The organism is Lactobacillus nasalidis (assembly GCF_016587775.1).
Lineage (GTDB): Bacteria > Bacillota > Bacilli > Lactobacillales > Lactobacillaceae > Lactobacillus > Lactobacillus nasalidis.
This window is the reverse complement of record NZ_BOCG01000507.1, coordinates 1-42,339: the sequence shown is the minus strand read 5'-3', so window position 1 is coordinate 42,339 and position 42,339 is coordinate 1. Positions and strand designations below refer to the sequence as shown.

The 42,339-nt window shown below is 39.4% G+C and carries 35 protein-coding genes and 3 pseudogenes; 4 read left to right on the top strand and 34 right to left on the bottom strand.

Going from position 1 to position 42,339, the window contains the following annotated elements:
• Window positions 1-147: 147 nt before the first annotated feature.
• A complete protein-coding gene (locus tag lacNas_RS09950) occupies window positions 148-1,965 on the bottom strand; it encodes an FAD-dependent oxidoreductase (RefSeq protein WP_201331403.1) in 1,818 nt (605 codons plus the stop codon).
• A gap of 119 nt (window positions 1,966-2,084) precedes the next feature.
• On the opposite strand from lacNas_RS09950, the gene lacNas_RS09945 reads away from it, so the two are divergent.
• Window positions 2,085-2,972, top strand: coding sequence for a LysR family transcriptional regulator (locus tag lacNas_RS09945; RefSeq protein WP_201331402.1), 888 nt, complete (start codon window positions 2,085-2,087; stop codon window positions 2,970-2,972).
• A 521-nt stretch (window positions 2,973-3,493) separates the two neighbouring features.
• Here lacNas_RS09945 and lacNas_RS14320 read toward each other — a convergent pair.
• The 7 genes and pseudogenes from lacNas_RS14320 to lacNas_RS09920 form a co-directional block, all read right to left on the bottom strand.
• The gene (locus tag lacNas_RS14320; RefSeq protein WP_244660713.1) at window positions 3,494-3,793 is read right to left on the bottom strand and encodes a hypothetical protein; all 300 of its coding nucleotides are present in this window, start codon (window positions 3,791-3,793) and stop codon (window positions 3,494-3,496) included.
• 5 nt (window positions 3,794-3,798) lie between these two features.
• A complete protein-coding gene (locus tag lacNas_RS14315) occupies window positions 3,799-4,110 on the bottom strand; it encodes a hypothetical protein (protein ID WP_244660712.1) in 312 nt (103 codons plus the stop codon).
• A gap of 234 nt (window positions 4,111-4,344) precedes the next feature.
• Window positions 4,345-4,566: a hypothetical protein gene (locus tag lacNas_RS14310; RefSeq protein ID WP_244660711.1), complete on the bottom strand. Its 222-nt coding sequence runs from the start codon at window positions 4,564-4,566 to the stop codon at window positions 4,345-4,347.
• Window positions 4,567-4,810: 244 nt separating this feature from the next.
• On the bottom strand, window positions 4,811-5,716 hold the full coding sequence (locus tag lacNas_RS09935; protein WP_201331401.1) for a hypothetical protein: 906 nt from the start codon (window positions 5,714-5,716) through the stop codon (window positions 4,811-4,813).
• Between the two features lie 9 nt (window positions 5,717-5,725).
• Window positions 5,726-6,301 (bottom strand): hypothetical protein, encoded by a 576-nt coding sequence (locus tag lacNas_RS09930; RefSeq protein WP_201331400.1) that lies wholly within the window; start codon window positions 6,299-6,301, stop codon window positions 5,726-5,728.
• Window positions 6,298-6,765: a hypothetical protein gene (locus lacNas_RS09925; protein ID WP_201331399.1), complete on the bottom strand. Its 468-nt coding sequence runs from the start codon at window positions 6,763-6,765 to the stop codon at window positions 6,298-6,300. Before lacNas_RS09925 ends, lacNas_RS09930 begins: the two co-directional genes overlap by 4 nt.
• Before the next feature lie 127 nt (window positions 6,766-6,892).
• Window positions 6,893-7,240, bottom strand: a pseudogene (locus lacNas_RS09920) (IS3 family transposase); the annotation flags it as partial.
• 18 nt (window positions 7,241-7,258) lie between these two features.
• Between lacNas_RS09920 and lacNas_RS09915 the strand changes: the two are divergent.
• Window positions 7,259-7,720, top strand: coding sequence for a substrate-binding domain-containing protein (locus tag lacNas_RS09915; protein ID WP_201331398.1), 462 nt, complete (start codon window positions 7,259-7,261; stop codon window positions 7,718-7,720).
• A 678-nt stretch (window positions 7,721-8,398) separates the two neighbouring features.
• Here lacNas_RS09915 and manA read toward each other — a convergent pair.
• The 8 genes from manA to lacNas_RS09875 all read right to left on the bottom strand — a co-directional run bounded on the left by manA (window position 8,399) and on the right by lacNas_RS09875 (window position 20,033).
• The gene (gene manA / locus lacNas_RS09910; RefSeq protein ID WP_201331397.1) at window positions 8,399-9,361 is read right to left on the bottom strand and encodes a mannose-6-phosphate isomerase, class I; all 963 of its coding nucleotides are present in this window, start codon (window positions 9,359-9,361) and stop codon (window positions 8,399-8,401) included.
• Window positions 9,362-9,373: 12 nt separating this feature from the next.
• Entirely contained in the window at window positions 9,374-11,350 is a 1,977-nt protein-coding gene (locus lacNas_RS09905; protein ID WP_201331396.1) for a BglG family transcription antiterminator, read from the bottom strand.
• A gap of 56 nt (window positions 11,351-11,406) precedes the next feature.
• On the bottom strand, window positions 11,407-14,028 hold the full coding sequence (locus lacNas_RS09900) for a glycoside hydrolase family 38 N-terminal domain-containing protein (protein WP_201331395.1): 2,622 nt from the start codon (window positions 14,026-14,028) through the stop codon (window positions 11,407-11,409).
• Window positions 14,029-14,045: 17 nt separating this feature from the next.
• The gene (locus tag lacNas_RS09895; protein WP_201331394.1) at window positions 14,046-16,706 is read right to left on the bottom strand and encodes a glycoside hydrolase family 38 N-terminal domain-containing protein; all 2,661 of its coding nucleotides are present in this window, start codon (window positions 16,704-16,706) and stop codon (window positions 14,046-14,048) included.
• 77 nt (window positions 16,707-16,783) lie between these two features.
• Window positions 16,784-17,872, bottom strand: coding sequence for a PTS fructose transporter subunit IIC (locus tag lacNas_RS09890; RefSeq protein WP_201331393.1), 1,089 nt, complete (start codon window positions 17,870-17,872; stop codon window positions 16,784-16,786).
• A gap of 2 nt (window positions 17,873-17,874) precedes the next feature.
• Complete coding sequence (locus lacNas_RS09885; protein WP_201331408.1) at window positions 17,875-18,198, bottom strand: PTS fructose transporter subunit IIB; 324 nt, start codon at window positions 18,196-18,198, stop codon at window positions 17,875-17,877.
• Window positions 18,198-18,656, bottom strand: coding sequence for a PTS sugar transporter subunit IIA (locus lacNas_RS09880; RefSeq protein ID WP_201331392.1), 459 nt, complete (start codon window positions 18,654-18,656; stop codon window positions 18,198-18,200). Before lacNas_RS09880 ends, lacNas_RS09885 begins: the two co-directional genes overlap by 1 nt.
• A gap of 96 nt (window positions 18,657-18,752) precedes the next feature.
• On the bottom strand, window positions 18,753-20,033 hold the full coding sequence (locus lacNas_RS09875; RefSeq protein WP_201331391.1) for a glycoside hydrolase family 125 protein: 1,281 nt from the start codon (window positions 20,031-20,033) through the stop codon (window positions 18,753-18,755).
• 590 nt (window positions 20,034-20,623) lie between these two features.
• On the opposite strand from lacNas_RS09875, the pseudogene lacNas_RS09870 reads away from it, so the two are divergent.
• Window positions 20,624-21,935, top strand: a pseudogene (locus lacNas_RS09870) (ISL3 family transposase).
• Between the two features lie 29 nt (window positions 21,936-21,964).
• Here lacNas_RS09870 and lacNas_RS09865 read toward each other — a convergent pair.
• The 18 genes and pseudogenes from lacNas_RS09865 to lacNas_RS09780 form a co-directional block, all read right to left on the bottom strand.
• Window positions 21,965-23,138: pseudogene (locus lacNas_RS09865) on the bottom strand (transposase); the annotation flags it as partial.
• A 123-nt stretch (window positions 23,139-23,261) separates the two neighbouring features.
• Window positions 23,262-24,713: a flippase gene (locus lacNas_RS09860; protein ID WP_201331389.1), complete on the bottom strand. Its 1,452-nt coding sequence runs from the start codon at window positions 24,711-24,713 to the stop codon at window positions 23,262-23,264.
• A gap of 397 nt (window positions 24,714-25,110) precedes the next feature.
• Window positions 25,111-26,109: a glycosyltransferase family 2 protein gene (locus lacNas_RS09855; protein ID WP_201331388.1), complete on the bottom strand. Its 999-nt coding sequence runs from the start codon at window positions 26,107-26,109 to the stop codon at window positions 25,111-25,113.
• 19 nt (window positions 26,110-26,128) lie between these two features.
• A complete protein-coding gene (locus lacNas_RS09850; RefSeq protein ID WP_201331387.1) occupies window positions 26,129-26,776 on the bottom strand; it encodes an acyltransferase in 648 nt (215 codons plus the stop codon).
• A gap of 16 nt (window positions 26,777-26,792) precedes the next feature.
• Window positions 26,793-27,848 carry an O-antigen ligase family protein gene (locus lacNas_RS09845; RefSeq protein WP_201331386.1) on the bottom strand — a complete coding sequence of 352 codons (1,056 nt, stop codon included), beginning with the start codon at window positions 27,846-27,848 and terminating at the stop codon, window positions 26,793-26,795.
• Window positions 27,849-28,025: 177 nt separating this feature from the next.
• Window positions 28,026-28,991, bottom strand: coding sequence for a DUF6625 family protein (locus lacNas_RS09840; RefSeq protein WP_201331385.1), 966 nt, complete (start codon window positions 28,989-28,991; stop codon window positions 28,026-28,028).
• Window positions 28,992-29,252: 261 nt separating this feature from the next.
• A complete protein-coding gene (locus lacNas_RS09835; protein ID WP_201331384.1) occupies window positions 29,253-29,792 on the bottom strand; it encodes an acyltransferase in 540 nt (179 codons plus the stop codon).
• A gap of 22 nt (window positions 29,793-29,814) precedes the next feature.
• Window positions 29,815-30,831, bottom strand: a complete 1,017-nt coding sequence (locus lacNas_RS09830) for a glycosyltransferase family 2 protein (protein ID WP_201331383.1) — start codon at window positions 30,829-30,831, stop codon at window positions 29,815-29,817.
• Window positions 30,832-31,191: 360 nt separating this feature from the next.
• A complete protein-coding gene (locus tag lacNas_RS09825; protein WP_201331382.1) occupies window positions 31,192-32,271 on the bottom strand; it encodes a glycosyltransferase family 4 protein in 1,080 nt (359 codons plus the stop codon).
• 99 nt (window positions 32,272-32,370) lie between these two features.
• Window positions 32,371-33,423, bottom strand: coding sequence for an acyltransferase family protein (locus lacNas_RS09820; protein ID WP_201331381.1), 1,053 nt, complete (start codon window positions 33,421-33,423; stop codon window positions 32,371-32,373).
• Between the two features lie 42 nt (window positions 33,424-33,465).
• Window positions 33,466-34,194, bottom strand: a complete 729-nt coding sequence (locus lacNas_RS09815; protein WP_507762786.1) for a WecB/TagA/CpsF family glycosyltransferase — start codon at window positions 34,192-34,194, stop codon at window positions 33,466-33,468.
• A 91-nt stretch (window positions 34,195-34,285) separates the two neighbouring features.
• Window positions 34,286-35,599: a sugar phosphate nucleotidyltransferase gene (locus tag lacNas_RS09810; protein WP_201331379.1), complete on the bottom strand. Its 1,314-nt coding sequence runs from the start codon at window positions 35,597-35,599 to the stop codon at window positions 34,286-34,288.
• Window positions 35,600-35,610: 11 nt separating this feature from the next.
• Window positions 35,611-37,287 (bottom strand): phospho-sugar mutase, encoded by a 1,677-nt coding sequence (locus lacNas_RS09805; RefSeq protein ID WP_201331378.1) that lies wholly within the window; start codon window positions 37,285-37,287, stop codon window positions 35,611-35,613.
• A gap of 28 nt (window positions 37,288-37,315) precedes the next feature.
• Window positions 37,316-37,978 (bottom strand): sugar transferase, encoded by a 663-nt coding sequence (locus lacNas_RS09800; protein ID WP_201331377.1) that lies wholly within the window; start codon window positions 37,976-37,978, stop codon window positions 37,316-37,318.
• 28 nt (window positions 37,979-38,006) lie between these two features.
• Window positions 38,007-38,783: a tyrosine-protein phosphatase gene (locus lacNas_RS09795; RefSeq protein ID WP_201331376.1), complete on the bottom strand. Its 777-nt coding sequence runs from the start codon at window positions 38,781-38,783 to the stop codon at window positions 38,007-38,009.
• Between the two features lie 3 nt (window positions 38,784-38,786).
• The gene (locus lacNas_RS09790) at window positions 38,787-39,566 is read right to left on the bottom strand and encodes a CpsD/CapB family tyrosine-protein kinase (protein ID WP_201331375.1); all 780 of its coding nucleotides are present in this window, start codon (window positions 39,564-39,566) and stop codon (window positions 38,787-38,789) included.
• Between the two features lie 9 nt (window positions 39,567-39,575).
• Window positions 39,576-40,463, bottom strand: a complete 888-nt coding sequence (locus lacNas_RS09785) for a YveK family protein (RefSeq protein ID WP_201331374.1) — start codon at window positions 40,461-40,463, stop codon at window positions 39,576-39,578.
• Window positions 40,463-41,509 carry an LCP family protein gene (locus lacNas_RS09780; protein ID WP_201331373.1) on the bottom strand — a complete coding sequence of 349 codons (1,047 nt, stop codon included), beginning with the start codon at window positions 41,507-41,509 and terminating at the stop codon, window positions 40,463-40,465. Before lacNas_RS09780 ends, lacNas_RS09785 begins: the two co-directional genes overlap by 1 nt.
• Before the next feature lie 311 nt (window positions 41,510-41,820).
• Between lacNas_RS09780 and lacNas_RS09775 the strand changes: the two genes are divergently transcribed.
• Window positions 41,821-42,339, top strand: a 519-nt coding sequence (locus tag lacNas_RS09775; protein ID WP_507762785.1) for an HflX-like GTP-binding protein, incomplete at its 3' end; no start/stop codon positions are given.

Genomic DNA, 42,339 nt, shown 5'->3' with positions numbered 1-42,339 from the left:
TTCAGCACTTGTTTAGGTAGCAATCCGGCCTCCGCTCGCGGAGGCTTTTTTTTTACTCAAGTTTCGTATAATAGTACAACAAAATACCCCCTCGAAACAAAAGAAAGCATGTTTCAAGGAGGTAGTAATTAAATAACAGTGTGTTTTTTATCCAAGGCTAGCAATGTAGTCCTTAGCATTCATGGCCGCGTGACGGCCAGAGTTGACATTGTGAGCACACGCTGACCCGCCCAAGGTGATAGTGTAGACGTTTCTGTACTGCATGGTTGAGTCCATCCCTGCCACGTACAAGCCAGGGATCGTGTTAAAGTCAGCATCAATGGCTTCAAACTTCCGGTTGGAGCCGATACCGCCAATGCCGATCAAGTTAGATGGATCCAATCTGGCAATGTAGTACGGTCCCTCTTCCATTGGAACTAAGCTGTCTGAGTCCTTGGCGAATTCTTCGTCTTTGCCTTGACGGGCAAACTTGTTGTAATCGTTGATCGTCTTGACCAAGACATCCTTAGGAAGACCGAAATGCTTTGCCAGGTCGTCAATGTTGTCTTCCTTGTACAAAGATTCGCCTTCGTTGGTCTTGACGGCTTCAGCCAAAATGCTGTCAGCGTCTGGAACGCCTGCGGTAATCTTGTCGTAGACATCTTGATTAAAGATTTCGTAGGCATTTTTGACTGACTGCATAGCCATTCTTTGGTAAAGCAGGTTATACTTCTTGGCGTTTTCGTTGACGAAGCGGCGGCCATCCTGGTCAACAAAAATCGTTGGGCCACCGGAAGGCAAGCTCATGAAGCCGTTGATTGGATCGATGTACAGGTGCACGCCTTCATGCGGCAAAGCCATGATATAGTTCATCATGAATTCTGGAGATTCTACCAGCATGTCCTTGGCTCCCGCAGCCATGGCCATCTTGTAGCCATCTCCAGTATTGGAAGGCATTGAGCAGTAGTGCAAGTTCTTGGTTGACCAGCCCTGTTTTTCAATCAGTTCAGCTGAGTGACCTACCCCACCGGTGCAGAGCAAGGTAGCCTTGGCATTGATCTTGACGATCTCGTCAGCCGACTTGGCGTAGACGCCCTTGACCGTGCCATCTTCCTTGATAATGCTGATTGCGCTAGTTGAGGTCATGAATTTAACGCCGAGTTCATCACAGCGCTTCTTCATGTATGGAACGTAGCCTTCTGAAGCAAAGCCGCCCTTCCACCAGTGGAAAGTCGGGAACATGCAGGTGCCATGGTAGTCGTCAACATGGGTCAATTGCACGCCTTGCTTCAAAAGCCATTCAATGTTGTCAGCGGAGTTGTTGACCAGATCAACCCAGAAGGCACCGTCAGCCCGGTATTGCCCCAGTTCCATTTCCTTGGCAATAATGTCTTCCTTTTCCGCGTGGATCCCTGCTTCTTGCTGCATCTTGGTGTTAATGCCGAAGATGCCTTCGACGCCGCCACCGTTACCGGCCACAAAGCCGTTCTTTTCAATGACCAAGGTTTCCAGGCCTTCTTCTCTGGCTTGGACAGCGCTGGCCAAACCGGCAATCCCGGCACCAACAATCAAGTACTCAGTGGAAATTTCTTTGTCAACATGGCTTGGTGCCTCACGCCATTCAGCGTAATCGTCGCTTTGGCTGACCGTGGCTTCTTCAGTGCTGATCTCAGCTGCCGGAGTAAATTTCTCTTGAGCATAGTCAGCTGGATCGCCTCCAGCTTCCTCGATGGCATCTGAAACAGCTGCAATCAGGCCATTCGTTGAAACAGTTGCCCCGGTAATCGCATCGATGTCCAGACATTGCTTGGCAACGATCTGGGCAGCCCCCTTGTCAAAAACAGCTTCTTCAAGAGCGCTCTTGTATTCTCTTTGCGGTTCTACCCGAGCGATCTTGCCCTCTTCAATTTCAACCGTCAATGGCATGGTTGCCCCTTCAAGTTCATGAGCAGTTACGTTGTATTTCCCATTCTTCAGTGAATCCATGATTTTCTCCTTAGAAACTCTGTTACCGTTTTCAAGATTACTATACCAAGTCTGCGCGCAAAAGGTATAATCATAATTGTGATTGGTAATCGGATTGACTTATCAGTAAGGAGAAAAAAATGTATCTGGAACACTTAACAACTTTTGTCAATCTAGCAGAAACACTCAACTTTTCAAAAACGGCGATCAACCTCAACATGTCTCAGTCTTCAGTTTCCCAGGCAATTGCCTCAATTGAAAAACAGCTGGGTGTCAGCCTGTTCTACCGCAGCCGCAAAGCAGTAAGTTTAACGCCAGCCGGGCGCGATTTTTATGATCGCATCAAACCCTGGCTGAACGAATATAACAAGTCCGTGCAGCATGTCCAGCAGGTGCAGGCACAGCAACAGATGAATCTTACAATCGGCTACAGCGGTACCCCCTACGAAAATACCGTAATCCCCCAGCTGGTTAGGGAATTCTGCAAGGAGCATCCCCAGATCAGTGTATTTTTGGAAAATTACGCTCACAAAGAACTGAAAGAACACTTGGCCCATGGCAACTGCGACTTGATTTTCACCATGCCGGATATCATTGACGGGAATGACAACTTCAAGTATTCCAGCCTGCTGGTTGGCTACTACTGTCTGATCATCCCCAAAGAATCAAAAGCTTTGCCTACGCCTGTCGACCTCAGTGCACTGGGACAAGGCAGACTGATCTTTTCGGATCACCGTTGGTGTCCGCCAACACAAGACCAGCTGCAAAAAGAAATCAGCAAGAGCAACCCATCCCTAAACCTGGCCTACGCCAACAATATTGCCACCGCGCATGCCATGGTTAAGGCCCATCTTGGCTGGGGAATCTGGGCAAATTTCGTATCCGATCCAAACGACGATGATCTTGTGAAACTGCCTCTGGCTACCAACATAATTCCTGATTACGGCGTTGCGATTCTAAAGCAAGGCAGTCCCCGTGCCGCCAAGCAGTTCGTCAGCTGGTTGGAGAAGACGGGATTACCGGGATAGAGATACGACAAAACAAAGGGGATTCAATCCGCGCTTGGACTGCATCCCTTTTATTCTGTTAATCTTCAATTAGCTTACTAGCCGCTTGTTCTTACAATAGCTCAAGCAAAATATTTCATATAAGTCTTTAGAATATCCTCGTCTAAAGTTCTATTGAGAAACTGCTTTTTAACTTCTTGGGCAACATTCTTGCGAACAATAGGTTTCGTAGCAAGTACTTTTAAATGCTAATTTCCCAGTTTTTTACAACTCAAACCACACGACTAACAATTTTTCTGCCAGCCGTATTTTTTATGCATGACTTTCCAGAAACGCAAAGATCTCAGCTTTGTTTCGGATACTTAGCTTTTAGTAATTCCTAGGCGGTCATCTTTTCTGAGGTCACGATCGCAAAATAGCCGCACAGCTGTAGCTCTCGTTCAATGACATCTTCCCGTTCCTCGTAGCCATAAAACTGTTTTTGTGGTAGGTGAGCTTGACGTAATGCTCATATTTCTTTGGAAGCTTGCATCCTCTGCCCTTTATCTTGTCCGTTTCGTCTTCCATCCGGTCCAGATCAGCTTCCAATCTGGCGCTTGCTTCTTGGCTTTAACGGTCATGCCATAAGTCTGGTAGGTCTTGATTGAGCAGACTCTCTTTGATTCGAATTCGCCCCGGTACTCCATGATTAAGCTGTGTACATAGGAGGCTCTGCCTTTAACCATCATCACGAAATCATAGTCGCACGAATCCATAAATTGCATATTGGCCTTACTAAAGTATCCGCAATCAAGGATAAAGCCAATCTTTTTATAGCCGTAGCCGCGAATCTTCTCCAGCATGTATTTCAACTGCAAAACATCAATGATACTGCCCGGATAGCTTTCGTAAAGCAGTGGTTCTCATTGGTCATATCGTAAGCAATTGAGTAGTTGATGAGTGGCGCGCCAACATCATTCTTGGGGTGACCGTATTCAGCCATCTCAATATCTCCAGCCTTGCAGTTCTTGTTGGTAGAGTCATAGGAAACGTAGATTTTCTCGTTCTTGCCGTGGGTGGCGTTCCAGCTGTTCAATAAGTCGACCCTGTCATTGTCATCGATCTCACGAATGAAGCGCGAGATTGTAGAGTCACTGTAGATCTTGTTCTGTGGCGTCATCAATGGATGGTTGTAGGCATAATCCGGGAAGTGCTGAGCCACGTTGCTTTCTGCGATAACTGAGTACGCGGCCAGGTCAAGGAGCAGTCCTTTCCCCGATCATCCCAGCGCTTCAAGTGTTCAGCGAGCTTGTAGTCTTCAATAATTCGTCTGACTACAGAGAAGGCACCAATTCGGATACAGCTGCTTCTGGATTCATTGACCGGTTCAGCCGCCGTTCCTTCGGTTGGGATCTCAACGTCCGAGAAAAAACTTTTCGAAGTTAGGGTTAGGAAACATCATTCCCGGATGATCTAGATCGGCTTTCCCGATGGTCGTTCTTCTGGCAACGTTGTATTTCTTCTTAGGAAGGTACTCTCTAGCATAAGTGCATTCGATGTAAGTAGTCTTCCCCCGTTTATTTCTGGAAATTTTACCAGTGTTTTTAGGAATATTAACCAAGCAGTTGTAGTACATAAAGCTCTTCTCCTCTGAGTATGATATCGTACTCAAGCCATAACACAGAAAAGCACATCAATGCAAGCAAAGATGTGCTAAAAATACAGTATTTTTGTGGGGGTTGGGTGCTTTCTCAGAATGCTTGAGTTTGATTGCCCTGGGAAGTTAGCAACTAAAGATATTAAAAAATGTATTATTTTTACAAATTTAGGACGTATCTGATTAGATGCAATGCAGTTAATTACACCAGAAAGTTAGCGATTTAATTACCTGCCCCTAAATCTTCAAGTAACCTATTCAATCTTGTTTGTATACTGGCAGCAATATCAACAGCTAAATCCCTCTTGATTTCTTCATCCGCATTATCGTTTTTGAAAAGAATTTGAATTGTAGGCAACAGATCTAAATGTGCTAAAAGCAACAACTTACATCTCAAAACAGAATCCTCAGTTTCCTGATCCCTGTAAGGGCCAACATAGGAACGTAAATCTACACCTACTCTGACCATATCACTACCGCTTCTTAACTCGACTTTAAGGCTTCCATGTTCCTTATACGTCACAACTAAACCCACCTCAGTAAGCCGATCACTTTCTAGCAAAAATGACAAAGTCGTCAACATCTTTATTACATCGCTGCCTTCTGTTGAAACAGTATTTAGAGACGCAACAGTCTTACCTTTAATCGAATCTAAGGAATTAAAAGATAGACTGGCATCTCCCAATGAATCAAAATCAATTTGAGATTCATCGTTGTAGATTCGGCTGATAATCCAAAAAAATAAGCGGTCGTCAAAAAAAGAGGCATCTCTTTTGGCTGGTATAACAAACCCTTTTTCTGATGAGCCATAGCCTAACAGAGCTCGAATAAAACGCAATCCTCCTGTAGCTTTATCTACAATAAAGCCAATCTGACCATTTTGATCAAATACAATAAGTTGATTGTGAATTCTATTTCCAGCTGTAGTAGAAATCGAATAATCAAATAAGTTATATCTAATCTCGCTACCTGATAAGTTTAAAGTCTGATCACTTGCCCTATTATCCAAGATAAAATCAGGATAACGTTCAGGATTTAGATCAAACTCCCTATTATTAAGACGTGTAATAATAGTCTCATAATTCAAAGTATTATCATTTAGGTACCAAAGTGTCGATTTTGTTGACATAAATTTTCTCTACTCCCAGTAAAAAATTATTTTATTTTCAATCTTAACTGACTTAAATTTAAAATTGCTACTACAATTCATCATCTTATAGCCCGCACCAGCAATCAGATTTTGCGGAGAAGCAAGAAAACCAAACTCTGCTTCATTGTTACCAATCTCACTTAACGGAATCACAATCCTATGTTTCTTTGAATCAACAAATTTATCAAATTTAGAATCATATCCGATTGTAATATCCTTGGGATAGTCGAAAATCAGTACGTGTTTAACTAATGTCTTTTCTTTAAAGCCTGCTAATTTAATATAAATTTTAAAATGAGCAACTTTTCCCTCAGATAATTTTACTTGGATTTCACTAAAATGGTTGTCCCAACGTCCTCCATTCTTAAAGCGAACCACAATAGTTGATCTTCTATGAATAATAAACGAAATTAAACTACAGATAGTCGCCCAAAAAGCAGAATCCATGTTAGAGTTTTCACGATGAAAGAGAAATCTAGATACTGGAATGAAACATAGAGCACCAACAAGTAGCGCCCAGATAGAAGATTCATACTTCTTAAAGTACTCCCTCAGCCATTTCATTGATTCCAAGCTTTCGTTAACTCACAGAGAACAATATCAACCCAATCATCACGATACGTGTCAAAGACCCCATTAGATCTAATGGTCATAACCCCATAATCATCGTTTCTAATAGAAATTGCATCAAGGTCAATGGAATGCTCTGATTCTAGATAATCCAATCGGAAATGAATGTCGTCTTCATCTAACAAACCATCCTCATAAGCCTTAAACAATTTAGTGATATGTTCTTTTGCCTCAATATCATCGTCATCATACAAAGTAATTCCAACCAAGTGATTATTCTTAGAATGTAAAAAAGACAATAATAAATTAATCATTGTATCAGAAGTGAGTAAAAATTGAGTTAATCCTTCTCCGTTCATTTGTTTTAAGAAAGAATAATATGAGTCTGCCATATCAAATGGCTTTGCAACAAATTTTCTAGCATTGTTTCTGAATAATTTAAAAGAAAGACGTCCCAATCTACTCACCTCCTAAGAATACACTTAATCAAGTGTATTATACCTTTTAGCATATCACTTTTTCAACAAAAAGTTACCAGTCTAGACAGGTACATGATGTGACCCCAAAAATCATGACAAATTAGTATTACGCCATTAAGGTTGTTAACACATGATTCCGATATTCAAGTAGAGGCATGTTTTGATTCTTACGTTGTTGTAGCAATTAATGTACTTGTGGATTTGCTTGTTCAAGATCATTTAAGTCCTTGTATTTATGCTCTTATCCGTAGAACATCTCACGATCAAGAATACCGAAGAAGCACTCCATCAAGCAATCATCTAGAGAATTACCGAGTCTGAACATACTCTGATCGATCCCTCTGTTAGCCAGAGTGGCTTAATATGCATAGCGCTGATATTGCCAGCCACGGTCTGAGTAGAAAATAAGCCCGTTAAAAGCTGGATTCTTCCCAAATGCATCATCATCTAAGGTCTGGGTACCTACCCTATCATGATCACTACTTCCAATGACAACTTCTCAAGCAACGAAAGAATAATTCTCAGCTTCAGTAATACCTGCCAAAGTCGAGGACTCGAACCTAACGTTATTAAAATCACAGCCACTTCTGAAGGACTCGATTTAGCAGAGGAACGCGACGGCTTTGACGCTAAAATTTCTGAACTTTTGAAGCAGCATGACCGAGTTGGAATTTTCTGTATCAACGATAATCTGGCAGCCTTCCTTTATCAAGAAGCACTGATGCTAGGATACAAGGTGCCTGAGCAGATTGCGATTGTCGGTTTTGACGGATCTGCCAAGTCAAAAGAACTCGGCATCACAACTATTCGGCAAGATATTGATACAATTTGCAATGTTTGTTGTAGCAACCTACTTGCAATGATTCATAAATCAAAGATTTATGATGCGTCACAAACTATTCCGGTAAGTTTGATTAAGTGCAAAACTACGTAATTACAAAAGGCACAGCCCATTAATGAGGACTGTGTCTTTTGTCTCTTTACTAGCTATTCATCAAGACTAGATCTAAAATTTGCTCTGCCTCTAAAACATTTTCCATTTTTTATCTAACTCTCTAAGATACTTGAACCGCTTTGGGAGTCTGCACAAAAATCCTCTCCAGCAACATTTTCCTCCTTAAATCCCTAGTTCGTAAGTTAATCAATATCTGAACTTCTTTGGCATGTTAGCTACCATAAATTCTGATAACGCTCATAAATCAGTCTTTGACAACTTGAATGACACTACTGGATGTTCTACTATAATATCTTATTCAATTGTCCGAATACAGTCTATATGACTTCTAAACAAGGGGGGCTATGGTTACCACATTATTGGGTGTTTACAAAGTATCTAATCATAAATCTACAGATATAGTCGATTCCAAAATCTAATCTCTCTATGGCAAAGAAAAACCTAGTTAGATTTTCTACGTGAAAAAATAAAACTAGGATTTTGGGTAAATTGTTATTATCAAGTTAAGTATTCCAAAGAAAAAGCCACCAGTCAACACAAGTTAATACTGGCAGCTGAAAAGGGATATAAATAAGAAAATGACTTCTACGTCAGTTCCTATGTTAATTATAGTATAAAGTATATAGTTTTTACAAATGTTTTTTCATCTTACTGAACTTACGCTTCATCTCCAGGCTTAGATGCAATTATCGTTGCATCCCCGTCTAAAGACCACTTGTTCACAGTAGATGGCAGGATCAAATGTTGTCCCTTTTGGAGTTCGTATTTTTGTTGATCAATTTCCAATGTACATTGACCGTCAATAACTGAAAGCAACCGATATTTGCCATCTGTATTTTCAAAATTGCCTAAGCCATTAACATCTAACTTAAACACTCCAAAATATTCGGCCATTACAAACTGAGTGACATGGACATCGCCAACGTCCCATTCTTTGTGGTTCAGAACTGGCATCTTAAATGGCACTTCTACAGTATCGATCGATTGCTGAATGTGTAACTCGCGCAAATGACCGGTCTTCTGGTCTACTCGGTCAAAATCATACATGCGATACGTCGTATCACTTGATTGTTGGGTTTCGAGAACCATGATTCCAGCACCTACCGCATGAACCATACCATGAGGAACGTAAACAAAATCTCCCGGTTTGACTGGCATTTTCCGAAGTAGCTTTTTCCATTGCTTGTTGTGAATCATATCAGCAAACTCATCCCGTGTTTTTGCATTATGACCGTAATACAACATGGCACCTGGCTTAGCCTTGATAACATACCAAGATTCAGTTTTTCCAAGTTCATGTTCATGCTCTTCAGCATATTCATTATCAGGATGAACTTGAACTGACAAATCTTGATTGGCGTCCAGAATTTTAGTTAATAACGGAAAAACATTTCCTTCTGCGTTTCCAAACAGTTCTCGATGCTGATCCCATAACTCATTTAGTTTCATACCCTTGTACGGTCCGTTAATAACTTCTGCCGGACCATGTGGGTGCGCTGAGATTGCCCAACATTCTCCAGTATGATCACTTGGAATATCATACCCAAACTCATCACGTAAACCAGTACCACCCCAAATCTTTTCATGAAATACTGGTTTTAAAAAAATAGGTTCTTTCATAATTCTTCCTCTCTAAAAATGTGCATCTATCATTTCGACAATAGCTTGTTTAATTTCTGTTGCGTTTTTGGCACTATCAATTATTTTTCTAAACTGTTGATTCGTCTGCAACCCTATCAAGAAATCAAAGAACTTTTGAACGTTCAAATAATCATCTCTAGAGATCGACAGCAAAAAAATATAATTGACTTCATTATGGTCGTCCCACTCGATTGGCTGACTTAGTCTGGTAAAAGAAACTATAGATTTTTGTGTTTCAAAACCAATTGCATGCGGAATTGCCATATGCCCACCAACTGCTGTTGAGTACATTTCTTCCCGCTTAAAAACTTTGGATCTGAAATCTTGCGTTACATCTTGATTCTTTTCTAAATTGTCAACCATCAAATTGATGATTTTATCTCTGGTCATATCTGCATTGTCGATCAAGTAGATATATCGTTCATCAAGTAGTTCCCCAATTACTTGATATGGGTTGGTGATGGATTGTAGGTATTCATAAAGCTGCTTGATATCATCGTGAAAATTGGCCAAATCAATCTGAATAATCGGCACATTGCTATCTGTGATCGGTACCGTTGATATTAAGAAGTCATTATTGGCAATTTTTCCATTTAGATAATCGTCATAACTGTAAATCCCAGTAATTGTCAAATAGGTATCAAATTGGTGCATCAGCCTTGACTTAAGTAAGGAAGCCATGGCTTTACCTTCACTGCAAACCAGCGCTGCTTTTCGTTTGATAATAGTCTTATTGGTACGTTCAACTGCCGCCCCAATATGCAAAGTCAAAAAGGAAAGCTCATCTTGATTTAAAGAAATATGCAGATCATTCTCCAAAACCGGTGCAGCTACCGCTGTAATCTCGTAAGAATAAGGGAAGGTCGAAAAAATAAGGTCAAGCATTGGATTCTTCCTTTTCCCGTTCACTCGATTTACTTTTAGCAGAAGCTGCAAATGATTTTGCAGATTCCTTTTTAAATCATCATCTCCACTTAAGTCGATTCCAAATTCTTCCTGAATTCTTTCTAGAAAGTCTTCTATAGACATTTCTATCAATTCTTTCCTAACGGAAGTGCTAGAATTCCTAAGAACACGAGGATAGTTCATCGCGAAGTGGTATTCTAGCACCTGTTGCTCGTATGCGTTAAATTTAACGTTGAAATCCGATTCAAGTTGCATTAGGAAGTTTTCAAAGACCACCTTATCAGTTGAACCCAAAACAAAGTTTTTAGATGGAACTTTGTCAAGCGATGCCCCTTTTTTTATCCTTGAGATACTTAAGGCCATGTGTATCAAAAAATTTTTTCGGTTGATATCAGCCAGTCTATAGCTATTTTTATCTAAAAAGCCGTTAATTTCTTGACTTAATTTCTGCAAATCGACATTGTCAAAAATTTCTTCTTCACTGTCAGATACGTCAACCACGTATTCAGCATCACGTCGGTTGATCATATTTCGTAAAATATAATCCCTTTTGCCTTCCTCACTACCTGCTATTTGCAAGTAATCATTATGTCGTTCAACTTTTAAGCCAAATTTGGCCAATCCATGCCTAATCGCATTAACATAGCTATTTAAAGTCGTGTCACTAATCAAAAGATCATCTAATAGCTCATCAATATTTACCTTGCTTTGTCTAAACAGCCAATGTTTTAGATCATTTAGGCGTTCATTGTAGGTCATGCCCGAAGGAGAATTCTTTTCTCCCTCCAAAACATCCTTCCGCAGATTATCCATTTCTTGTCTATCAGCATATTTGAAATAGAAGCCATGACCTCGGCGGTTTTGCACACTTATGTGATAAGATGCAATCTCATCGTTTATTTCTTTGATGTCGCTGCGAATAGTTCTACTAGTCACTCCTAAACGCTCAGCCAAATTATTAGCCGATATATATTGAGCTTCCGGCATTCTTAAAAGAATGCTTAATATTTCGCCTAATCTTTTGTAAGACAATTGCATGTTTTCAGGTTCTTTCCATTGCAAGTTTCATTAGTGATCTTAGCACAATAATGCCATTTTAGGAATCGCTATCAAGAAAGTTAATCTAATTTAACCAAGCTAATCATATCGTAAGGACCTACTTCATATTTACCAGTAATCTTTTCTTCCAAAGCGTTGACTAAAAGATAGCCAGCAGATTTTAACCCAGAAATGTCAATCACTTGTCCCGTTTCGTTTGCTAAACGGAGGACATAACCATGATCGATAGTATACGCAGGATACAATGCTGAAACTTCCAAGGATGGATCCAACTGCAGATCAAGATAGGAAGCAGACAGTGTCGCTTTAGGTAGATCTGACGAAAATTCAATGTCCCAAATTTTATTGTCCAACCGATTAACAAACAGATTATAATTCTGCATCTGATATGAAACGCTTGGGGCAAGCCAGTGATTGACAGCTTTGATAATCTTCCCTTCTCGTAAGTCTTCACCTGCAAAAAATGCTAATCCAAATTCAAATGAATTTTTACCAAGTTCTTGTGCCATAGGCGTTGGAGTCATTTGGTGACCAACAGATGTCGTATCACCTGAAGCTCTGCCAGGCCGCCAAAGTAGGTTGGCCTTTCCCAGCTGTCCGGTGGTTGCCATCAAAGTTACAAAGATAGACTTGTCGATCAATTCATAGTTCTTTTGCCCTTTGCCAAAGAAATATAGGCCGCACGCCTCATCGTGCAAACCAACGACACGATCGAATACATAAATGTTCACAGGCTTTTCAACAAATTCTTTTTGCCAGTCATTCTCAATCGGCACATTCTTGGTATAGCGAAAACCGCCTTGAATCTGGGCATGCGCTTGTGAACTGTTAATTCCTGTCTTCATTTCTAAGCGTAAACGATGAGACAATACTTGATTATCAACAATCAGCTTTCCTGAAAGGACTCTTTCACCGGCAGCAAAGGTCAAAATCAGCTGATATGATACTTCTATTTGCTTGGCTTTCGATCTTCTGTCTTGTAAGTCATATGGCAAAACCCATGACCCTGACAAAATCAAACGTTGATGACCATTTTTGCTCTCTTTAATCAATTTACCAGTCCATGGCAGAATCAGATCATGGTCCCCACGCAACGGGGAAACATCATAAGTATCACCGTCATTACCTTGGTCATGAATGCGGATAACATCTTTAAAATCTCGCTCAGGGGTTTTCAAGTTAAAGTTCGTTCCGTCAAATTCCAAGGTAACATCACAATTAGTAATCGTGCTATCATTCTTCTTTTCTAACTCAGCCAACTCTTTCTTGCTGTCTCTAAAATGCAGTACACAATAACTTAATCCTGGAAGATCAACTTTAACTTTAGCATAAATCTTATAGTATCCTGCTTCAGTTTTGAATTCATAGCCTTTTGATGTCAGTTGCATGATGTTAGGTCTAGAAGGTGTATATTCCGACTTGATAATAGTCGCTTCGTACTTACTGTCAAATTCTATTGATTTGCTCTGTGAAATAAATTCAATCGTCTTATATCCACTGAATGCAAATGGATCTGTATTAAAAAGCAAAACATCATGATCAGTTAAGTGCAATCGTTGGGCCAAGCGCTTCTTGATATAATTTTCTAGCCCATCCGCAATTTCGAAAGCCTGCTTAAATCGGTGGTCAATATCAACAGCAACATTGTCAGTCACACTGCCCCCCATAGTATCGTGTGGATGACAGTCTAAAGTGAGTTTCCATAGTTTGATCAGCAAGCCTTGTGACACGCGAATATTTGCCTTTTTGGCAAGTAGCATCAGCGGTTCTACCCGGCGTTGGATCGATTGCTCCAGCTGGAAATTTTTTCTCTTGTTTTTGGATCTCACTGCTCCGATTGTCCGGTGGACTCTGGAATATGCAGGATAACGCAGTTCACCAGCGTAAACGGGCAAAACTTTATCGTGGAGTTTACTCATAAACTCAGGATAAGTTGAAATTTCAACATGATGCTGACTGAGCTTATTTATATCATCTACTGTTTGTGAAATATTATGGACAATATTCATCTGGTCAATTCCAGATGGAATCAAGACTTCCGCATTATTGCCATTCTCAGCTTCAAACTTGATTCCCGGATCTAGTCTTTCCTCTACAAATTGTTGCAGATGCTTTTTAGACTCTAAAGCAATTTGTCCCGTATAGTACCCCAATGGAAAATTAGCAGCAAATACAGCACGATTCCCCAAAGACTTCCATTTAAAATAAGGTGATTGAACTTGGCGCTTAAAGTCTGTCCCACGCCAACAAAGGAAGTCTTTGATTCCTACTTGCCCCAAAAGCATCGGCATGTTGGCATTAAAGCCAAAAGTATCAGGAAGGTACCCCAGCATCATTGCTCTACCAAAGTTCATCCGTGCATCTAAAATACCGATAATCAAATTGTGGATAATTGATTCTGCATTAGGAACGAGGGCATCAGTCTGAGTATACCAAGGGCCTAAGAACAATTGTCCTCTCTCTGTTAGTTTCTTAATACGATCTCTGTTTTCGGGATGAAGCTCTAAGTATTCGTCAACGATCGACATCTGTCCATCAAGGGTGAAATTAGCCTCTGGATGAGCTTCCAGTTCATCGAGTACGTCAGTAAACAGCTGGTCACTTAATACTTGAGCATCCTGCGTCGTAAAGTACCATTCTCGATCCCAGTGTGTGTGATTTACTAAATATGCTTTAACCATTTTTGCATCTCCTGCCTTTAAGCAAACTCAATATAAACCGATACAAACTTTGCATGCTCCAGTTTTGGTAAAAATACCCGATTCTCTTCAACAGCCAGATTTTCTTTGCATTCGTCTCGCAAGTCAACTAGCTCTGCATGCTTCACTAATTGCTTGAAAAGCAAACTATCCTCAACGGCAGTAAACCCACCATTGTAGAGGCGAATCACCCAACCAGGCCGCTCATCTGCCTTCTTGATCGTACTTAGAATCAGCTTTCCACGCGTACTAAGCAAACTAGCACTTTGTGGCAAATCACGAGCTACCCGATTAAATGGAAACAACAATCTGCCATTTAAAAATTCTGCATATTCAAATATCTGAAGTGGCGTGTTGTAATTCTTAGCAGCTTGAGCTACTTCTGCAGAATCAAAGTCCCTTTCTGCCAAGTAAAGAGCAAAATCAAAAGAAAGCTCTTTATGGAGCTCAGCATCTGGAGTTTCAACAGTAGCATCCCCTGAAGCCCTGCCTGGGCGATAAAGTAGATCCGATTTCCCTAACATGCCATATGTTCTAAACAATGTTAGTCGCAATTTGGAATGGTTCTTCCCAATTGCTTCATATTCGCGAACTCCTTGAGGGAACAATGCCAATGTAAATAAATCATTGCCAACTGCCACAAATGACTGCATCGTATTGATCGAAATCGGCTTTTCTTGCCACTTGTTTTTTTCTAATTTCCAGTTTGCCAAGTCCTTGTCTTTTTCTACTGGACGCTTAATCGCGCCAAATTGAAGGTCTGCTACTGTAAACTTATTAACGATTTCTGAATCAAAGTCTATGCATAGACGGTGATCAGAAACCTCTCTATTATCAACATCCAGATGGAATCGAACTAATTTTTCGCCCTTGTAAAGTAAAATCTTCAATACAACTGGTAAGTCTGTATCAAGCTTTCCTTCTTTTCGTGCATTTAAATCTTTCGGTACCTTAAATTTGAAACTGATTGTTAATTGTTCAACGAGGTCTGACTTGAATGCATGCCAAGTAAAGGATTGATCAGTTGAATAGATCACATTATCGTCATGTGCCGGTGAGTAGTTGTAGGAATCACCTCCGTCACCGTTTTCTTCCAGAATCGCCTGTCGATGGTAAATCTGATTGGATTCTTTGTCAGTTATCTCCAAGCTGCCATCGAAGTTGAGTTCAATTTTGTAAAATTCATTTTCAACACTTCGATCCGTAGATTTTTGTATTTCATCACTCGTCGTGGCTTCATGGACATAAAACTGCTTATAACCCATTGGTGGTATGTTTTCTACTTTAATTGCCAGGTCTGCCTCGTAAACATGGTCTGGATGGTAGATTTCATCCCCAGGATTCAGTTGAATTGTTGCACCATTGATTTCAGCAGTTTCATCTTTAAGCGAAAGAACGGTAAATGGCACTTTATTGCCCAAAGGATCAATAATTTCGAACTTTTTAAAGGGAATAAACAACTTGCGACGGATAATTCCTGTTCGTGAAACCGTCAAAGTGTTAAAGACTGTCAAAGTCAGATCATGACCATCGTTTTTAACACGAACAGAGATTTCCCGTAACGTCAATTCAACTATACTAGTAGCAATGTCTTTTACTTCTTTATAACGATGAAGGATATCATTGTTAACACTGTCTGATACGCAGTTTGCCATAGAATCGTGTGCCGAATTTTCAAATATTTTTTCCCACATGCTTTCAATCTCAGCTTGGGGATACTCCAAACCAAATCTGGTTCCTAAACTGCAAAGCGGTTCAACCACATTCGTTAAGTAATTCTGCAAGAATGTGTTAAATTGTTTCAAGTCTGCGCGTGAAGAGTAATTACTTTTATGAACCCGCATGTCACGGCCACTGTCATGCTCACCATCAATTATTGAGAACCGCGTTTTTTCTTGATTTACAGCAGAAATATAGTCCTCAAGCGAACTGATTTTAAAGCAGTATTTTGTATGCAGCTCGTTTAGCTTCTCAATCAAGTCTGGCAAATTAAATCGGATTGGAGCCATATCTGAACCTTGTGGAAACAAAATCTGATTGGTTGTGGCTTCTTTTTCAACTTCCGGGAAGGAATTTTCTTGCATAATTTTATCCAGATTGTTTTCATCAATCAGTCCACCAATAAAATACCCGCAAGCCATCCTATAGACTTTGACCCGACTTCCGTCTTCTCCTTGCCAAATAAATTCTGATTTGGGTGCTTCTTGATTGGAAAAGCCGCGCCAAAGAACGGCATTTTCTAGACCAGCTTCGCGGTAGATTTGTGGCATACTCGACTCTTGACCAAATGAATCAGGTACGTAAGCCACTTTCTGATATCCTCCTAATTTTTCGCAAATTCGCATTCCATAAGTCAAATTGCGGATTATATTTTCGCCTGACGGAAGAAACTGATCTGTTTGGGTATACCATGGACCGATGATCAGCTTTTTTTGGCTAACCAGCTTCCTAACCCGTTCCTCATCTTGTGGCCGCCATTTTAGGTAATCTACAATCAACGAAGCTTGACCATCTAACACAAAACATGAAAATCTTGGGTCTTCTTCCAATCTAGTCAACACATCTTGAACATCCTTTAGCAAGTATACTTTTGCCCTAGATGAAGTAAAAAACCACTCCCGATCCCAGTGCGTATGTGGAACCATATGTACCGTTTTCATTTTTATCTCCCGTTTTGAAAAATAAAAGCTATGGTGTTAACTTCTTGGCAAATTAACAAACCATAGCCTAATAACAACTATTCAAAATTGATTTCAATATCGTCACTGTTAACTTCTGCTTCCTTAGGTTCCTTAAAGTTAGCAATCAGCGGAGCAACAACAGCAATGAAAACTGAACATGCAAGAATACCGCAAATATAGGCCGGGATATTTTGTGCAGTCAGAATGCCCGGGATACCACCCAAAGGCGGCATAATTGAATTAACCCCCATAGCAGCGCCAACAACTGAACCCAGAGCACCACCAATAACGTTTACAAAGAATAATTGTGGAGCCTTCATCAAAAATGGAATAGCACCTTCGGTGATACCAAACGCACCAGTGACTAAGTCGTTACGCCCCATTTCAAACAATTCAGCTGAAAATCTTTCTTTTGGCCAAATGAAAGTCATCAAAGCATAACCTAAAGGAATAGCACAAATTGCAATGTTGGTGTAAAGGCATGGCTTATAAATACCTTCCAACATAAAGAAGTTACCAACAGACCATGAAGCCTTGTTAACAGGGCCACCTAAGTCAACGCCAATCATACCGCCCATGACAGCTGCAAGAAGGATTGCGTTAGTCTTTTGGTTAACCATCGCTTTAACCCAACTTACTAAGCTTGTGTTGATCCAAGCTAACGGTGCATTGAGGATTAACCCGACAACGATAGCTACCGCACCAGTCGTCAACAGAGGCGTTACAATTAATTCAATTGCAGAGTTCCACTTTTCTGATACCTTGATCTTACGGCACCACCGAGCAACATAACCAGCTACAAAACCAGCAACCATGGCACCGATAAAGCCTAATTGGTTGTTAGTTGCCAATTGCCCACCAATAAAACCAGCACCTAAAGCAGGCTTGTCACCAATTGCGTAAGCAATATAACCACCAATAACCAAGTTGACCAAGCCGATCCCAATCCAACCAACTTGATTTACTTGATACAACCAGTGTAAGAAACCGGCAGTTTTTGCGTATTTTGATAGGTCGGTAACCCCAAAACACATCCCAATAATCTGTGGAACACCAACGACCAACGCGCCACCAATAATCGTTGGGATCATGTAGGATATGCCGCTCATTACATATCCTTCCCACTCTTTAAGCAGTTTTTTCATGATTACTTACCTTCCTTCTTCAAAACCGCTGCATGACACTTTTCAAGAACTGCTTTTGGTGCCTTAATGCAAGTATTGATATCAACCCGAATTACTGGCTTACCTTCAAAACGTTCCATGCTCGTAATCTTTTGATCTGAAGCAATTAATACAAACTCTGCAGCATCAGCCTCTTCTTGAGTAATTGCATTTACAGGACCCATCATTCCTTGTTGCTCCATTTTAACGTTCCAGCCCAATTCCTTACCTGCTTTTTCGATTGCTTTAGCTGCCATTGGCGTATGTGCCAGCCCTGCAGGACAAGCGCTAATTCCTACTACATTGATCATATTTTCTCGACCTCGATTTCCTTTGAAATGTAATTTGCTATTTGCTTTGGTTCTGTCAGTGTTCGCAATTTCTCTTTAAAACTATCTTCCAGTAGCGCAGTAGAAAGCTTAGCCAACATTTTTAAGTGAGTTGTCCCAGCATTTTCTGGCGGTACCATCAATGCAAAAACGTCGGTTACCGGTTGATCGTCATAAGTCTCCCACTCTATTGCATTTTTAAGTCTGACATAGATGATGCCAACTTCCTTCACAACACTGGTCTTTGCGTGTGGTATTGAAAAACCATCTTCCAGTCCCGTTGAAAATTCTTGTTCACGCTCTCGAAATGATTCATTTAGCTTTAAAGCATCGGAAGCAATGCCAATCTTAGTTGCGTATTCAGAAATATATTTCAACAAGTCCAGTTTGTTTTTAATGTCAACATCTACCAATACACTGTATTCATCAAACTTCATTTCTTCACCTCCTGCATTTTTTTCACTTTCCATGATACTTTTTTGCGCGAAATATGAAAGCGCTCTAATTTCCGCTTTTTGTGGAAATTGATTGTTTTAACACTTAACCCTTTGTCCAAGGTAATCTAGCAGCAACTCGCAATACATCATATTCCCCCACGAAAACCACGGCCTAGTAAACTTACTTGGATCATTTGGATCGAAACTTTCGTGAATCATTTCGGTACCTGCAGTTGTGGTAACTAAGGAATATAAGAGTGACAATTTTTCTGATTCTGAATTGCTGGTCAATCCTTGTAACGCCAAAGCCAATGGCCAGACGTATCCTTTCGGTGTGTGAGGGCTTCCTTGACCGCTACAAAATTCTCCTAAGTAAAAATATGGATTGTCCACAGACAAAATAAAGCGGCGCGTATTCTGGTAAAGCTGATCATCAGTAGCTGAGTATCCAAAATATGGTGCTGAAAGCAAACTTGGAGAATTACTATCATCCATCATCAAGGTATTGCCTAAGCCATCAACTTCATAGGCATATGTTAGGCGCCCTCTGTATTCCACCAAACCATACTTTTTTATTCCTTCTTCAATTTCTTCCTTAACTTTAGTTGCTTCTTCAACTATTTCTGGATAATCTAAAACACTTGAAAATAGTTCACAGATGTATCTGAGAATCACTACTGCAAACATATTTGCCGGAATTAGATATCCGTAAGTACAAGCATCATCACTTGGTCTGAATCCTGACCAAATCATTCCTGTATATGCTACTGGAGCCCCTTTGCCTCCATTAGCCAATGTATCTGTTGGTATATCGCATTCTCTCTCAAAAGAATACGGCGAAGATTCATGATGTTGCTCTTGTTTAAATGTCACCAGTACTTTACGAATCCCACTGACGAAATCTTTATTGAACTGTTTTTTTTCACCAGTGTTTTTGTACAAAAGATAGGCGAGTTGAACCGGATAACACAAAGAATCAATTTCAAATTTTCGCTCCCAAATCCATGGTCCCATTTTCGTTTTATCAGTTTGGTGACCGTGGTTATTTGGAAACTCGTTAAAAGCATTAGCATACGGATCCAAATTCATATTAAAGAACTGTCTTTTAATTACTTTGACAATCACATTCCTAATCTTGGAATCTGTTTTAGCCAAAGGTATATAAGGGCGTAGCTGTGCTGCAGAATCACGTTGCCACATGGCAGGGATATCACCTGTTAACACAAACATACTCCCTTGATCATCTTCTACTAATGCCTCTGTCAGTGTATTTAAATACGTTCTTTCAAAAACACGATATAGACGTTGGTCGTTTGGAAGCGAGCTTTTAATATTCTCCATATAACGTTTAACTTGTTCATCAATTAATTCTTTCATTTCGTACCACACTTTCTTTACTTTGATCATAATAGATAAAGCAGTGTATGCAATTCATCCTCTTTCAACAAGAAGTGGAAATTGCTTACATAGATATTAATTGTCGGCTACGATACAATGAGACTTGAAAATCAACTGAAAGTGAGGAACTAATGATGAATATTCTTGATGGACTTGATCCCTTCAAACTAAGAGATAAAGTGAAGCATTTAAACTACCTTAGTTGGAGTCTTTCGTTTATCATTGCGATTATTTGGATTTGGGTCGGAACTAAGTACCATTTTCTCTCCAGGTGGTATTACTGGTTGGTTTTTCTTTTTGCAATTTCTACTGTTAATGCTATTGATACTAAGTATCACAAGCAAAAATAGTATTCTTCCCTATTTTTTATTTCGGTAAAACACCAAAAAAGTGGAATCCTTCTGATATATTCAGAAGTGAGGCTCTATAATTTTTCTTACCGGTGAACATCAATTGTCCATCGGTAAGAATTTTTTTGTTTTAATAGTATAAAAAAGAGGCCCATAGGCCTCGCTATCAAACTTAAAATCATCTTCCACAATTCTCATAAGTATAGAAAGCTGGTCTCTATGAACCTCAACACTAATTATATTAAAGAATTCCTCGATATTGAAGACCCTTGCCTTAATTTCATCAGCTGCACTCGCACCACTTACAGGGGCATGAATGTGATTATGTGCGTAGCCCTGGCTGAGCTCAACGTCTGCCCTAATTGCGAGTCCGACAACTTTATCTATAACGGCTTCAAGACCGTCACTATCCCATATATTTCCGCAAATGCAAGCAAACCCGTCTTTATCAAAGTCAAAAAGCTCGGCATCTTTTGTAAGAACTGCCAAGAATACAGTTATCCTTCCACTAACATTGTCGAAAAGCACTGCCACATCTCCAACGCTGTCAAGCGCAAAATCATATCCGGGCTTACCGAAGACCGTTCTATGACCAGTATTGCCAGGGAAAACAGCGTCTCGGTCACCACTGTTCAAAGATGTCTGGACGAGTGCAGCGCTCAGTTTACCCTATCATTTGACTCCCTGCCTGAACACCTGGCTTTTGACGAATTCAGAGGCATCGGCCGAAAGCTGCACTTCATCTGTCAAGACGGCGAAAAGCACACGATCGTAGTTATTCTGCAGAACCGCTTTAAGAGCACTATCAGAAAGTACTTTGAGCAGTTCCCAGAAACGACCAGAAAGGCCGTCAAAACGATAAGCACTGACCTTAACTGCTATTACGGCTCCCTTGCCAGAGAGCTCTTTCCAAACGCTAAGGTCGTCGTTGATCGTTTCCACATGGTTCAAATGGTGACCAGATCCTTTACCGGCTTTAGAGTGCAATTCATGAAGGAAATGGATAAGACTTCTAGAGAATACAAGCTCCTTAAGAGCCACTGGAAGCTCTATCTGAAAAAGTACAAAGAGTTGGAAGGAACGCACCAAGTCTACAACAGAAGCCTTCGAGCACCTTACACCCAGTCCCAGATTGTTAGCGAGGGGCTTCAATGTGATGAGACTCTGGAAAACACCTACAACTTCATGCAGGACTTCATGTACGCGTTAAAATACAAGGACCCGGAAAAGATAGAAGAATTGCTTAGCGGCAATACTAGACAATACTGTCCGCAGCTTAGAACCACTATCAGAAGCTTCAGAAGGAGCTTTAGGGCTGTTCTAAATGGCGCTGCGCTGCCTTTCTCGAACGGTTGCCTGGAAGGCCTCAACCGCAAAATCAAACAGATTGAGCGCACGGCATACGGCTACTCCAACTTCACCCACCTTCTGAAACGAATCAGACTGGAGCAGAATCTCATTTCACTAAAAAAGAGCGCCAAACGGCTAGAAGCTGTTCAGCACTCTCATTAAATTTATTTACACTCCTTGACAATCATCAGTAAGATTTGACAAAGAGTCACTATTTTTAGTTGCCTTACAGATATCTATGATCTCTTCTAGTCTGACGCACATTTCTATTTCGTCATGTGAGTTGTATGCTTGGTCTAGCAGGTCTTTAACGAGATCTATTGTGAAGAAGAGCTTGTTTTCTTCCAATAGCTCGTCATACCAGACTTCATTACCACCACGAGCCTTTATTTCTGGTGTATTGAATATTTCACCAGCAGTAGACACTAGCTTGCCTTTGCGGGCGTCCTCATCCTTCTGGACTAATGTGGATCTTTTAGACATCAAGATGTAACGTGAATTCTTAAGCAACTTGGCAGCTTCTGAAGAGCCTTCCTCAGCCAATCGTCTTTGTTAATCTTTACGGATCTCGGAAACCACCTTATCGTTGAAGTTCTTGATAATGTGGAAACGATCATAGACGATGTCTAGCTTGGGATAGCGCCCTTTAAAAGCTTCTTCGAAGTCTGAATTCATGTCGCAAGCCACTGCCTCAACTTTTGACATCCACTCATCGCCAACATGATCCATAAACTCGAAAACAACGGCCTTCTTCTTGCCATGGGCTAAGTAGAGAATAATACCCTGTCTCCCAGTCTATGATTGCGGTGGCGTACTTATGGCCATCGTGGAGCTTAAACTCATCAATGGCTAAGTATTTTGCCTGCCTTTCAGGTTTTATGAGTGTCTTGCCATCAGTTGTAAATTTAGACAGTAGAAGAGACTTGTGAATTGACTTTACAGTCATCTTGTCCAAGCCAGTAAGCCAAGCCACTGCCTTTAGAGTAAAGCCATAGCTTAACAGTTTCTCAGTGTATTCTTTTAAAGGTTTGGTGATGCGATAACCATCAGCTTTAAAAGGGATAGACTGGCTTCTAGTGTTGAATTGGCAATCAATGTTAAGACAACGAAAACGTGCATAGGACACTCTGATATTGGTGTGTACTCCACCAATAGCGACGTGCTTAAGAGTAGATTCTAAAGACCCATTTTTAACTAGCTTTCTTGAGCAATTAGGACAGAAAGTATCACCACACTCATCTAGCTTTCCTACAAAGGTTAATCCATCTTCATTTTGAATTGGCTTGCCAACTTGAATAAAGTCGGAAAGACCAGATTTAAAGAATAAGACACCTTTGTTAGGCATAACATCTTGAGTAGCAACTGACAGTTCTGTATAATTCATAGTAAGAAGGGCTCCTGTGTTTTTGTCGTTATTAACATTGTAAGGGACAACCCTTCTTTTTTTATTGCCTATTTTCTATTTACACAAGAATTTATACTGAACCTTTATTCTTGCAATTGGCGATTATTTAATCCTCATCATTATATTTTCTAACGCATCAAGCGCAAATTTATTTCTTAGCCCAATGAGTATCAAACCATATTCTATCGTAGATAATGTAACATCAAACAAAATGATTATTATCGTTGAATTAAATAAAATACTGCCAGCAAAACAAATAGCTACTATAGTCGCTGCACCAACCGCATAAAGTAGAATGTCTTTCCAAAATTCTTTATTATACAGTTTCTTGACTATATCCCTACTATAATATATCCCCAAAATCATAGAAATTGCCTCTGATAATGACGTTGTTATTGCAGCGGCATTCTCTTTTAGTGACGGCATTAATAGCAAGTTCAAAACCAAATTAACTATAGCACTGATCACCGTTATGATCAAAACCTTATTTTCGCGTTTTGCGGGTATCAAGACACAACTAGTAAAAATCCAACTAAAAATTGAAAAGATCAGTGCCGGACATAGCAAACGCAATGAACTAACAGCCCTAATATATTTTGCACTAGAAAGTAATATCACGATCTGGGGCGCCAACATATAAACACCGACAGCTGCTGGAATTGATATCAGAGCTAGCACATTAGATATTTGCAATAATAGTTGTCGATATTCTCTGTATCTATTTCTCCCCCATAGTAATGCAAATCTTGGAATTGTAACGGTTAGCACCGCAGCAATGAGCTGCTTAACAATATTATACATTTTTGTTGAAACAGAATAGATCCCCACAACGTAATTATTGTTTATTAAGCCTAGCAAAGTTGTATCTAAGCTTAAATATATTGTCGTAGCAACTGATGAAGCAAAAATTATTAATATTGGCTTTAGATGTTCTTTCCAATCAATTTTAAGAGTAAACCTAATTGCACAAAACTTTTTAGCATGTAAATAATTTAGTACATTTGAACCCACAGCAGAAAAAACAGTTATACCGGCATAATTTAGGTAATCTCCTGGTTTTCTTACGAAGATGAAAAGCAGTATCACTGATAATATTTTAAATACTATACTTCGGGCTGTAATGTACGTATATTCTTCAAAAATAGTGTATATCCATTCCGTCCCTAATGTGGTAAAAATAATCTGGATGCTAAATATGTAAATACATGCCGCATAGCTTTGTACCTTTGGAAATATAAGGATACATAAGAACAATAATACATACGATGCTATTGTAGAAAAAATATTAATCGAAAACACCTGACTTGAGAAGTCACTGATTTTTTCACGATCATTTCTAAGCTTAGCACCTTCTCTAACCGCATATGTTGCAATTCCTAGGCCAGCAATCAGTAAAAAATATGATACGAAGGAATTAGACCAATTATACTTCCCTAACTCTCCAACATTTAATACCCTAGAGACATACGGAAATGTAATAATTGGGAATATAATATTTAAAATGCTCCGTAACCCATTTAAGAATGCGTTTTTTCCTAATGACTTATTTTTCACGTTTTTTCCTTCTACTCTATATTCGGTAACCAATCATTACGATTTTTCGGAGATAGGGTATACCCATGGCACACCTATAAAAACTAATTTAGGATATTATATAAACACGTTGCATGTTTAACATAATATCAAACAATGATGTCATATTTTTTCTTAGATTTAGAAGAAATAGTATACTTATACTGCATTAAAGTTTTAGAAACCTATTTAAGATTGGATACGTCTTATGCAAAAACTCAAGCATCGTCAATTGAGATGAATCCTTGTAGTATTCACATAGGACGCAATACCATCCCTTTAATTCTCATTTATAGATGTAACTCATAAAATAATCACGCTTCATTAGCTAAAGCTTTTATGAAACATGATTCTCAGATAAGTTTACTTGGAGACCAACCTATGTCAACGTAACGTTATTCTTTAATATCTTTTTTACTAGTATCTTAATGAACCCTACAATATCAAAGATATATTTTCCATGTAGGAACAACAAAACCTCTACTTTTAATTTTCCACTTAGTTTATAACACTGTGTCTCATGTGTTTTAATAAAGCCACTCAACTTTAAATAGTCACTATCCGAATTATTATATTTATATAAATAACTGACTATAGACACGACAGTATTCTTGAAAATTTCACCAAAATATTCTGGATAGTTTTTTTCGATATATTCGCATAAGTCAAAGTTAGCTATAGCTGCATCTTTAAAATGTGCTTTACTTTTACTAAAAGATGCTCCACTTCCGTTTTTTCTATACCCATATAACTTGCTATTAGTTAAAAGGAACTTTTTAGCCTTATCAAAAGCCATATAACAAAATTCCATATCTTCACACATAATCATTTTGTTTGGAAATGAGATGCTATTTTCTATTATTAGTGATTTTTTAAAAATTTTATTCCACGGAAATGTAGCAAAGTCTGGGTCTAACAGAGAATGGATGGCCTCTTTCTTACTTATCTTCAAGATTTTTTTCTTTTCGACGTCATTCGTCCCTTCAAATTTATTTTTTAAGAGATATCCAAAAATGTATATATCAAAATCGGTGGTAGTTATTGTTTCAATAACATTTGAAAGAGCTCCATTTAGTAGAATATCATCACTATCAACGAACCAAACATATTTTCCAGTTGCTAGTTTCAATCCGAAGTTTCTTGCTTTAGACACTCCACCATTCTTTAAATGTACTACTTCAATATTATCATTGTTTTGGGAATACTCATCACAAGCTTTAGCACTACCGTCTGATGAGCCATCGTCTACTAAAATGATCTCCACTCTAGCATTGTTTTTAATTTCATTATTTATGATCGAATTAACACACTCTTTTAAATAATGCTTAGAATTATAAACTGGTACTACAATAGTTAATAAAGGGGAATTTTCTTTCATAGTTTTTAGCTTTTAGTTTTTAATTTAATAATGTGACATTTTCTCTCTTTACTTTAGCCGGAGAACCAGCAATCATACAATGTGACTTCGACATTTTCAAACCAAGAACTAATGAACAAGCACCCACAATACTGTACTCACTAATTACCGTGCCTTTCAAGATGGTTGATTGTGCTGCTACCCAACATCCTTTTTTTAAACAAATAGGTGCAGATTCACCACCAGTCACACCTTTCTTATTAACGGCATGACCATCAGTGTCCCGGATGCTTACTCTCCATCCTATTAGAATATTATCTTCTATAACGCTTCTATCTTCGCATTGAAATAAGAAGTCTCTATTAGCATATACGCTTTCACCAATCGTTAAGCTTCCACCATCAACAAATATGTTGCAACCTTCGCCAAAAATACAATCCCCGTTAAAAATCAACTCTCCACCATTCAAAACGCTTAACGAAGATGAGCCATATGAAATGAAGCTAGAACCTTGGAACCCTATTTTGATCATAAATCTAGAAACAGGCGCTTTTATGATTATACTTCCTCTATTAAGCTTGCTCTTCACTTTATAATTTATTTTGATTGGAAGCAAAATAGCTTGCTTAAACGGTAAATATCTCAAATTAAAAAATATCGTATACATTAAAGATAATAGCTTGGACATAAAACAGATTCCCTACTTATATTTCTATCACTTGTGAACTAGAATAAACAGCTGCGATAATTACAAATCCTATAAAGCTAAGACTTATAGTAATCTCAAATATAGCCAAAACACTATACATATCCAACATCGCAATAATTGGAATAAGAAAATTTTCCTTTTTTTTGTCTATTTGGTAGATAGAATAAATTGTTAGTAGAGCTAAGAATGTAAAAGAAACTATACCTACTTGTAATATGATATCCCAAAACCCATTCTGTGTATTCGGCATATTTAAATAGTTATGAATTACCTCATACGAACTACTAGGTCCGTATCCCCATAACCAATGTCCCGACATTAAATGTGGCAGCTCCTTATAAATGTTCATACGTCCTGTCAGGGTAACACCTCTATCAAGGGATCTTACAAAGAGTTTTTGATATATATCTGTTTCAACAATATAATTATAATTATATACAGATGCGAAGGAAAGTACTGATATTACAACCCATAGTAAAGGATTTCTGGTAATTTTCTTCGGAAGTAAAAAGGCTAGTACAATGAAAAAAAGTACACCCATAACTCCGGTAATACAATCTACTAACAATGATATGGTTAAAGAATATAGAATCAATACTAGCGTAATATTCTTCTTTGTTTTATTACCTAAAGCTCCTTGAAAAATATAGAAAGCTACCATTTCTAAGTGCATATATGAAACAGAAAATTTATTTCCTAATAAGTAGCCTTGTGTTGCCCTAAAAACTGCCATTTGAGGAATGAAAACTAAGTCATTTATCAAACAATATATTAAAGAGATCACAAAGAATTCTTTTATAATTTCTTTGCCATCACCTCTCTCTACAGAATAAACTAGCATTACAAAAAAAGACAATATTCTAAATATAAAATATATTCCTGCTTGCCAGCTATTCATCTGCATATAGCTTTCTCTACTACAATACGTAGAATATAATGCTCCTGCCCAAAAAAGAAATAGTAAGATTTCGATTTTAATTTTTGACCTATTATAATTCGCATACTGAAGCACTATCAAAGCAATAAATAAACTAATAGCTATTCCTATCATGTTGATTGCTTTTTGAAAAGAATCAGGAGTTAGGGTACCAAATAACAAATTAAATAAAAAAATGATATAATAAATTCGATCAAATTATGTTTGCTTAATACAATTTTTTTGTTCATTAGTATCTACCGGTTCACCATATACGATCATGGTTCTTTCTCATCACTATTAACATACAGTTCAGATTCCTAGTTTTTTCTTTAGACCGTCTTTTTTCCATTTTAACAACAGCTTAAATTTCCTAAATGAATATACTCTGTGCTTTATCTTTTTAAAATTACTTACAGTGACCTTTTCTTCATCCATGCTATAAAATCCGTCTCCAAGAATTTTTATAGCAGAAGTTTGTAGTACCTTTTTGTCCACCTTCATTTTTCGTTGTTGAAAATGCATGTACATGTATTCTTCGCTATATATTTTTCCCTTTTTCAACTGATACCGTAAAATTTTTCCATTATCCCAAACGAAGATCGAATCGTGATATTTCTCGACTTTAAAGCTATTACTTTCAGGAACATAACGTATCCTTTGCAAATTCGCTGGGGCAATATTGCAATTAAATGACCAGTCTTCTTCTAAAACTTTTTTATTATAGAACTTAAAAAGCGTGTTAATATTATGTGTTCCACCATACGTCTCGTCAAATACAGTAGTTTTTGGCGACAAGAATGATTCTCTATACCATATCTTACCATTTACAGGTTTCATAAACATCCTGTTATTTTCGTAATTATTTTTAAACATCACACAATGCCCTAAACAAAAGAGTTTATCATATTTTCTCAGTATGTCATCCGTGATAAATGCATTCATGTCCCCAAAAATTGTATCTAAATCACAGTAGCCCCAAAATTCGAATTCCTTTATGTAGTCTTCAAATATATAGCCAAATGCTGGCTTTAAGTCACAAATTTTATGGTACTCTTGTATTTCTGGTTCAAAGCCTAACTTATTTTTAGTTATGTTAAGAAATTCATTAAAGCTCATTGACTTCAAAACTACATTTTTAGGTACTTGATATCTATGCTCATCATCAGTAAAAACAAGCCATTGGTAATCAAGTTTTTTTTCACATGACTTCGCAAAAACCTCAAAGTAATTTGGTAATTTTCCAAAATATGGAATGATAAAACAGCACTTTTTCATTTAATTGCTCCATACTATATATTATCGATAATTTTAACAACTATTAGACAATCAGTTTCCGCCAAAATTGATAGACCAAAATAAGTTCACTACAAGTACTAGATAAAGCGCAGAGTACCGTAAGCCTTTACAACAACTCTATGGAATCTAAAAATTCTATTATCAAGACGAGGTCTATATAGTATGTAGCCAGTTTTTTTCTATTATATAGCGTAGACTGCGATTTGATTTGGTTTAAATAAAGTAAGCTCATTTTTTTAATCAGATGCAACTTTTAATTTTTTTAGCTGGAATCCCCGCAGCAATTGTATGTGCTGGAACATCGTGAGTCACTACGGCACCAGCTGCTACTACAGCGCCAGTACCTATATGAACTCCTTTAGTTATAGTGGTATTTGCTGCAATCCAAGCATTATCTTCAATTACAACTGGCGCTTTAGTCAATCTGTCTTGAACCACACCCACTGTATCCATTACATGATCATGATCTACAATTACAACATTATTTGCAATAGTAACATTATCTCCAATAATTACACTATCTGCAGCTGTAATGGAGCAATTGTGATTAAAAAAGACATTATCTCCAATTATAATATTTGCGTCCGGCAGTGCCTTTAAATATAACGGCCCTTGCGTCATCAAGAACTTTCCAATTTTTAATGTAGCATTTGACTGCAATTCAAACTTATTTATTCCACGAATAGAATTTACTATGTGCAAATCACACCTATTCCCGTATCGTAGCTTTAAAAATACGAAGAAAAATATTGCTCTTACACCTAAAAAAAGCTTCTTCATAGTTTACCGCTTATTCCTCTATCTATTCTAGTAATCCATATTTGGACAAGACAGCCAAAATAGTTACACATTTATTTTTAACCATATGAATAAAAACTTTTTGACTAATCCCCAATTGGCTGACCGGGTAGGCTTTTATCGCCTCTTGCAAAACCAAATTTGAACATATTTTTCTTATGCTTTGCTTGATCTCATGAAACGATCTTCCTTTCTCTAAAGCAAAACAAGATCTTACATTTATAAATAAATTTTTAGTTAGCCTTAGCCTAGCTTCATCACAAATTTTTGTATAAACCATTTTATTGGTCATATACTCAAAAAAAACAACACATTTTTCGAAGCGATCCGGTCTATACGTTTTGGACAACGAAGTCGGATTAGACCTATAATAATACGACGTTGAATCAATTATTTCTGTGTTCGTTGAATACTTAAAATAGTCAGAATCCCATACAATATCTTCAGAAATATATTGCCGTTCTGATACAAACGAAATGTGGTTTCTTTTAATTAATGAAGTTGAATATAACACATTCCAAACAGATGCTTTTATAGAATCATGTTCTTTTGGACTGCTTCCCAGCATTTTACAAAAAACTTTGCTGTAGCATTCTTCGTCATTAAAATCCTCTTTAGGATATGATTCCACATATATCTTCTCCCCTTTATCGGTAATTTTAGTAAAACCACCGATAACGGTATCATTCTCACCATGCTTTAACCCATCTACTAATTGTTGAACTGCATCAGGTGCTAAATAGTCATCACTGTCAACAAAAGTTACATAATCTCCCTTAATTCTTTCCAAGCCATAATTTCTAGTCAACCCTAGTCCAGTATTATTTTTATGATACGCAGCAACATTAGAATATTTTTTGGCAAATTGATCACATAACATTCCACTGCCATCCCTTGAGCCATCGTCAATTAATAGGATCTCTATATTTTTATATGATTGAGCTACCAAAGATTCAACGCACTGTGTTAAGTACTTTTCGACATTATATACTGGTACAACAACAGATATTAACGGCAGCATAAGATATTCCCCCTTGTTTTAATAATCAGAAATTACAAGAATAGATTGACCCTTACATTAGAACCTAGTCGATATGAATGCATATGACAGACGTTAGATGTGATCATTTTCTGCTTCAAGGAACACATCTGAAGTTTTAAAATCTAGGGCAGAGAGTTAGACCAAAATATTCAAGGCAAACATGTCTACGAACCTGGGTTCATTGTTAGTTGGACAACACTTAGATACTCTGTTGTATTTAGATCAGTAGTACTTCCAAAGTTTATCAATATCATTCATGATGATGCCCAAAGTCTTTTCTTCCATACTTAATCATGGAAAAATTGGTATATTTTTGTGCAGAATAAATATTATATAACACTATATATTCTCATAGAAAGAAATATATTTTCTTTGCAAGACATCAAACGAAAATTCTTCATCATAAGTCTTTTTGACAGCACCTTTCATCGATATCTTTGCGTTCTGATCAATAGCAGTGATTACCTTCTCAGCTAAATCTTCGCTATCCTTTGGTTTAGCTAAGTAACCATTATAACCGTCTTGAATCTCTTCCGGGGTGCCATCTACAGCCGTACCTACAACTGGAACCCCTACACTGAATGCTTCAATCGGCGTTAAAGGCAATCCTTCCCAAAGAGAACTAAGTACAACTAAATCAAGCTGACTCATCAAATTTTGGACATCTTTACGAAAGCCTAACCACACAATTGCATCCCAAACACCTACATTCTTAGCTTGTTGTTTAAGCTTATGCTCAAGCTCACCAGCACCAATAATAATGAATTTCGTTTGTGGGTACTTTCCAAGAATGCTAGGCATCGCGTCAATAAAGTATTCAAAGCCTTTTTGCTCCGATAAACGGCCAACATTACCTATCAGCTGATAATCTCTTTCATGCAATTCCTTCAAAGTTGGTTCTTCAACAACAGGACCTTTAAACGGTTCAACCGCATTATGAATGACAGTAATATCTTTTAAGCCAAAGGTATCCGCAAGATTCTTTTTAACCATCTCTCCACAAGCAATTAAGTGCGCATACTTATATGAAAAGTGCGTGAATTTCACTTTATCGTGAAATGTATTGTGACTAGTGTTGATAAAGACACACTTTTTATAGAGACCTAACAAAGTCACATAAAAGGCAGCCATTCTATGGTGAGTGTGGATTACTGTAATATTCTCTTGTTTAACTACATGTTTAAGTTTAGAGGCAATATTTAATACTACCTTGGGATTCTTATCTGCTAAATCTGGGATCTCATAGAACTTGATTCCAACCTTTTTCAAAGCATCTTGATCAAAGCCATTACCTGCGCAAACAACAATTTTATTAACCAGCGGCTTAAAAATTTCACACAGTTGCAAAACAACTTTTTCAGTTCCGCCATGCATCGGCGCTCTAGCAATAAATAGAATGTTTTGATCTGCTAATTTCATTGGCAAGTCTCCCTCCCCATACAGCAACAATACGGTCACTTTACTAATTTAAAGCACAATTGTTATATTTAATTTTGTTGAAGCCGTTTCAGCAATCTTTTATACTTTCAACACCTTATGAATTAGCTGCCAATAGCCAACAGCTACTACGTAACTAACAATCAGAGCAATTAATCCCAGTACCAACTGTCGTCCTAAGCCTTGGAAACCAATCATAAAAATAGTTGTAAAGACTAGAACATGAACTAAATACCATTCATATGAATACTTACAGATTGGCTTCCACGCTTTCTTCGTGTCCTGACCTAAAACAGCATACAACCACATCGCTAAAGAAATATATCCAAAAAATGCTGGAATATCGTTCAAGCTCTTTAGGCTTAGAAATTTAAGTGATATAAGTCCTTCTAAACTAATGCCAATAATTGCTATTATAAACAGCGGCCACTTTTTAAATTCCAGTTTTCTGCCGGATTTTAGTAACTTAGCTACTTCCATTCCAAAACAAAATTCCCACAGAAACTGTAAAAAGAAACTATTCAAAACACGTTCGTCGCCAAAGCCCATAACTGTCACCAAACATGACCAAGATAAACTGATAATCATAGAGCCAACGATGAATTGTCTAGCATCTAGTTTATCCCTAATCTTGCACAGCAGAACAAATACAAAGTAAAACTGGAACTGTGTTGATAAATACCATAGTTGGATGCCAAAACTACCTTCATATTTTGGTACAAACATTTTAAACAGAAAGATGTGACTAAGCAACGCGGCAAATCTGTCAGAACCCATATACATCCAGGGCAGAAAAAACGAGATTATCACAATCAAAATGTATGGAATATAAATCTTTCCAAATCTTTTTCTCATAAATTCGGTAAAGTTCGTTGGATGCTTAAGATAGCTTAAGTATAAACCGCACCCTGAGGAAAAGAAGAATATATGCACCCCAGTGCCACCTAATGAAGATGCTGTAATGACAATAGACGGCAAAGCCTTCAAATAATTTTGACACAAGTGCATCAAGACAATTGTAATTATTGAGAATGCTTTTAAAAAGTCCAGTATCTGAATATGCCCTCGCTTATCAAGTACAAATCCAGAGACTAGTTCATTGTCTGTCTGTCTGTCTGTCTGTCTGTCTGTCAAGATTATGCTCTCCTTTGTCGTAAAGTCAACCGTAAACTAGATTTATTTTTTATTCTTGTACTTAAGAGCTAGTTTAAAAATTTTACGATCATCCACCAAGTAGCGCTTAGCAAGTCGCTTAGGATCTTGAGTGATTCTATAGAGCCATTCAAAACCATGGTTAGCCATCCACTTTGGAGCACGCTTGATTTGTCCAGCTTCAAAGTCTAGACTGGCCCCTAAGCCCAAACTAACTGGAACACCGAGGCGTTCACGATTGTGATAGATAAATTTTTCCTGCTTAGGAGCTCCAAGTCCAACAATCAAAATCTGTGGAGCAGCATCCTTGATCATCTTGGTGATCTTTTCCATCTCAACTTCATCATTTTCGAAGCCGTAAGGTGGCGAATAAATACCACAAACATCCAATCCCGGATAACGTGCTTCTAAGTTCTTAGCAGCTCTAGCTGCAACGCCTTCAGCTGCCCCTAGGAAGAACATCTTATAACCTTTTTTTGCAGCCCTCTCACAAAGTAGAGGGAAGAGATCTGAACCCGAAATTTTTTCTCTAATTGGTGTTCCATACCACTTGGAGATCCAGATGAGTGGCTTACCATCACAGAGAATCAAATCTGCATGCTTATAGACATCGACAATTTCTCCACCGCGCTCTAGCTGAATGATGTGATCAACGTTAGGAGTGACAACGTAAGCATTCTTATTAGCAGCAATTAAGTCGTCAATTGCATCCAATGCTTCAGTCATCGTCAAGTTGTCAATCTCCGTGTTCATGAACTTAATTCGTGACATTATTTTTCTACCCACCTAAAAAATGTACGCTTAAAGACAGAACTGCCTTCAAGCTTACATACAATTATATATTCTATTCTTTACTACCAAATTCGTAGCTAGATTTATCACTAACTGAGATGTCGGAACCAATTTGAGTTTCCAAAACAGACAAGTTAGTTCTTGCGATAATGGTATGTTTACTACCAGCCGGTAGAGTAATCACACTACCAGGTTGAATGGCCTTCTCTATGCCATCAACCACAACGCGACCAACACCTGACAGAATCGTCCAGACCTCCTCACGGAAATCATGACTGTGATAAGACATTCTATGACCAGCCTTCATGGTTGCTTTGGCTACTAGGTTGTTTTCACCAACACTGATAATCTGATACGAACCCCATGACTTATCAGCATAACGTACATCAGTAGCAATTTTTTCAACATATGGCTTCATATATCCTGATTGTTCTTTATCAGCTACTAAGATACCGTCACCTGACGCAGCAACAACCATGTCATGTGCACCCATTACTAAAATAGGAATATCCAGCTCATTAATTACGTGTGTATTAGTCGTCGTGTCATCCAAGGTGGCATTACCAATCACGTTGTCGGCCATTACCTCGGACATCATGTTCCAGGTACCGACATCACGCCATTCTCCCTTGTAACGAAGAACGTTAATGCTACTTTCCTTTTCAACAACAGCATAGTCAAAACTGATCTTTTCACATTTATCGTATTTGTTGTAAAGGTCTTGGTAATTTTCAAAGTCAATCAGCTCGTGCGCCTTTTCCATTAAGTATGACAGCTTAAAGGCAAAGATGCCTGCATTCCAGACAGCGCCCTGCTCCAAGTACTTTTCTGCAGTTGCACGATCTGGCTTTTCCTTAAATTCTTTAACTGGACTGACCTTGTCCTTTGATTCAGGGATGATGTAGCCATACTTTTCAGAAGGGTAAGTTGGTTCGATACCCATCAAAGTTAGGTTGGCTTGACCAGCAAGTTTCCCAAGCTGTTCGACAGCCTCATAATAGCTATCATCAACGTAGGGATCAACGGGACAAACAACAACTGGTTCGTCATCCTTTACGCCCATTTCATCGTGTAAGTATGCTGCTGCTAAAACAATAGCTGGGAACGTATCACGGCGCATCGGCTCAACGCATACTGAGACATCTTCACCTAATTGATTGTGAATTGCAGGTACTTGAGACTTGCTAGTTGCAATCGTGACCGTTGCATCCTTGTCAACACGCTTAATTTGACGATAAACACGTTGAACCATTGATTCATGCTTGTCGCCATTTTTGAAAAGCTTAATAAATTGCTTACTTCTGACATCGTTAGACAATGGCCATAAACGCTTGCCGGAACCACCTGAAAGTAAAATGATGTTCATTTGATTTTTCCTTACTTCATGTACTCAGCTAATTGATCAGCAACTTTCTTTTCTGTTGCTTCTGATTCTTCCATCGTATCTGAAACAATAGAAACGTAAGCTTTCAGCTTAGGCTCAGTACCTGAAGGACGAACAACAACTGAACTTTCACCTTCCAAAAGATACTTCAGCACATCTGACTTAGGAAGCCCATCCAAACCTTGACTGTAGTCAAGGGTCTTAACCACCTTGCGACCACCAAATTCATCGATGCCTTGGTGGAAGTGCTTCATGATCTCTTGCATTTTTTCGAAGCCAGATGAACCTTCAAAAACGTATGAGTGCAGAGTGTTCAAACGGTAGCCATATTGCTTGTAGAGGTCTTCAAGCTTCTCTAAAAGACTAATACCTTGAGTCTTGTAGTAGGCAAACATTTCACAGACCATGAATGCACCACCAATAGCATCTTTGTCACGTACATACGTACTTGACAGGGTACCGTATGATTCTTCAAACCCGAAGATGTAGTCATCCAACCGTCCTGCCTTTTCCAAGAGGCCAATTTGTTCCCCAATGAACTTGAAGCCAGTCAGAACATCTATCGTCTTTACACCGTAGTGATCAGCAATCTGGTTGCCCATGTCTGAAGTAACAATAGTCTTGACCATGACTGGGTGCTCCGGCATCGTGCCATGCTTGATACGTTGACTACAGATGAAGTCAAACAGAAGCAAACCAATTTCATTCCCGGTCAAAAGACGGTAATCTCCATCCTTAGTCTTCACACCAACACCACAACGGTCCGCATCTGGGTCAGTAGCTAAAAGGATATCAGCACCAACCTTCTTGCAAGTGTCAAGACCAAGCTGCATTGCTTCACGGTATTCTGGGTTAGGGAACGGGCAGGTTGGGAAGTTACCATCTGGCATTTCTTGTTCCTTAACCAACGTAATATTAGTGAAACCAGCTTCTTTTAAAGCTCGAGTCATTGGAACACGGCCAGTACCGTTTAACGGAGTGTAAACAATTGCCATGTCACGATTGATATCTTCAGTAACAACCGATTGCTTCTTAACTTCTTCAATAAATGCAGTTAACACTTCATCTGAGATATATTTAATCTTACCTGCTTCCAAATCAGCATTGAAGTCGCCCATCTTTACGTCAAAGTAGTCAATAGCTTCGATTTCCTTAAGGATTTCAGCAGCAGTTTCGGTAGTGATTTGACAACCATCGTCACCATAAACCTTGTAGCCATTGTACTTAGCCGGGTTATGCGATGCAGTAATCATAATACCAGCTGAAGTGTGCAAGTAACGAGTCGCAAATGAAACAGTAGGAACCGGGCTCAGTTGTGGCCAAATATTAACTTGAATGCCGTTCAAAACAAAGACAGTTGAAGCAACCTTTGCAAAAAGGTCTGATTTAATCCGTGAGTCGTAGCCGATTGCAACAGATGGGTTAGTATACTTTTTATTTAAGTAATTACTTAACCCTTGTGATGCTCTAGCAACAGTGTACACGTTCATTCTATTTGTACCTGCACCAATCGTGCCACGAAGACCACCAGTACCGAATTCCAAATCACGATAAAATGCGTCTTCGATTTGGTCTTCGTTCATACCGTTGAGTTCAACACTTAAGTCTTGATCAGCAATCGCTGACTTTGACCATCTACTGTATTCATTCTTGATATTTTCTTTTAACATTCGTCTTTCCTCTAAAATCTACTAGTGCTCAATCTTCATACATCCCGTTCGGATGAAAAATAACACCAATTGTCTTAAAAATGATCCAAATATCAAAAAAGATACTGCTACGATTGATGTATTCAATGTCCAATTGGACCATTTCCGCAAAGTCTGCCGCGTTCCGACTGGTTGCCTGCCAAAGGCCGCTACAGCCTGGCTTAACTAACAAACGTTGCTTGTCATAATCAGTATACTGTTCAACCTCATTAGGAAGTGGCGGACGCGGACCAACAAGTGACATGTTACCAATCAAAACATTGAATAGTTGCGGCAGTTCGTCCAAACTATGCGCTCTAATAAGCTTGCCAATCTTAGTAATTCGGGGATCATCGTGCATCTTAAACATAGCCCCCTCAACCTCGTTTTGATCCAAGAGTTCCTTTTTCATCTTCTCGGCATTAACCACCATGGAGCGGAACTTGTAAATTCGAAATGGCTTCTCATCCTTACCAATTCTGATCTGTGAGTAAAAGACTGGACCACCATCTTCGCCATGAATCTTAATTGCCAACCACAAAAAGAGTGGTGATAGCAAGATTAAAGCGACAGAGGAAGCCAGAACATCAAAGAGTCGCTTAATTCCGTGGTAGAAAGGCCGGCCCTTAACCTTTTTGGGGTCAACATATGTTGGACTCATTCCCATATCCATTATTCCTCTCCTTCTTCCAAATTTCTTTTTAAAACAAGCCTAAGAACTTCTTCCGCTTATTAGGGAATGGCTGCCAGTTCAAATAAACTGGATCGCCATTGATTACAGCTTGTGCATTGCTTAAAAAGCTCTGTCTTCTTTCCTCACCAAATTCCTTTGCCAACTTATTCAAGGCTTCCCCCAGCTGATACTGGCGCTTAGGCAAGTCGTGCGCATCACTGGCAAAGAAGGCACATTGGCCAGCCTTAATAAACCCCCGGCTACATTCCTCAATTTCTTTGCCAAACAAGCCGGTATATGAACTAGCAGTAATCTGCACCAATACTCCCATTTCCAAGAATTCCTGTAACTTTCTAGGATCTGCCAGGATTTCTCTGTTTCGTTCTGGGTGAACGATAATTGGCGTGATTCCTCTGCTAGCCAGTTCATATACCATATTCTTGGTATAATGCGGAACTTCATTGCTCGGTAATTCCAAGAGCATGTACTGTCCATCTTCATCACAGAAGAGGATATCGTCATTATCAAGTGCTTCGATCAAGCCACCAGATAATCTGACTTCTTGCCCTGGGAAAACAATTAACGGAATACCTGCTTGGTCCAGCCGATCTTGGAATTCTTCGGTCAGCTTGATCACATCTTGCTTATGGTTGGTGTAACGCCCGTTCAATGTGTGAGGCGTACACAAAGCATGCGTCACACCATCTGCAACAGCATCTTTGGCAAGCTTCAGTGAAACATCCCAAGACTTTGACCCATCATCAACGCCCGGCAAAATGTGACAGTGTAAATCAACTACTGGCATGAGCTACTTCTTTCTGCCAAAGAGGCCTTTTTTCTCCTCTTCTTCACCATAACCGTAGCCGTAGCCATAACCGTAGCCATAACCGTAGCCACCGTCACCGTCACCTTCAACATCGTTCATAACATAGCCAAGGATTGGTGAGTTGGTCAGCTTTAACAATTCAACTGCCCGCTTGACTGCAGCCTTCTGTGACTTACCTTGCCGCACAACCAGAATCGTCCCATCCAGAGAACTAGTCAGTTGCTGAGTTTCGGCTGCGTCCAGAATTGGCGCCAAGTCCAAAATGACCATGTCATACTTTTCTTTCAGGCCTTCAACCAAGTCAAGCATGTGCTTGGAACCTAAAAGTTCTGAAGGATTTGGCGGAATCGGGCCAGCAGTAAGAATTGACAAATTTTCTACGCCGCTCTCCCGAATCACGCTGCTTGCGTCCATTTCCTTAGTCCGGCTAGTCAACAAAGTTGTCAAGCCATTGCCGTTGGAAACGTTGAAGGTTGAGTGTAAAGTTGGCCGGCGCAAGTCAGCATCTATCAAAATCGTCTTCTTACCTGCTTGAGCCATAGTAATTGCCACGTTGGCACTGACTGTTGACTTACCGGCACTGGCCATAGCAGAAGTAAAAGCAATCGTCTTAACTTCCTTATCAACGTTCATGAAGTTGATATTAGTCCGAATGTTTCTGAACTGTTCAGAAATAACACTCTGCGGGTTAGCCAGAGTAATCAGCTTGGCCCCATTCTTCATCGTTTCGTTATCTAAGTGCTTCTTCTTAAATAAAGCCATGTTGACCTCCTAAACCCGTCTTCTGGAATTGCTGCGTTTTTCAGCACTCTTGGCAGTAAAAGTCCAATCCTTTGGCATCGTAATTGAGGCTACTTCACCCAAATTGACTAAGCCCAGTTCTTCGCTCATGAAGGATTCTTCCCGAACAGTCGTGTCTGACAAGTCTCTAATGATAATAATTAGCAGACTAATTACTAAACCAGCTAAAGCACCAATAATAGTAATCATTTTTACTCTTGGATAAGACTTCGTTCCCTTAGAAGCTTCCGCAACAATTGTCACATTGTTGACATCCATGATCTTAGGGATCTGCTCTTTAAATTCCTTGGCAACCGCATTGGCAATCGCTTGTGCCTTGGCTGGTGTTTCAGCAGTAGCTGACAGGGTAAAAACCTGAGAGGAAGTCGTGGTCGTCACTGAAACGGCTTGTGCCAGCTCACTGGCTGAAATCGAGTAGCTCTTGCCGTCACGCTTGTACACAGCTGCCTGAGCTTTAACAGCCTTCTTGACCAAGGTTCTGGTCCCATCGTCATTAGTCCGGTAAACTGCCTTCTTGGCTGGCGTTGCCTTTTTAACCAAAGTAACAGGGTTAGCTAAATACTTGGAAGCCCCCTTAAGGATAACCCGGCTAGTAATAATATCCTTATAGGTAGTAACCGCGTTAACGTCCGCCTGCTGATTTGCATATGCTTGACCTGCATCACTTGACTTACGATTTACCAACAGCTGGGTGCTAGCGGTGTACTTTGGCACCAGAAGATATTCCGATACTCCATAAGCAATCAAGCCCAGGCCGATCATCCAGATCAAAATGCTGATGACGTGCTTCTTGATTAAGACGAAAAGTCTGCGCAGATCGATGGTTACTTCTTCATTGCTCTGTTGTTCAGCGCTCACTAGTTGTCCTCCTTATAAACGTTGACTTTCTTGATTCCTAAAGTTTCCCGGATATTGTCGGAAATCCGCTGTCTTTCCTTGGTCGACATAACTTCAACTTCCATGTTGCCAAATTTCTGGTTGTTGACACTGCTGCTAGTCCCTTGAGCATAGTCGGACTTGACACTGCTCGTGGCCCCACGGTAGTTCATTGCCAGACTAGTCATGTTGTTCAGGGTCAAGTCGGTTTGCATGCTGTCGCCTAAAGACTGCATAAACGAACTATTTAAAATCGTTTGGTAAGAAACGCTCTTCTTAAGCGCAGCGACCATAACCCGGCGTTCTCTGTCTTGGCGACCGTAATCTTGACGAGGGTCACCGTGACGCAACTGAACAAAGGCCAAGGCTTTCTTACCAGAAATGTGATAAGTTTGTCCCTTCTTAAATGAGTATCCCATGTTGGTAAAAGTCAGCGGTGATACAACATCGACCCCACCCATCTTGGTGATGATCTTCATGGTACTCTTCCAGTTGACCAGAACATAGCCATCAATTGGCACACTATAGTACTTGTCCAAGGTCTTGATGCTTTCGCTGACTCCGCCCAAAGAATAGGCGCTGTTCAGCTTGATCGGCGAGTACTGCGGGTAGTCAGGCAGGTTGACCTTGGAGTCCCGGGCAATCGTCGTTATCCGGGTCTTCTTGGTGCTTGGGTTGACCGTGACGAACATCATCAAGTCGGTTAAGCCTTGATATTTCTTCGTGCTCCGGCCTTCAGCCCCCGTGTCTGTCCCCAGAATCAAGAGGTTGACTGGCTTCTTAGCCGCCAAGATCTTGTCTAGACTTGACCGGTTCTTGTTTGAGCTAGTGCTCTTAGAAACCGGCGTGTACATCGTTGTTGCCGCGTCTCTAGCGTTCTTGTAGGCATAACCTGCTACCATAAAAATGCCTAGTAACAAGACACCAACAATCCCGGCAATCCAGCGTCCCACATGCCGCTTGCGCCGATGATGGTGGTGATGATGGTGGTGATGGTGGTGAACACTATTTTTATTAGGTTCATTCATGATGCTTCTTCTTACTCTCCTAAAATTCCATACTCTTCTTTTATCGATATCTTTTCCAATGATATTTCATCCTTATTGGATAAGGTTCGCTACTATGGATTTCACGTCCCACAATATCATCTTAATTATACAGCACTTTTTTGTCATCAAAAAGAGTAAAAAGCGTTTCCAATAGTATTACAATGATTCATCTTTACAAATAATATTATAGTTGTGAATTTAAGACAAAATTTGCGCTTTTTTTCGTTATATTATTTACAATAGTAAACAGATAAATGTACAAGTTATACATATAGAAAGGAATCTACGAATTGATCGACAATCAAGCACATGAAACAAAAGCTTATTTAGCTGGCGTCAACTTGAACGACCCAAATTTCGACTATTCTATGACTGAACTGGCCAATTTGGCTGAAGCCAATAACTTTACCGTCGTCGGGGTCAGCCAGCAGAAGGCCGAAAACATCGTCGCTTCCAGCTACCTGGGCAAAGGCAAGGTCAGCGAGATCAAAGCCCTGGCCCAAGGATTGGGTGCCAGCGTCCTCATCGTCAACGATGAACTGACTCCCGTCCAGATCCGCAACCTGGAACACATGACCAAGCTCCGCGTGATCGACCGGACCGAACTGATCCTGGAAATCTTCTCCTCCAGGGCCCGGACCAAGCAGGCCAAGCTGCAGGTCCAATTGGCACGCCTGCAATACGAACTGCCCCGGCTGCATCCCTCTGAAAACAGCCTCGACCAGCAGCGCGGCAGCGGCGGCTCCACTGGCGGCGGCTTCGCCAACCGCGGGGCCGGTGAATCCAAACTGGAAATGAACCGGCGGACC

What these genes read in the sequence shown, in the direction of transcription:
- lacNas_RS09930 (WP_201331400.1), bottom strand. Translation starts at nt 6,301, where the DNA reads ATGAAATGGCTGAGGGAGTACTTTAAGAAGTATGAATCTTCTATCTGG.
- manA (WP_201331397.1), bottom strand. Translation starts at nt 9,361, where the DNA reads ATGAAAGAACCTATTTTTTTAAAACCAGTATTTCATGAAAAGATTTGG.
- lacNas_RS09945 (WP_201331402.1), top strand. Translation starts at nt 2,085, where the DNA reads ATGTATCTGGAACACTTAACAACTTTTGTCAATCTAGCAGAAACACTC.
- lacNas_RS09840 (WP_201331385.1), bottom strand. Translation starts at nt 28,991, where the DNA reads ATGAAAAAGTGCTGTTTTATCATTCCATATTTTGGAAAATTACCAAAT.
- lacNas_RS14315 (WP_244660712.1), bottom strand. Translation starts at nt 4,110, where the DNA reads ATGACGCCACAGAACAAGATCTACAGTGACTCTACAATCTCGCGCTTC.
- lacNas_RS09780 (WP_201331373.1), bottom strand. Translation starts at nt 41,509, where the DNA reads ATGAATGAACCTAATAAAAATAGTGTTCACCACCATCACCACCATCAT.
- lacNas_RS14320 (WP_244660713.1), bottom strand. Translation starts at nt 3,793, where the DNA reads ATGCTGGAGAAGATTCGCGGCTACGGCTATAAAAAGATTGGCTTTATC.
- lacNas_RS09950 (WP_201331403.1), bottom strand. Translation starts at nt 1,965, where the DNA reads ATGGATTCACTGAAGAATGGGAAATACAACGTAACTGCTCATGAACTT.
- lacNas_RS09795 (WP_201331376.1), bottom strand. Translation starts at nt 38,783, where the DNA reads ATGCCAGTAGTTGATTTACACTGTCACATTTTGCCGGGCGTTGATGAT.
- lacNas_RS09790 (WP_201331375.1), bottom strand. Translation starts at nt 39,566, where the DNA reads ATGGCTTTATTTAAGAAGAAGCACTTAGATAACGAAACGATGAAGAAT.
- lacNas_RS09855 (WP_201331388.1), bottom strand. Translation starts at nt 26,109, where the DNA reads ATGAAAGAAAATTCCCCTTTATTAACTATTGTAGTACCAGTTTATAAT.
- lacNas_RS09890 (WP_201331393.1), bottom strand. Translation starts at nt 17,872, where the DNA reads ATGAAAAAACTGCTTAAAGAGTGGGAAGGATATGTAATGAGCGGCATA.
- lacNas_RS09835 (WP_201331384.1), bottom strand. Translation starts at nt 29,792, where the DNA reads ATGAAGAAGCTTTTTTTAGGTGTAAGAGCAATATTTTTCTTCGTATTT.
- lacNas_RS09915 (WP_201331398.1), top strand. Translation starts at nt 7,259, where the DNA reads ATGATCACTACTTCCAATGACAACTTCTCAAGCAACGAAAGAATAATT.
- lacNas_RS09815 (WP_507762786.1), bottom strand. Translation starts at nt 34,194, where the DNA reads ATGAACACGGAGATTGACAACTTGACGATGACTGAAGCATTGGATGCA.
- lacNas_RS09875 (WP_201331391.1), bottom strand. Translation starts at nt 20,033, where the DNA reads ATGAAAGAATTAATTGATGAACAAGTTAAACGTTATATGGAGAATATT.
- lacNas_RS09805 (WP_201331378.1), bottom strand. Translation starts at nt 37,287, where the DNA reads ATGTTAAAAGAAAATATCAAGAATGAATACAGTAGATGGTCAAAGTCA.
- lacNas_RS09900 (WP_201331395.1), bottom strand. Translation starts at nt 14,028, where the DNA reads ATGGTTAAAGCATATTTAGTAAATCACACACACTGGGATCGAGAATGG.
- lacNas_RS09825 (WP_201331382.1), bottom strand. Translation starts at nt 32,271, where the DNA reads ATGAAATTAGCAGATCAAAACATTCTATTTATTGCTAGAGCGCCGATG.
- lacNas_RS09845 (WP_201331386.1), bottom strand. Translation starts at nt 27,848, where the DNA reads ATGATAGGAATAGCTATTAGTTTATTTATTGCTTTGATAGTGCTTCAG.
- lacNas_RS09850 (WP_201331387.1), bottom strand. Translation starts at nt 26,776, where the DNA reads ATGTCCAAGCTATTATCTTTAATGTATACGATATTTTTTAATTTGAGA.
- lacNas_RS09935 (WP_201331401.1), bottom strand. Translation starts at nt 5,716, where the DNA reads ATGTCAACAAAATCGACACTTTGGTACCTAAATGATAATACTTTGAAT.
- lacNas_RS14310 (WP_244660711.1), bottom strand. Translation starts at nt 4,566, where the DNA reads ATGTACTACAACTGCTTGGTTAATATTCCTAAAAACACTGGTAAAATT.
- lacNas_RS09810 (WP_201331379.1), bottom strand. Translation starts at nt 35,599, where the DNA reads ATGAACATCATTTTACTTTCAGGTGGTTCCGGCAAGCGTTTATGGCCA.
- lacNas_RS09830 (WP_201331383.1), bottom strand. Translation starts at nt 30,831, where the DNA reads ATGCTGCCGTTAATATCTGTTGTTGTACCAGTATATAATGTCGAAAAG.
- lacNas_RS09895 (WP_201331394.1), bottom strand. Translation starts at nt 16,706, where the DNA reads ATGAAAACGGTACATATGGTTCCACATACGCACTGGGATCGGGAGTGG.
- lacNas_RS09880 (WP_201331392.1), bottom strand. Translation starts at nt 18,656, where the DNA reads ATGAAGTTTGATGAATACAGTGTATTGGTAGATGTTGACATTAAAAAC.
- lacNas_RS09800 (WP_201331377.1), bottom strand. Translation starts at nt 37,978, where the DNA reads ATGGATATGGGAATGAGTCCAACATATGTTGACCCCAAAAAGGTTAAG.